General features: G+C 64.5%; 55 protein-coding genes (1 of these 55 only partly in view). 35 read left to right on the top strand and 20 right to left on the bottom strand.

The window, feature by feature from the left end:
- A protein-coding gene (locus ACODS1_RS12635; protein ID WP_489085926.1) for a Crp/Fnr family transcriptional regulator crosses the window boundary here: on the bottom strand, window positions 1-249 show its start. It extends 435 nt beyond the left edge of the window; the window shows 249 of its 684 coding nt (coding positions 1-249); the start codon lies at window positions 247-249; its stop codon lies off the left edge, out of view.
- Window positions 250-352: 103 nt separating this feature from the next.
- Between ACODS1_RS12635 and ACODS1_RS12630 the strand changes: the two genes are divergently transcribed.
- Entirely contained in the window at window positions 353-877 is a 525-nt protein-coding gene (locus ACODS1_RS12630) for an Mpo1 family 2-hydroxy fatty acid dioxygenase (protein ID WP_322979534.1), read from the top strand.
- 203 nt (window positions 878-1,080) lie between these two features.
- Here ACODS1_RS12630 and ACODS1_RS12625 read toward each other — a convergent pair whose 3' ends face one another.
- Together ACODS1_RS12625 and ACODS1_RS12620 are read right to left on the bottom strand one after the other, a co-directional pair.
- Complete coding sequence (locus tag ACODS1_RS12625; RefSeq protein WP_489085925.1) at window positions 1,081-1,827, bottom strand: hypothetical protein; 747 nt, start codon at window positions 1,825-1,827, stop codon at window positions 1,081-1,083.
- A 169-nt stretch (window positions 1,828-1,996) separates the two neighbouring features.
- Window positions 1,997-2,737, bottom strand: coding sequence for a sulfite exporter TauE/SafE family protein (locus ACODS1_RS12620; protein ID WP_489085924.1), 741 nt, complete (start codon window positions 2,735-2,737; stop codon window positions 1,997-1,999).
- Between the two features lie 144 nt (window positions 2,738-2,881).
- Between ACODS1_RS12620 and ACODS1_RS12615 the strand changes: the two genes are divergently transcribed.
- Entirely contained in the window at window positions 2,882-3,574 is a 693-nt protein-coding gene (locus ACODS1_RS12615; protein ID WP_489085923.1) for an ArsR/SmtB family transcription factor, read from the top strand.
- A gap of 223 nt (window positions 3,575-3,797) precedes the next feature.
- Here the strand turns inward: ACODS1_RS12615 and ACODS1_RS12610 are convergent, their stop codons facing one another.
- From ACODS1_RS12610 to oscA, 5 genes are all read right to left on the bottom strand, one after another.
- A complete protein-coding gene (locus tag ACODS1_RS12610) occupies window positions 3,798-4,790 on the bottom strand; it encodes a sulfate/molybdate ABC transporter ATP-binding protein (RefSeq protein WP_489085922.1) in 993 nt (330 codons plus the stop codon).
- A gap of 55 nt (window positions 4,791-4,845) precedes the next feature.
- The gene (gene cysW, locus ACODS1_RS12605; protein ID WP_489085921.1) at window positions 4,846-5,712 is read right to left on the bottom strand and encodes a sulfate ABC transporter permease subunit CysW; all 867 of its coding nucleotides are present in this window, start codon (window positions 5,710-5,712) and stop codon (window positions 4,846-4,848) included.
- Between the two features lie 10 nt (window positions 5,713-5,722).
- Window positions 5,723-6,535, bottom strand: a complete 813-nt coding sequence (gene cysT, locus ACODS1_RS12600; protein WP_322979528.1) for a sulfate ABC transporter permease subunit CysT — start codon at window positions 6,533-6,535, stop codon at window positions 5,723-5,725.
- A gap of 79 nt (window positions 6,536-6,614) precedes the next feature.
- The gene (locus ACODS1_RS12595; protein WP_489085920.1) at window positions 6,615-7,616 is read right to left on the bottom strand and encodes a sulfate ABC transporter substrate-binding protein; all 1,002 of its coding nucleotides are present in this window, start codon (window positions 7,614-7,616) and stop codon (window positions 6,615-6,617) included.
- 94 nt (window positions 7,617-7,710) lie between these two features.
- Window positions 7,711-7,893 (bottom strand): sulfur starvation response protein OscA, encoded by a 183-nt coding sequence (oscA, locus tag ACODS1_RS12590; protein WP_489085919.1) that lies wholly within the window; start codon window positions 7,891-7,893, stop codon window positions 7,711-7,713.
- A 247-nt stretch (window positions 7,894-8,140) separates the two neighbouring features.
- On the opposite strand from oscA, the gene ACODS1_RS12585 reads away from it, so the two are divergent.
- Together ACODS1_RS12585 and ACODS1_RS12580 are read left to right on the top strand one after the other, a co-directional pair.
- The gene (locus ACODS1_RS12585) at window positions 8,141-8,722 is read left to right on the top strand and encodes an RBBP9/YdeN family alpha/beta hydrolase (RefSeq protein ID WP_489085918.1); all 582 of its coding nucleotides are present in this window, start codon (window positions 8,141-8,143) and stop codon (window positions 8,720-8,722) included.
- Between the two features lie 177 nt (window positions 8,723-8,899).
- The gene (locus ACODS1_RS12580) at window positions 8,900-9,727 is read left to right on the top strand and encodes a sigma 54-interacting transcriptional regulator (RefSeq protein WP_489085917.1); all 828 of its coding nucleotides are present in this window, start codon (window positions 8,900-8,902) and stop codon (window positions 9,725-9,727) included.
- Between the two features lie 133 nt (window positions 9,728-9,860).
- Here the strand turns inward: ACODS1_RS12580 and modC are convergent, their stop codons facing one another.
- The 3 genes from modC to modA are packed head-to-tail and all read right to left on the bottom strand — an operon-like array spanning window position 9,861 to window position 12,481.
- Window positions 9,861-10,985 carry a molybdenum ABC transporter ATP-binding protein gene (gene modC / locus ACODS1_RS12575; RefSeq protein ID WP_489086000.1) on the bottom strand — a complete coding sequence of 375 codons (1,125 nt, stop codon included), beginning with the start codon at window positions 10,983-10,985 and terminating at the stop codon, window positions 9,861-9,863.
- On the bottom strand, window positions 10,985-11,665 hold the full coding sequence (modB, locus tag ACODS1_RS12570) for a molybdate ABC transporter permease subunit (protein WP_489085916.1): 681 nt from the start codon (window positions 11,663-11,665) through the stop codon (window positions 10,985-10,987). The genes modC and modB overlap by 1 nt, the downstream gene beginning before the upstream one ends.
- 60 nt (window positions 11,666-11,725) lie before the next feature.
- Window positions 11,726-12,481 carry a molybdate ABC transporter substrate-binding protein gene (modA, locus tag ACODS1_RS12565; RefSeq protein WP_489085915.1) on the bottom strand — a complete coding sequence of 252 codons (756 nt, stop codon included), beginning with the start codon at window positions 12,479-12,481 and terminating at the stop codon, window positions 11,726-11,728.
- A 282-nt stretch (window positions 12,482-12,763) separates the two neighbouring features.
- Here modA and ACODS1_RS12560 point away from each other — a divergent pair, with 282 nt between their 5' ends.
- The 11 genes from ACODS1_RS12560 (at window position 12,764) to ACODS1_RS12510 (ending at window position 22,713) form a co-directional block, all read left to right on the top strand.
- Window positions 12,764-14,125: a flavin-containing monooxygenase gene (locus tag ACODS1_RS12560; protein ID WP_489085914.1), complete on the top strand. Its 1,362-nt coding sequence runs from the start codon at window positions 12,764-12,766 to the stop codon at window positions 14,123-14,125.
- Window positions 14,125-14,562, top strand: a complete 438-nt coding sequence (locus ACODS1_RS12555) for a RidA family protein (protein WP_106738245.1) — start codon at window positions 14,125-14,127, stop codon at window positions 14,560-14,562. The genes ACODS1_RS12560 and ACODS1_RS12555 overlap by 1 nt, the downstream gene beginning before the upstream one ends.
- Complete coding sequence (locus ACODS1_RS12550; protein ID WP_489085913.1) at window positions 14,559-15,233, top strand: DUF1028 domain-containing protein; 675 nt, start codon at window positions 14,559-14,561, stop codon at window positions 15,231-15,233. Before ACODS1_RS12555 ends, ACODS1_RS12550 begins: the two co-directional genes overlap by 4 nt.
- Before the next feature lie 166 nt (window positions 15,234-15,399).
- Window positions 15,400-16,560 carry an acetylornithine deacetylase gene (gene argE, locus ACODS1_RS12545; protein ID WP_489085912.1) on the top strand — a complete coding sequence of 387 codons (1,161 nt, stop codon included), beginning with the start codon at window positions 15,400-15,402 and terminating at the stop codon, window positions 16,558-16,560.
- 141 nt (window positions 16,561-16,701) lie between these two features.
- Complete coding sequence (locus tag ACODS1_RS12540) at window positions 16,702-17,244, top strand: L,D-transpeptidase family protein (protein WP_489085911.1); 543 nt, start codon at window positions 16,702-16,704, stop codon at window positions 17,242-17,244.
- 24 nt (window positions 17,245-17,268) lie between these two features.
- Window positions 17,269-17,697, top strand: coding sequence for a hypothetical protein (locus ACODS1_RS12535; RefSeq protein ID WP_489085910.1), 429 nt, complete (start codon window positions 17,269-17,271; stop codon window positions 17,695-17,697).
- A 242-nt stretch (window positions 17,698-17,939) separates the two neighbouring features.
- The gene (locus ACODS1_RS12530) at window positions 17,940-18,614 is read left to right on the top strand and encodes a GntR family transcriptional regulator (RefSeq protein ID WP_489085909.1); all 675 of its coding nucleotides are present in this window, start codon (window positions 17,940-17,942) and stop codon (window positions 18,612-18,614) included.
- 102 nt (window positions 18,615-18,716) lie between these two features.
- Window positions 18,717-19,478, top strand: coding sequence for an ABC transporter substrate-binding protein (locus ACODS1_RS12525; RefSeq protein WP_489085999.1), 762 nt, complete (start codon window positions 18,717-18,719; stop codon window positions 19,476-19,478).
- Window positions 19,479-19,487: 9 nt separating this feature from the next.
- Window positions 19,488-20,255 carry an amino acid ABC transporter permease gene (locus tag ACODS1_RS12520; protein ID WP_489085908.1) on the top strand — a complete coding sequence of 256 codons (768 nt, stop codon included), beginning with the start codon at window positions 19,488-19,490 and terminating at the stop codon, window positions 20,253-20,255.
- 1 nt (window position 20,256) lies between these two features.
- On the top strand, window positions 20,257-21,036 hold the full coding sequence (locus tag ACODS1_RS12515) for an amino acid ABC transporter ATP-binding protein (RefSeq protein ID WP_489085907.1): 780 nt from the start codon (window positions 20,257-20,259) through the stop codon (window positions 21,034-21,036).
- Between the two features lie 60 nt (window positions 21,037-21,096).
- Window positions 21,097-22,713: a gamma-glutamyltransferase family protein gene (locus ACODS1_RS12510; protein ID WP_489085906.1), complete on the top strand. Its 1,617-nt coding sequence runs from the start codon at window positions 21,097-21,099 to the stop codon at window positions 22,711-22,713.
- A gap of 49 nt (window positions 22,714-22,762) precedes the next feature.
- Here ACODS1_RS12510 and ACODS1_RS12505 read toward each other — a convergent pair whose 3' ends face one another.
- Window positions 22,763-23,632 carry a MurR/RpiR family transcriptional regulator gene (locus ACODS1_RS12505; protein WP_489085905.1) on the bottom strand — a complete coding sequence of 290 codons (870 nt, stop codon included), beginning with the start codon at window positions 23,630-23,632 and terminating at the stop codon, window positions 22,763-22,765.
- Between the two features lie 194 nt (window positions 23,633-23,826).
- On the opposite strand from ACODS1_RS12505, the gene ACODS1_RS12500 reads away from it, so the two are divergent.
- The 6 genes from ACODS1_RS12500 to ACODS1_RS12475 all read left to right on the top strand — a co-directional run bounded on the left by ACODS1_RS12500 (window position 23,827) and on the right by ACODS1_RS12475 (window position 29,325).
- Window positions 23,827-24,864 carry a polyamine ABC transporter substrate-binding protein gene (locus tag ACODS1_RS12500; RefSeq protein WP_489085904.1) on the top strand — a complete coding sequence of 346 codons (1,038 nt, stop codon included), beginning with the start codon at window positions 23,827-23,829 and terminating at the stop codon, window positions 24,862-24,864.
- A gap of 74 nt (window positions 24,865-24,938) precedes the next feature.
- The gene (locus ACODS1_RS12495; RefSeq protein WP_489085903.1) at window positions 24,939-26,045 is read left to right on the top strand and encodes an ABC transporter ATP-binding protein; all 1,107 of its coding nucleotides are present in this window, start codon (window positions 24,939-24,941) and stop codon (window positions 26,043-26,045) included.
- Window positions 26,045-26,932: an ABC transporter permease gene (locus tag ACODS1_RS12490; RefSeq protein WP_489085902.1), complete on the top strand. Its 888-nt coding sequence runs from the start codon at window positions 26,045-26,047 to the stop codon at window positions 26,930-26,932. The genes ACODS1_RS12495 and ACODS1_RS12490 overlap by 1 nt, the downstream gene beginning before the upstream one ends.
- Window positions 26,929-27,789 carry an ABC transporter permease gene (locus tag ACODS1_RS12485; protein WP_489085901.1) on the top strand — a complete coding sequence of 287 codons (861 nt, stop codon included), beginning with the start codon at window positions 26,929-26,931 and terminating at the stop codon, window positions 27,787-27,789. Before ACODS1_RS12490 ends, ACODS1_RS12485 begins: the two co-directional genes overlap by 4 nt.
- Window positions 27,782-28,864 (top strand): DmpA family aminopeptidase, encoded by a 1,083-nt coding sequence (locus ACODS1_RS12480; protein WP_489085900.1) that lies wholly within the window; start codon window positions 27,782-27,784, stop codon window positions 28,862-28,864. Before ACODS1_RS12485 ends, ACODS1_RS12480 begins: the two co-directional genes overlap by 8 nt.
- 155 nt (window positions 28,865-29,019) lie before the next feature.
- Complete coding sequence (locus tag ACODS1_RS12475) at window positions 29,020-29,325, top strand: NIPSNAP family protein (protein WP_489085899.1); 306 nt, start codon at window positions 29,020-29,022, stop codon at window positions 29,323-29,325.
- A gap of 178 nt (window positions 29,326-29,503) precedes the next feature.
- On the opposite strand, the gene ACODS1_RS12470 is transcribed toward ACODS1_RS12475, so the two are convergent.
- On the bottom strand, window positions 29,504-30,424 hold the full coding sequence (locus ACODS1_RS12470; protein ID WP_489085898.1) for a LysR family transcriptional regulator: 921 nt from the start codon (window positions 30,422-30,424) through the stop codon (window positions 29,504-29,506).
- A 451-nt stretch (window positions 30,425-30,875) separates the two neighbouring features.
- Here ACODS1_RS12470 and ACODS1_RS12465 point away from each other — a divergent pair, with 451 nt between their 5' ends.
- The 6 genes from ACODS1_RS12465 to ACODS1_RS12440 all read left to right on the top strand — a co-directional run bounded on the left by ACODS1_RS12465 (window position 30,876) and on the right by ACODS1_RS12440 (window position 38,430).
- Entirely contained in the window at window positions 30,876-32,369 is a 1,494-nt protein-coding gene (locus ACODS1_RS12465; RefSeq protein ID WP_489085897.1) for an aldehyde dehydrogenase, read from the top strand.
- 78 nt (window positions 32,370-32,447) lie between these two features.
- Window positions 32,448-33,821 (top strand): aspartate aminotransferase family protein, encoded by a 1,374-nt coding sequence (locus ACODS1_RS12460; RefSeq protein ID WP_489085896.1) that lies wholly within the window; start codon window positions 32,448-32,450, stop codon window positions 33,819-33,821.
- 233 nt (window positions 33,822-34,054) lie between these two features.
- Window positions 34,055-35,041 carry an ABC transporter substrate-binding protein gene (locus tag ACODS1_RS12455; RefSeq protein WP_489085895.1) on the top strand — a complete coding sequence of 329 codons (987 nt, stop codon included), beginning with the start codon at window positions 34,055-34,057 and terminating at the stop codon, window positions 35,039-35,041.
- Between the two features lie 176 nt (window positions 35,042-35,217).
- Entirely contained in the window at window positions 35,218-36,021 is an 804-nt protein-coding gene (locus ACODS1_RS12450; RefSeq protein ID WP_119694039.1) for an ABC transporter permease, read from the top strand.
- Window positions 36,009-36,842: an ABC transporter ATP-binding protein gene (locus ACODS1_RS12445; protein ID WP_322979500.1), complete on the top strand. Its 834-nt coding sequence runs from the start codon at window positions 36,009-36,011 to the stop codon at window positions 36,840-36,842. The genes ACODS1_RS12450 and ACODS1_RS12445 overlap by 13 nt, the downstream gene beginning before the upstream one ends.
- 1 nt (window position 36,843) lies before the next feature.
- A complete protein-coding gene (locus ACODS1_RS12440) occupies window positions 36,844-38,430 on the top strand; it encodes a GMC family oxidoreductase (RefSeq protein ID WP_489085894.1) in 1,587 nt (528 codons plus the stop codon).
- 7 nt (window positions 38,431-38,437) lie between these two features.
- Here ACODS1_RS12440 and ACODS1_RS12435 read toward each other — a convergent pair whose 3' ends face one another.
- Complete coding sequence (locus ACODS1_RS12435) at window positions 38,438-39,367, bottom strand: DMT family transporter (RefSeq protein WP_106738262.1); 930 nt, start codon at window positions 39,365-39,367, stop codon at window positions 38,438-38,440.
- 103 nt (window positions 39,368-39,470) lie between these two features.
- Here ACODS1_RS12435 and ACODS1_RS12430 point away from each other — a divergent pair, with 103 nt between their 5' ends.
- On the top strand, window positions 39,471-40,382 hold the full coding sequence (locus ACODS1_RS12430) for a LysR family transcriptional regulator (RefSeq protein WP_489085893.1): 912 nt from the start codon (window positions 39,471-39,473) through the stop codon (window positions 40,380-40,382).
- 150 nt (window positions 40,383-40,532) lie between these two features.
- Here ACODS1_RS12430 and ACODS1_RS12425 read toward each other — a convergent pair whose 3' ends face one another.
- Entirely contained in the window at window positions 40,533-41,306 is a 774-nt protein-coding gene (locus ACODS1_RS12425; protein WP_489085892.1) for an AraC family transcriptional regulator, read from the bottom strand.
- Window positions 41,307-41,410: 104 nt separating this feature from the next.
- On the opposite strand from ACODS1_RS12425, the gene ACODS1_RS12420 reads away from it, so the two are divergent.
- Complete coding sequence (locus tag ACODS1_RS12420) at window positions 41,411-42,628, top strand: MFS transporter (RefSeq protein ID WP_489085891.1); 1,218 nt, start codon at window positions 41,411-41,413, stop codon at window positions 42,626-42,628.
- On the opposite strand, the gene ACODS1_RS12415 is transcribed toward ACODS1_RS12420, so the two are convergent.
- Window positions 42,625-43,254, bottom strand: a complete 630-nt coding sequence (locus tag ACODS1_RS12415; RefSeq protein ID WP_489085890.1) for a class I SAM-dependent methyltransferase — start codon at window positions 43,252-43,254, stop codon at window positions 42,625-42,627. The genes ACODS1_RS12420 and ACODS1_RS12415 overlap by 4 nt on opposite strands.
- Window positions 43,255-43,515: 261 nt before the next feature.
- On the opposite strand from ACODS1_RS12415, the gene ACODS1_RS12410 reads away from it, so the two are divergent.
- Window positions 43,516-44,760, top strand: coding sequence for an MFS transporter (locus tag ACODS1_RS12410; protein ID WP_489085889.1), 1,245 nt, complete (start codon window positions 43,516-43,518; stop codon window positions 44,758-44,760).
- Window positions 44,761-45,357: 597 nt separating this feature from the next.
- On the opposite strand, the gene ACODS1_RS12405 is transcribed toward ACODS1_RS12410, so the two are convergent.
- A complete protein-coding gene (locus tag ACODS1_RS12405; protein ID WP_489085888.1) occupies window positions 45,358-46,587 on the bottom strand; it encodes an acyl-CoA dehydrogenase family protein in 1,230 nt (409 codons plus the stop codon).
- Window positions 46,584-47,543 carry an aliphatic sulfonate ABC transporter substrate-binding protein gene (locus tag ACODS1_RS12400; RefSeq protein ID WP_489085887.1) on the bottom strand — a complete coding sequence of 320 codons (960 nt, stop codon included), beginning with the start codon at window positions 47,541-47,543 and terminating at the stop codon, window positions 46,584-46,586. The genes ACODS1_RS12405 and ACODS1_RS12400 overlap by 4 nt, the downstream gene beginning before the upstream one ends.
- Window positions 47,544-48,029: 486 nt before the next feature.
- Here ACODS1_RS12400 and ACODS1_RS12395 point away from each other — a divergent pair, with 486 nt between their 5' ends.
- From ACODS1_RS12395 to ACODS1_RS12380, 4 genes are all read left to right on the top strand, one after another.
- Window positions 48,030-49,349 (top strand): OprD family porin, encoded by a 1,320-nt coding sequence (locus tag ACODS1_RS12395; RefSeq protein WP_489085886.1) that lies wholly within the window; start codon window positions 48,030-48,032, stop codon window positions 49,347-49,349.
- Window positions 49,350-49,419: 70 nt separating this feature from the next.
- Window positions 49,420-50,412 carry an aliphatic sulfonate ABC transporter substrate-binding protein gene (locus ACODS1_RS12390; protein WP_489085885.1) on the top strand — a complete coding sequence of 331 codons (993 nt, stop codon included), beginning with the start codon at window positions 49,420-49,422 and terminating at the stop codon, window positions 50,410-50,412.
- Between the two features lie 3 nt (window positions 50,413-50,415).
- Complete coding sequence (locus ACODS1_RS12385) at window positions 50,416-51,246, top strand: ABC transporter permease (protein WP_489085884.1); 831 nt, start codon at window positions 50,416-50,418, stop codon at window positions 51,244-51,246.
- A complete protein-coding gene (locus ACODS1_RS12380) occupies window positions 51,243-51,974 on the top strand; it encodes an ABC transporter ATP-binding protein (protein ID WP_489085883.1) in 732 nt (243 codons plus the stop codon). Before ACODS1_RS12385 ends, ACODS1_RS12380 begins: the two co-directional genes overlap by 4 nt.
- A 205-nt stretch (window positions 51,975-52,179) precedes the next feature.
- Here ACODS1_RS12380 and ACODS1_RS12375 read toward each other — a convergent pair whose 3' ends face one another.
- Complete coding sequence (locus ACODS1_RS12375; protein ID WP_489085882.1) at window positions 52,180-52,704, bottom strand: GIY-YIG nuclease family protein; 525 nt, start codon at window positions 52,702-52,704, stop codon at window positions 52,180-52,182.
- A 206-nt stretch (window positions 52,705-52,910) separates the two neighbouring features.
- Window positions 52,911-53,096 (bottom strand): hypothetical protein, encoded by a 186-nt coding sequence (locus ACODS1_RS12370; RefSeq protein ID WP_489085881.1) that lies wholly within the window; start codon window positions 53,094-53,096, stop codon window positions 52,911-52,913.
- A gap of 719 nt (window positions 53,097-53,815) precedes the next feature.
- Here ACODS1_RS12370 and chrA point away from each other — a divergent pair.
- Complete coding sequence (gene chrA, locus ACODS1_RS12365) at window positions 53,816-55,150, top strand: chromate efflux transporter (RefSeq protein WP_489085880.1); 1,335 nt, start codon at window positions 53,816-53,818, stop codon at window positions 55,148-55,150.
- The last annotated feature ends 128 nt before the right edge of the window (window positions 55,151-55,278 follow it).

Genomic DNA, 55,278 nt, shown 5'->3' with positions numbered 1-55,278 from the left:
CCAGTAGGGTGGCTCGACCAGGGTCAGCAGCGCTTCCTTGCCGCTCTCGCTGACGGCGCCGATACGCACCGCGCCTTCGACCACCGCATACAGCCCGCTGGGTTTGTCACCACGGCGGAACAGCCGCTGACCGGCGTCGAGGCGCTGCACCTGGGCCATGGCCAGCAGGGCATCGCGCAGCACCTGCGGCAGCGCGGCGAACCAGTGGCCCTGCAGCAGACGTGCGAGGTGGGCGTGGGCATCGGGCATGGTGACTCCTGCGGTTGGGCGGCATTGTCGGCTAGCTGACAGAGGGGCGGTGCCAGGCGGAGGGATGATGCCCCGGCCTGTATCACTGCTGAGGACGATAACAATGAAAACCCTCGTCGATCACCTGGCCCAGTATGCGGCCTATCACCGTGACCGCCGCAACATCGCCAGCCACTTCATCGGCATCCCCATGATCGTATTGGCCGTGGCCGTGCTGTTGTCGCGCCCCGGTTTCGAGCTGGCCGGTCTGTGGCTGGCACCTGCGACCCTGACGGCACTGGCGGCGGCGCTGTTCTACCTGCGTCTGGACGGCCGCTTCGGCCTGGTCATGAGCGGCCTGTTGCTGCTCTGCCTGTGGTGCGCCGCCAAGCTGGCGGTGGCGAGCACGGCCGCCTGGCTGTCAGCAGGCCTTGGTCTGTTCGTGGTCGGCTGGGTCATCCAGTTCGTCGGCCATTACTACGAGGGGCGCAAGCCGGCGTTCGTCGACGATGTCATGGGGCTGATCGTCGGGCCGCTGTTCGTGGTGGCCGAGGCGGCCTTCCTGCTCGGCCTGCGCAAGGAGGTCGAGCACGCCGTGGTGGAGATCGCCGGCCCGACCTGCATTCGCGAGAAGAAGGCACTGGCCTGAGCATTGGTTTGTCGCGGCTGAAGCCCCTCCCACAGGCGCAGGGCTCAGCCGCGAGCCTCGCTAGGTTCTGTACGAAAAGTGCCTGCACTCGGTGATGCTTCGTTAAAAACAGGTTCGGAATGCTCATTTACAGCTCGTAAACTCCGCTTCCTCACCTGTTTTTGCCTCGCCTGACCTTCGCTCGACGACTTTTCGTACAGAGCCTAGAACATGTCCATCCACTGCGTGGTCAACGCACGGGTATGCCGATCCACGGTGATCGGCGCGAAGGGGCGGCCGGACACGCTGATCAGCGCGCTGCTCTTGCTGTTCATGTCGGCCAGGGCGGCGCGCAGGTAGCCCCAGCGAGTCTTGAGCTTGGCCACCTGCGGATCTTTCTTCTCATCCAGGGGCGCCAGTTGCGCATCGATGGCCGGTAGCAACAGGCGTTCATCCTGCCCCAGGTAGGTGTCCGGCTGTTCGCGGGCGATCTCGAAGGTGCCCATGTACGAACGCGCCAGGTACTGCACGCCGAGGTACTCGATCTTGGCCGCCAGTTCGCTGTCGTCACCCTGTGCGCGCGGCAGGGTGCGGGCAATGGCGAGAAAGTCGCGCAGGGAGCGGCTAAGATCCTCGGGGTAGCGCCACGGCACATGCTCATCGCCGGGGCCGTAGCTGACACCATTGCGCAACTGGGTCACCAGCGCCTGGTGGGCCTGGTTCAGCTCGGCATTGTCTTTCATACCCTGCATGTCTGCGGCCAGCGCCGCGAGATCGGCTTCCAGGCGTTGCAGGTGCACCTTCTGGAAGCCTTCGCCACGTAACAGCAGCAGGCTGCTGGTGGCGCGGCTGGCGTTGACCTGAATCTGTTCCTGCGGGGTGATGGCTTCGGCGAAGGTAATGGGCGAAAGCCCGGCGAGAATGCCCAACGTCCAGACGAACGCTCGGCGCAGCACGGCATGACGCTGCATTCGGGGTGCTCCTTGTTATTGTTGTGAGCGGTATGGGCGTCAGCGACGCCGCGTCAAGAGTAATGCGCGCTGCCAGCCGGAGCATGAGCCAAAAGAGTGATTTCGTCGGAAATCGCGGCCGTTCGGTCGTTTTATCGGAAGCGGCGCAGGTGTTCGACGCCACTTCGTTTCAGACCAACCCGCGCAGCGCCAGGTTGGCGCCGAGCAACAGCAGGCCGATGAAGAACCAGCGTTTGAAGCGCTCCGCACTGATGCGCTTGCGCAGCCATTGGCCGGCGACCATGCCCTGCAAGGCGGGCAGCAGCGCCAGGGCGGAGAGGCCGAGCACCGCCGGTTGCAACAGCTCGCCGCTGTGGCCGATGGCAACCGCCAGTGCCAGGGTGGAAACGCTGAACGACAGCCCCAGTGCCTGCACCAGGTCGTCCTTCTCCAGGCCGATGGCCTGCAGGTAAGGCACGGCAGGGATCACGAACACGCCGGTCACCGCAGTGATCGCCCCGGTGATGGCTCCGATCAGCGGGCCTAGCCAGGCTTCCTTGGCTCGCTCCACGCGAAAGTGCACCTTGGCCAAACCGAGCAGTGCGTAGAGCACCAGGGCAGCGCCCAGCCAGCGGGTGGCGCCGGGCAGGTCGAGACTCTGCAGCAGGCCGGCGACCAGCAGCGTGCCGAACAGGATGCCCAGCAGCATCGGCCACAGGCGGCGCAGCATCGGCAGCGGGCTGCGGCCGTCGTACAGTTGCCAGATGTTGGTCACCATCGACGGGATGATCAGCAGCGCGGCGGCTTGCAGCGGCGCCATCACCAGGCCGAGCAGGCCGACGGCGATGGTTGGTAGACCGAGGCCGACCACGCCCTTGACCATCCCGGCGAGCAGGAAGGTGACGAGAATCAACGGCAGGTATTCAGTCATCGCATCGTTCCCTGCTGCTGGCCAGGCTTGGCCTCGACTTCGAGTATCACGGTGAGCATCGGCATTCTCCCTGGCTGGTTCTGGCTGAAGTTGCCTGCCAGTATCCATATTTGCTGCACGCCATGTTTCGTCATGAGGTGAACGATGGAATACGCACCGGGTTTCAGTTCGATTGCTGCGTTGCTCGCCGACGCGGGGCGCGCGGCCATGGTTTGGGCGCTGATGGACGGCAGTGCGCGGCCGGCCGGAGAGCTGGCCTTGCTGGCGGGGTTGTCCCCCTCCTCGACCAGCGCGCACCTGGCCAAGCTGGTCGAGGGCGGCCTGCTGGCGCAGCAGCGGCATGGGCGCAATCGCTATTACCGCCTGGCCGGACCGGAGGTCGGGCAACTGGTGGAGGCCCTGGCCAGCGCTGCACTGGCTGCACAGCCACGGCAAGCGCGTGCGGTGCCAGTCTCGCGCGGGACGCCGCTGGCCATGCGTGAGGCGCGCACCTGCTACGACCATCTGGCCGGTGAACTGGCGGTCGGCGTGTTTGCACGGATGTGTGCGGCTGACTGGTTGAGCGAGGATGGCGGAGCGCTGAAGTTGACCGCCGGCGGCGAGCAGGGGTTGCAGGCGTTGGGTATCGATCTGCAGCAGGTCGGTCGTCAGCGCCGCCAGCGGTTGTGTGCCTGCCCGGACTGGAGCGAGCGCAAGCCGCATCTGGGCGGTGCGCTGGGCGCGGCGTTGTTGAATCTGTGCGAAGGCGAGGGCTGGCTGCGGCGCAGCCAGGGTTCGCGTGCGTTGCAGGTTTCACCGCAGGGACGCAGGGCGATCATGGCGATCGCGGCTTTGTAGCTTCGTAGGGGGGCGGCGATCCGGCGTGCTAGGGCCGTGTCGAATTTCTCGCCGGACTCTCAGGTAGGGCGGGTGAAACCCGCCGTCTTGGGTGGCGGGTTACACCCGCCCTACGTCCACTATGTACGGCTTTCGTACTCAGGTGGCCAATGTATTGCCTCGTAGGAGCCCCGCCCCGGGGCGAAGCTTTTCGTCGCGGGGCGCGACTCCTACAGGTGTGGCTTCAGGCCGAGGCGCTGACCGGCTTGCCGCCCTTGGGCTTGAAGTACAGGGTGGTGCCACGGGCGAGGTTGTCCAGGCTGACATGATCCTTGGCCACCTCGGCCTCGATCAGTTCGTCCTGGCCTTCGACTTTCAGCGTGATGCGGGTGATCGCGCCGAGCAGGCGGATGTCGCGCACTTCACCGGCCTTGTGCTCCGGGCTCGGTTCGCTGGACAGGTCGACCTCGTGCGGGCGGAACAGCACATGGTGGTCGTTGCCGACGTAGAGGCGGTTGGCGTCACCGAGGAAGTGGTAGACGAAGTCGCTGGCCGGGTTTTCGTACACCTCGGCCGGGGTACCGATCTGCTCGATCACGCCCTTGTTCATCACCACGATGCGGTCGGCCACTTCCATGGCTTCTTCCTGGTCGTGGGTGACGAACACGCTGGTCAGGTGCACTTCCTCGTGCAGGCGCGCCAGCCAGCGGCGTAGCTCCTTGCGCACCTTGGCATCCAGCGCGCCGAAGGGTTCGTCGAGCAGCAGCACTTTCGGCTCCACCGCCAGGGCGCGGGCCAGGGCGATACGCTGGCGCTGGCCACCTGACAGTTGCTCCGGGTAGCGGTCACCGAGCCAGTCGAGCTGCACCAGGTTGAGCAGCTCGTGCACCTTCTCGGCGATCGTCGCCTCGCTCGGGCGCTCGCGCTTGGGCTTCATGCGCAGGCCGAAGGCGACGTTGTCGAACACGGTCATGTGGCGGAACAGCGCGTAGTGCTGGAACACGAAGCCGACGTTGCGATCACGCACGTCGTGCTCGGACACGTCCTCGCCGTGGAAGCCGATGCTGCCGCTGTCCGGGGTTTCCAGGCCGGCGATGATGCGCAGCAGGGTGGTCTTGCCGCAGCCGGACGGGCCGAGCAGGGCGACCAGCTCGCCGCTCTGGATGCTCAGGTTGATCTCGTTCAGCGCCTTGAACTGGCCGAACTGCTTGTTGACGCCTGTGACTTCGATACTCATGGCTTATTCCTGGTGGTTCCGTGGGCCGGGCCGCTTTCAGGCGGCGCTACGGCTGTCAGTCTTCTCGGTTGGCTTGTAGCTGGCGGCTCAGACGCGCTTCGCTCCATTGGCGAAGCAGCAGCACCACCAGGGCCATGACGAGCAGCAGGATCGCCACGCTGAAGGCAGCGACGATGTTGTACTCGTTGTAGAGAATCTCGATGTGCAGCGGCAGGGTGTTGGTGTAACCGCGGATATGCCCGGAAACCACCGAAACTGCGCCGAATTCGCCCATCGCACGGGCGGTGCACAGCACCACGCCGTAGATCAGCGCCCATTTTACGTTAGGCAGCGTGACATGCCAGAACATCTGCCAACCGTTGGCACCGAGCAGGCGCGCGGCCTCTTCCTCGGTGGTGCCCTGTTCCTCCATCAGCGGGATCAGCTCGCGCGCGACGAAGGGGAAGGTGACGAAGATGGTCGCCAGGACGATGCCCGGCACGGCGTAGACGATCTGCAGGTTCTGCGAGTCCAGGTACGGCGCGAGAACGCTCTGCGAGCCGAACAGCAGCACGTAGATCAGGCCGGCGACCACCGGCGACACTGAGAACGGCATGTCGATCAGGGTGATCAGGATGCTCTTGCCGCGAAACTCGAACTTGGTCACCGCCCAGGCTGCGGCGACGCCGAACACCAGGTTCAGTGGCACCGAAATGGCGGTGGCCAGCAGGGTCAGCTTCAGCGCCGAGATGGCGTCCGGCTCGCTGATCGCTTGCCAGAACACCTCCAGGCCACGGCTCAGGCCCTGGGTCACCACCATGTACAGCGGCAACACGAGAATCGCGGCAAATACTGCCCAGGCGATGACGATCAGGATGATGGCGCCGACGGAGCGGCTGGCCGGGCGCGCAGCCGCGCTCTGGCCAAGGGTTGCAAGGCTCATGACGGGCTCCTCAGAGTTGCGGCTGGATGCGGCGCTGCAGGATGTTGATCAGCAGCAGCAGGATGAACGACACCACCAGCATGATCACGCCGATGGCGGTGGCGCCCGGATAGTCGTATTGATCCAGCTTGGAGACGATCAGCAGCGGCAGAATCTCGGTCTTCAGCGGGATGTTGCCGGCGATGAACACCACCGAGCCGTACTCACCGACGCCACGGGCGAAGGCCAGGGCGAAACCGGTCAACCAGGCCGGCAGCAGGCTCGGCAGCAGGATATGGCGAAACACCTGCAGCGGCTTGGCGCCCAGGCAGGCGGCGGCTTCCTCGACTTCCTTGGGAATGTCGGCCAGTACCGGCTGCAAGGTACGCACCACGAACGGCAGTGTGACGAACACCAGCGCCAGGGTGATGCCCAGCGGCGTGTAGGCGATCTTGAAGGGGAACAGCGAGCCGATCAGGCCGCTGGGTGCGTACAGCGCGGTGAGCGCGATGCCGGCCACGGCCGTGGGCAGGGCGAACGGCATGTCGACCATGGCATCGATGATGCGCCGGCCAGGGAAGGTGTAGCGCACCAGCACCCAGGCGATGATGGTGCCGAGAATGCCATTGAGCAGGGCGGCGGCCAGTGCGGTGCCGAACGAGAGTTTCAGCGAGAACTGCAGTTGGCGATTGTTCAGCAGCGCCCACCACTGTTCGCCGGTCAGCTGCAGCGAGAAGAGGAACATCGCCCCCAGCGGAATCAGGACGATCAACGCCAGGTAGGTGATGGTGTAGCCCAGGGTCAGCCCGAAGCCGGGTATGACCGGGGAAGTTCGACGAGACATGGGGTGTCCTTTTGTACAGGTCCAGAGTCACGACGCCCCACAACCCGGAGGTTGCAGGGCATCGAGCGGTCGAGCCGGGTTACTGGTTGATCTTGGTGAAGATCTGGTCGAACACGCCGCCATCGTCGAAATACTTGGGCTGCGCCTGTTTCCAGCCGCCGAAGTCCTTGTCGATGGTCACCAGCTTGAGATCCTGGAACTGACCCTTGAACTCGGCGGCGACTTTCTCGTTGCGTGGGCGGTAGAAGTTCTTCGCGGCGATGCGCTGGCCTTCTTCGCTGTACAGGTGCTCCAGGTAGGCTTCGGCCACTTTGCGGGTGCCCTTGCGGTCGACGTTGGCATCGACCACCGCCACCGGCGGCTCGGCGAGGATCGACAGCGATGGGGTGACGATTTCCAGTTGGTCGCCGCCTTCTTCGGCCAGCGACAGGTAGGCCTCGTTTTCCCAGGCCAACAGTACGTCACCCAGGCCACGCTGGACGAAGCTGATGGTCGAGCCACGGGCGCCGGTATCCAGCACCGGGGCATGGCGGTACAGCTCGGTGACGAACTCCAGAGCCTTGTCTTCGCTGCCGAACTTCTCGCGGGCATAGGCCCAGGCGGCGAGGAAGTTCCAGCGGGCGCCGCCGGAGGTTTTCGGGTTCGGGGTGATGACTTCCACGCCGTCTTTGACCAGGTCATCCCAGTCCTTGATGCCTTTCGGGTTGCCCTTGCGCACCAGGAACACGATGGTCGAGGTGTACGGTGTGCTGTTGTCCGGCAGGCGCGCCTGCCAGTTCGGGTCGATCAGCTGCTGGTTGAGGTTGATCGCGTCGATGTCGCCGGACAGCGCCAGGGTCACCACGTCGGCCCGTAGGCCATCGATCACTGCACGAGCCTGCTTGCCCGAGCCCCCGTGGGACTGCTGAATGGCGACGGCCGGGTTGCCCTGCGCTTGCCAGAATTTGTTGAAGGCGGCGTTGTACTCGACGTACAGCTCGCGGGTCGGGTCGTAGGATACGTTGAGCAGCGGCTCGGCGATGGCCGGGCCGGCGATCAGGGTGCTGGCCAGCGCGGCCAGGGCAAAACGGCGAATGGACATGGTGCAGCTCCTAAACGGGATAGATTCTTGTGTTGGCGTAGGTTCTAGCCCTCTGGTGGTCCAGTCGGGCTGCATCATGGGAGGCGGTGTTCTGTCAGCTGTTCTTGGTGTTCGGCTGTTGCAGGCGGATCTTTTCCTTGCGCTCGATCTGCACGACTTGGCCGTTATGTACGGTGATTTCCACCGAACCGAATTTCAGTCCATGCAGGGCGGTCTGGATCTCGCGGAGGATGACGGCTTCATCCTGACCTTCCAGGTTTCTCAGAGTGGCGGTCATTTCCAGGCTCCTTGTGAATGGGTCGCCACGGCGGCGTGTGGTGGGTGCCGACGTTGGCGTGGAGCGGATAGTAGAGAGGCTGAAATATTCTTAAAAATACTGTTTAAGAACATTTATATGCATTTTAGAAATATAAAATGCTGCGGGATTTGATTGGGTTTATGGAATAAGCAAAGAATTTCTTATTCTTTTTGTCATTGTTTTACGCCGCCTAGACTGACGCCATTCGATTCAAGGAGGCGCCGTCATGGCCAGCGAAGCAATCCGTTATCTGATCCTGCCGGGTTGGCAGGGCTCACCCGATGAGCATTGGCAAAGCCACTGGCAGCGCAGCCTGCCCAACAGTGCGCGGGTCGAGCAGCAGGACTGGCTCAACCCGCAACGTGGCGACTGGGGCGCCGCGTTGAACCAGGCGATTGCTGCCGATCCGCGTCCGCTCATTCTCATCGCCCATAGCCTGGGCTGCGTGACGGTGGCGCATTGGGCCGCGCAGGCGCCGGTCGAGCTGTTGCGCCGTGTGCGCGGTGCCCTGCTGGTGGCGCCAGCCGATGTCGAGCGGCCGGGTTGCCCCGAAGCGCTGCGCAATTTCGCGCCGATGCCGCGTGATCTGCTGCCCTTTCCCAGCTTGCTGGTGGGCTCCGACAATGACGCCGCAGCCAGCGCCCTGCGCGCCCTGGAGCTGGCGCGCGCCTGGGGTAGCGAGGCGGCGATTCTGACCGGTGCCGGGCATATCAACGTGAAGTCCGGGCACCGTTACTGGGAGCAGGGCTTCGGTTATCTCTACCGCCTGCAGAGCCGCATCGAGCAGCAGGCGCGGCTGCGCGCCTGAGCGAGTCATCACGGCGTTACCTTTCCGGAGCAGGGTCGGGCCAGGCAGCCGCCTGCTCTTTTTTATCGCCTGCCAGCCATGGCGCCACCCTTCGGGCCAAAGCGGAGCAGTTGCTCCAGGTGTTTTTTATTCGCGTACAGGCTGCGCCGGCGAGGTGTGGCTCAGGAGCTGCACGTCATGAGTTTTCCACCTGACTTCCCGCCCTTGACCTTTGCCGATTCGGACAAGAGCCCGCTGAGCATTCGGGCCAAGGCGCTGGTCTTCGTCGACGCCCGTTCACGTCAACTGCGCGAGCACGCCGAGGCGCTGGCAGGCAATGACCAGCCGTTGCTGATTCTTGGCGAGACCGGGACCGGCAAGGAGTTGTTGGCGCGCTACATCCATCGCCAGAGCGAGCGCGCCGGCCTGTTCGTGGCGGTGAGCTGTGCGGCGATCAGCCCGCAATGGGGCGAGGCCGAGCTGTTCGGGCATGTCGGCGGTGCCCATGTCGGGGCCGCCAGCAGCCGTGCCGGCTGGTTCGGTTCGGCCAATGGCGGCACGCTCTACCTCGACGAGATTGCCGATCTTTCACGCCCATTGCAGAGCAAACTGCTGGCCGCGCTGGAAACCCGCGAGGTGTATCGCGTCGGTGCCAGCCAGGCGTTGCCGGTAGACGTGCGCCTGGTGGCGGCGAGCAGCATCGACCTGGCCCGTGCGGTGGCAGCCGGCACTTTCGATGAGCGTCTGTACGCCTACCTGTGCGACGGCCAGCTGCGTTTTCCGGCATTGCGTGAGCGGGTCGGCGACATCCTGCCGTTGGCTGAGTACTTTCTGGGTATCCATGCCCAGCGCCTGGGATTGAGCATCGCCGGCATCAACCCGGCGGCGCAGGCAGTGCTGGAGGCGCACCGCTGGCCGGGCAATACCCGTGAGCTGGAGAACGTCATCCACTTCGCCCTGCTGCTGGCCGGCAACAGCGAGATTGGCCCCGAGCATCTGGAGCTTCCGGGCCTTTCCGACTGGTGAACCACGCCGTAGGGCGAGCTGGGGCGCCGGCCGCTCGTAGCGTCAGCGAACAGTCCGCCGGTTTGACCTTGTGCCGCCTGATGTGCGGCGTACTGCTGCGCGAGTACGCCCTACGGGGCTTCGTTGCACAGGCTCAAGGAGCCAGCAGCGATACCGATTTGATCTGCGCCCAGATCGCCTGGCCAGCATGGATGCCCAACTGATCGAAGGAGTAGCGGGTGATCCGTGCCAGCAGGTGCTGCTCGCCCAGGCGCAGGGTCAGCAGGGCCTGGGCGCCGATCATCTGCCAGCTGTCCACGGTGACTGGCAACAGGTTGAGCAGGCTGCTGCCTTCAGCACGTTGCAGGCTGAGGCTGACATCGCGCGCCTTGATCTTCACCCGTACCCGGTGCCATGCCGGCAGCGCTGCATGGGGTATGCGCAGGCGTGCGTCACTGCCCGGAATGCGCAGGGCCAGCAGGCCGTACTGTGCATCGTAGGCGTCGACCTGGCCGTCGATCACCGCCTCGGCATCTTCTTCGCTGGCGAAGGGCAGGTCGGCGCGAAGCAACAATTCCTTGAGCGGGCCGCTGGCGCGCACCTGGCCTTCGTCGAGCAGCACCAGGTGATCGGCCAGGCGCGCCACTTCATCCGGCGCATGGCTGACGTAGAGCACGGGGATATCAAGCTCCTGGTGCAGCCGCTGCAGATAGGGCAGCACCTCCTGCTTGCGCTTGAGATCGAGCGAGGCCAGTGGCTCGTCCATCAGCAGCAGGCGCGGGCTGGTGACCAGCGCGCGAGCGATGCCGACGCGCTGGCGTTCGCCGCCGGATAAGGCCGAAGGCATTCGCTCGAGCAGGTGGCCGATGCCCAGCAACTCCAGCGCCTGATCCAGCGCCACCTTGCGCTGCGCGGCGGGGATGCGTTTCTGCCCGTACTCCAGATTGCCGCGCACGCTCAGGTGCGGGAACAGGTTGGCGTCCTGGAACACGTAGCCGATGGCGCGCTGGTGCGCCGGCAGGAAGAAGCCTTGCGCACTGTCCTGCCAGCGTTCGCCGGCCACTTGCAGATAGCCCTGCTGCGGGCGATCCAGCCCGGCGAAGCAGCGCAGGCAACTGGTCTTGCCCGAGCCGGAATGACCGAACAACGCGCTGACGCCGCGCCCGGGCAGGTCGAGGTCGACATCCAGGCGAAAGCCCGCATGCTGCACCAGAAAGCGCGCGCGAATACGGCTGTCATCCACCACTGCAGGGATCGAAGGTTTACCGAATCCGAACATCACCAGGCCCTCACCTTGCCGTTACGGCCGCTGTACAGCGCGAGCAGGACTAGGAAGGAGAACGCCACCATACCGCCAGCCAGCCAATGCGCCTGGGCGTAGTTCATGGTTTCCACGTGGTTGTAGATCTGCACCGACACCACCTGCGTCTTGCCGGGGATATTGCCACCGATCATCAGCACCACGCCGAACTCACCGACGGTATGGGCGAAGCTGAGAATGGCGGCGGTGATGAAGCCCGGGCGGGCCAGTGGCAGCACCACGCTGAAGAAACTGTCCCAGGGGTTGGCGCGCAAGGTCGCGGCAGCCTCCAGCGGGCCACGGCCGATGGCCTCGAAAGCGTTCTGCAGTGGCTGCACGACGAAGGGCAGCGAATAGAAGATCGAACCGATCACCAGGCCGGTAAACGTGAAGGTGAAGGTGCCGAGACCGAGGCTCTGAGTCAGCTGACCGAAGAAACCATTGGGCCCCATGCTCACTAGCAGGTAGAAACCGATCACCGTCGGCGGCAGCACCAGCGGCAGCGCCACCAGCGCGCCGACCGGGCGCTTGAGCCAGGAATCGGTACGCGCCAGCCACAGCGCGATGGGCGTGCCGATGATCAGCAACAGCACGGTGGTCAGTGAGGCCAGCTCCAGGGTCAGGAGGATGGCGTCGAGATCATTCTTCGACAGCGGCATGGGCGGGTTCCGGTAGCAAGCGTAGCCCGGATGCAATCCGGGACGTTCTCAGGCTGATGGCTACGGCAGTTTATAGCCGAACGACTCGATCACCTTGGCCGCTTCCGGGCCTTTCAGGTACTCGACCAGCGCCGCTGCGGCCGGGTTGTTCGCGCCCGGCTTGAGGATCAGCGCATCCTGCCTGATCGGGTCGTACATTGCCTCCGGCACGATCCAGGCCGAACCGCTGCTGAGCTTGCCGTCCTGGTACACCTGCGACAGGGCGACGAAGCCCAGTTCGGCGTTGCCGGTGGAAACGAACTGGTGCGCCTGGGTGATGTTCTGGCCCTCCACCAGCTTGCCCTTGACCGCCTCGCTCAGCCCCAGCTTGGCCAGCACCTGGGTCGCCGCCAGGCCATAGGGCGCGGCCTTTGGGTTGGCGATGGACAGGTGCTTGAACTGCCCGGCCTTCAACGCCGCGTCGCTGCCGTCGAGGTAGCTGGAGTCAGCCGACCACAGCACCAGGCTGCCGATGGCGTAGGTAAAGCGCGAGCCTGGCACGCTGTCGCCTTCTTGCTCCAGCTTGGCCGGCGTCGTGTCGTCGGCGCTGAGGAATACATCGAACGGCGCGCCGTTCTGGATCTGCGCATAGAACTGCCCGGTGGCGCCGAAGGAGGCCACCAGCTTGTGCCCGGTGGCTTTCTCGAAGGCCGGGGCGATGGCCTGCATCGGTGCGGTGAAGTTGGCGGCGACCGCGACCTTCACTTCATCGGCGATGGCGCCGCTGGCGAAGATCAGGCCGAGGGCGAGCAAACCGTGCTGGAGAGGCTTGAGCATGGAGATTCCTTATTGTTCCTGGGCAATCACACGGCCTGAGGCAGGCCAGGTGCGGCAATCCTACCTCGTTGTGTAATTTTGTATATAGCGCTTTACGGCTCGCTCCCTTGCACGATCTTCGTGCGTGGCGGCGGGTGCCTGCACCGTCACGGCTTGCGGGCAGTTTTTCCCTTGCCAGCAACTACAAAAAACATAATTTCGCTAATCCCCCGCTCTGAACAGAATGCCCGCAACGAGCCGCCCCGGCGGATTCAGTCACGAGCAGAATCAGAGCAGGCAACCATGACCGAGCTGAAGCAATCCGCCTTTCCCCAACCCGCAGGTCGGGTACCCGCAACCTTGACGATCGACACCCTGGTGGTCGGCGCTGGCCAGGCCGGCGTGGCCATGAGCGAGCACCTGGGCAAGCTCGGCGTGCCGCATCTGGTGCTGGAGAAGAGCCGCATCGCCGAGGCCTGGCGCACGGTGCGCTGGGATTCGCTGGTGACCAATGGGCCGGTCTGGCACGACCGCTTCCCCGGCATGGAGTTTCCCGATCTCGGCCCGGACGACTTTGCCCACAAGGATCAGGTGGCCGACTACTTCGAGGCTTACGCGCAGATGATCGACGCGCCGATCCGCACCGGCGTCGAGGTCAAGCAGGTGGTACGCGCGCCTGGCCGCGCCGGCTTTATCGTGGAAACTTCCGAGGGCACTATTCACGCCAATCGTGTGGTCGCCGCCACCGGCCCGTTCCAGCGCCCGGTGATTCCGGCCATCGCCCCGCAGGACGACAGCCTGCTGCAGATCCACTCGGCGCATTACCGCAATCCGCAGCAACTGCCCGAAGGCGCGGTGCTGGTGGTCGGCGCCGGTTCTTCCGGCGTGCAGATCGCCGACGAGCTGAACCGCGCCGGGCGCCAGGTGTACCTCTCGGTCGGCGCTCACGACCGGCCGCCGCGCAGCTATCGCGGTCGCGATTTCGTCTGGTGGCTCGGCGTGCTCGGCCTGTGGGATCTGGAAACCGTGCAGCCGGGCAAGGAGCACGTGACCATCGCCGTCAGCGGCGCCCATGGCGGGCGCACCATCGATTTTCGTGAGCTGGCCGCGCAGGGCATCACCCTGGTTGGTCTGACCCGCGCCTTCGAGGCGGGCGTGGCGCAGTTCGCCGATGATCTGGCGGAAAACCTGGCGCGCGGCGACGAGAACTACCTGTCGCTGCTCGATGCCGCCGATGCCTATGTCGAACGCAATGGCCTCGACCTGCCGCAAGAGCCCGAGGCGCGTCGCCGTTTCCCCGAGCCGGCGTGCGTCCGCGAGCCGTTGCAAAGCCTCGACCTGGCTGCTGCCGGCGTTACTTCGATCATCTGGGCCACCGGCTACGCCACGGACTTCAGCTGGTTGCAGGTCGATGCCTTCGACGCCAACGGCAAGCCCAAACACCAGCGCGGCGTCTCCAGCGAGCCGGGTGTGTACTTCGTCGGCCTGCCCTGGCTGTCGCGCCGTGGCTCCACCTTCATCTGGGGCGTGTGGCACGACGCCCGCCATATCGCCGACCACATCGCTACCCAGCGCAAGTACACCGCCTACCGCGACGCTACCCAGCGTGACGCCGCGGCCCTCGAATCCAGCGCTGGCAAAGTCAGCCTCACCGGAGTTCGCTGATGCCTACTCATACCCGCATCCGCATGTTCAATACCAAGGACACCTACCCCAACCAGTCCCTGGACAACGACCTGTGCCAGGCCGTGCGCGCCGGCAACACCGTATACGTGCGCGGCCAGGTCGGCACCGATTTCGACGGTAACCTGGTCGGCCTCGGCGACCCGCAGGCGCAGACCGAGCAGGCGATGAAGAACCTCAAGCAACTGCTGGAAGAAGCCGGCAGCGACCTCTCGCACATCGTCAAAACCACCACCTACATCATCGACCCGCGCTACCGCGAGCCGGTGTACAAGGAGGTCGGCAAATGGCTCAAGGGCGTGTTCCCGATCTCCACCGGGCTGGTGGTTTCGGCCCTCGGCCAGCCGCAATGGCTGATGGAGATCGACGTGATTGCCGTGATTCCCGATGACTGGCCGAGTGCCGGAGGCCAGGCATGACCTTTTCCATCGTCGGCCGCTGCCCGGAAACCGGGCACCTCGGTATCGCCATCAGCTCCTCCAGCATCGCCGTCGGCGCCCGCTGCCCCTGGCTGCGCGCCGGGGTTGGTGCGGTGTCGACGCAGAACATCACCCTGCCGGCGCTGGGGCCGCAGATTCTCGACCGCCTGGAGGCTGGCGAGGCGCCGGCCAGCGCACTGGAGCAGGCCCTGGCGCGCAACGGCTACGGCCAATATCGGCAGGTGACGGTGATCGACAGCCACGGCGCCAGCGCGCACTTTTCCGGCAGCGAAGCCCTCGGTGTGCACCATGCGCGCGCCGGCGAGCAATGCGTGGCGGCCGGCAACCTGCTGGCTTCCACGGCGGTGATCGACGCCATGGTCGAGGCCTTCGAACAGGCCGACGGCGGCCTGCCGGATCGCCTGCTGGCGGCCATGCACGCGGCGATGGCCACTGGTGGCGAGGCCGGGCCGGTGCATTCGGCGGCGCTGTCGGTGGTCGGCGATCTGGTCTGGCCGGTGGTCGACCTGCGTGTCGACTGGGCCGAGCAAGATCCTATCGGCGAGCTGGACAAGCTCTGGCGCGCCTACGAGCCGCAACTGCACGATTACATCACCCGCGCCCTCGACCCCACCGCCGCGCCGAGTTACGGCGTGCCGGGTGACGAGTAGGGTGGACGGCGCTCTTTTCGTCCACCGTGTGCGCCGTAATGGTGGATGGATAAAGCGTCATCCACCCTACGTACTGCATCCATGCAGTCGCAGCCGCGATCTTGAACTGTCGCCGCTAAAGCGCCTCCCACGGTGTCATCGATCAACCTTTCACCGGTAACCACCCATGTCCACCAGCCGCGACCTGCTCGCCGACCTGATCGCCTTCGACACCACCAGCCGCGAATCCAACCTGGCGCTGATCGATTACGTGCGTGCCTACCTGGCCGGGCTCGGCATCGACAGCGAGCTGCTGTTCAACGCCGAACGCAGCAAGGCCAACCTCTATGCGCGCATCGGCCCGGCCGGGGCGGGCGGGGTGATGCTGTCCGGACACAGCGACGTGGTGCCAGTCGACGGCCAGAGCTGGAGCGTGCCGCCGTTCCAGCTCAGCGAACGCGACGGCCGCCTGTATGGGCGCGGCACGGCGGACATGAAGGGCTTCATCGCCTGCGTGCTGGCGGCGTTGCCGCGCTTTCTCGAGGCGCCTCTGCGCCTGCCGCTGCACATCGCCATTTCCTATGACGAGGAGGTCGGTTGCCTCGGCGTGCGCAGCCTGGTCGAGCGCCTGCGCGCCAGTCCCGAGCGCCCGGCCATCTGCCTGATCGGCGAACCCACCGAGATGCGCCCGGTGCTTGGCCACAAGGGCAAGCTGGCGATGCGCTGTGAAGTACATGGCGCCGCCTGCCATTCGGCCTATGCGCCGCAGGGGGTCAATGCCATCGAGTACGCGGCCAAACTGATCGGCCGCCTCGGCGAGATCGGTGAACGTCTGGCCGCGTCCGAGCGCCATGACGGTCGCTTCGACCCGCCCTACTCCACGGTGCAGACCGGCGTTATCCAGGGCGGTCGAGCCTTGAATATCGTGCCCGCCGAATGCCGCTTCGACTTCGAGATGCGCGCGCTGCCGGCCGACGATCCGCAGCAGGTCGCCGCCGAGCTGCGCGACTACGCCGAGCGCGAGCTGCTGCCGCGCATGCGTGCGGTGAGCGCGACCAGCGACATCCGTTTCAGCGAGCTGTCCAGCTATCCCGGCCTGCTCACCGACGCCGCCAGCGAGGCGGCGCGGCTGCTGGCGCTGATCGCCGAGCGCGAGGATTTCACCACCGTTGCCTTCGGCACCGAAGGCGGCCTGTTCGACGCGGCCGGCGTGGCCACCGTGGTCTGCGGCCCCGGCAGCATGGAGCAGGGGCACAAGCCGGACGAGTTCGTCAGTCTCGAACAACTCGAGCGCTGCGATGCCTTGCTGGCGCGCCTGGCGAGCTGGATGCAGCAGGCACCGGTCTGATGCCGGGCAAGCCCGCGTAGCTGCCAACCTTGTTCCTCTGTGCCTGATTGCTGATTTCTGCAAATGCTTCACGCTCGGATAAGCGGGCGATCTGCTAAGGTGCGCGGCGCGCCTGTCGTCTGGCCCAAGGGAGAAGAAGCAATGAAGGGAGTCAAGCGTTGGTTGCTGGCGAGCCTGTGCCTGCTCGTGCTGCTGGTGGGCTACACCAAGGTCATGGGACGCCTGGCTGGCGGCCCGGCACCGTTGACGGAACCCGTCGCACAGGCCGATCTGATCACCGTCGACAAGGCGCAGCGGCGCATGCAGCTCTGGCGAGAAGGTACGATGCTGAGCGAGTACCGCATCGTCCTCGGTGCGGCGGGCGACGAGGGGCATAAACAGCGTGAAGGCGACCAGCGCACACCCGAGGGGCGCTACCTGATCGACTGGCGCAATGCCAAATCCATGGCCTACCTCAGTCTGCACATCTCCTACCCGAACGCGCAGGATCAGGCCGCCGCTGCCGCGCGTGGCGAGAGCCCCGGTGGCAACATCATGATCCACGGCCTGCCCAATGGCTGGGGTTGGCTCGGGCCGCTGCATCACCTGTGGGACTGGACCGATGGCTGCATCGCCGTGAGCAACGACGAGATGCGCGACATCTGGCTGCGGGTCGCCAACGGCACGCCCATCGAAATCCACTGAATGCACTTGATCAAGGAAACGACCATGCATGAGCCCGTGATCCAGGAAGAAGTCTCCGGCTGCGGTATTGCCAGCGCAGCCAACGTTCTCGGCAAGACCTACGCGCAGATGAAGGCCATCGCCAATGCCATGGGCATCCATGCCGAGGACGAGGCGTTGTGGTCGGATACCCGCTACGTGCGCCGTTTGCTGGCCAGCGAAGGTGTGGTTTGTGCCGCGCAGGAAACCCCGTTCCAGTCCTGGGAGGCATTGCCCGACCAGGCCCTGCTGCCCATCAAGTTCCATCGCGAGGGTGACCGCGACTTCTGGCACTGGGTGGTGTTCCGGCGTGAGGCGGGTGTCGCCGTCGTGCTGGATTCCGCGAGTTATCTGCCGAGCAATCGCCGCACCGATTTCCAGGCCATGCAACCCAAGTGGTTCATCGAAGTGCTCGGCGCCAGTGATCCGGCCTGACCACCAATTTCGTCGACTTCCGCTCGCCAGCAGCACCCGGCACAGGTTCCTGAAGTGGGGCCTTTGGCCGCGTTTCCTGCCTCGTCTTGGGGCGCTCGGTAACGCTTTTGGTGCATGAATCCAGGCGTCATCTTCCGCTCAGCGATACGTTTTCCTTTAAAAACAGCACGTTGTGATTTCCGGCACGGCACCTGCATTTGGATGATTGTGTTTTTGGATCCAAAAATTCAGGAATCCTCACAATGCCTTTCGCCGTGACCACCTTCAATGCCCAGCCCACCCTCTCGGCCGAGGACGAGGCTTATCTGCACCTGCTCGACGCCATCTGCCAGGGCCGTTACCGCACCGGCGACCGGCTGATCGCTGAAGACATCGCCAGCGAGCTGGAGATGAGCCGCATGCCCATTCGCGGGGCCTTCAAGCGCTTGGCGGCGGAGGGATTGGTAACGCTGCGACCCAACCGTGGCGCGGTGGTCAGTGGCCTCAACCTCGACCAGATGCGCGAAGTCTTCGAGATGCGCAGTGCCCTGGAAGGCCTGGCGATCCGCGTCGCCACGCCGAAGATCAACGAGCGCCACCTGGCCCGCCTGGAGCGCCTGCTCGATGAAATGGACGAGTGCGGTGACGACAGTTCGGAGTGGGTGGTGCGCCACCGCATCTTCCACGAATACCTCTGCAGCCTCAGCGAGCGCCCACGCCTGATGCGCCAGATCAGCGCCCTCTACGCGATGATCGAGCCGTACATGCGCCTCTGGCTCAAGCATGTCGACAAGCCCCTGAGCGCCCGTGAAGAACACCAGACCCTCCTCGACGCGGTAAGAACCGGCGACGCCCGGCACGCCGAGCGGATCGTCTGCGAGCACATCGAAGGCACCGTCCCCGATCTGCTCGAATTCCTGGAAAAGTCGGGCGCCTGAGACCCGACCTCCCTTTCATTTCGTACTGCCATACCAACAATTACACCGGAGTCGAACATGTCAAAACGCACCTTCGCAGCATCCCTGGTGGCCTTCTCCCTGATGACCGGTCTGGCCCAGGCCGAGGTCACGGTGCCCGAGCGCCTGAAAACGGCGGACAAGATCGTGTATTGCGGTGCGATGGATTCGCCGCCCATGGGCTTCTTCGACGAGAAGCAGAAGCCGGTCGGCATCACCGTCGAGCTGGGTGACGAGATCGCCAAGCGCCTCGGTGGCAAACGTGTGGAATGGCGCGTGACGCCCTTCTCCGGCCTGATTCCGGCACTGATGGCGCAACACTGCGACATGATCGTCGACCAGCTGTTCGACAAGCCGGCACGCCGCGAAGTCATCGACATCGTCAACTACATGTACTCCAGCCAGGCGGTCACCGTGCTCAAGGACAACCCGGCCGGCATCCACAGCCTTGACGACCTTTCCGGCAAGCGCGTCGCCGTGCTCAACGGCTCGACCATCCGCACCCTGCTCGAAGCGCACAACGAAGTCCTGGGCAAGGCCGGCAAGGCGCCGATGACCCTGGTGGTGTTCAACTCCGACACCGATGCCTTCCAGGCGCTGCGTGTCGGTCAGGCCGATGCCTACGGCACCACCATGGAAACCGCCGGCTACTACCAGAGCATGGCGCCGGATCTGTTCGAGGTGGGCGTACCCGCGTTCGACAAGATTCTCACCGGCTTCGGCATCCGCAAGGACGATCCCGAACTGAGCACGGCGGTCAGCCAGGCTCTGGCCGACATGAAGGCCGACGGCAGCTACATGGCGCTGCTCGGCAAATGGCACATCGAAGGCAACAAGCTCGACTGAGGCGCGACGATGAACTTCAACTGGGACATATTCTGGCAATACCTGCTGCAGCCCAGCGACGTATACCTCTACGGCCTCTGGCTGACCTGCGTGATCGCAGTGATGGCGATGCTGCTGGGATGCGTCCTGGGGTTGCTGGCGGCGCTGATGCGCGCCTCCAGCAATCCGCTGCTCAACTACCCGGTGCGCTTCTACATCTGGCTGATGCGTGGCACGCCCCTGCTGGTGCAGATCGTCTTCCTCTACACCGCGCTGGCGGCCGGCGGCATCTTCCGCTTCGAGGATCTGAACCTGGGGCTGTTCATCCTGCCGGGCAATATTCAGGCTGCGATCATCGCCCTGGGCCTCAACGAGGGTGCCTACATGGCGGAGATCATCCGCTCCGGCATCAACGCGGTGGATCGTGGCCAGTACGAGGCGGGGCGTTCGCTGGGGATGAGTTATCCACGGCTGATGCGCCGCATCGTCCTGCCGCAGGCCTTCCGCGTGATCGTGCCGCCGCTGGGTAACGAGTTCAACGTGATGCTCAAGAACACCACCCTGGTCAGCGTCATCGGTGTACAGGAGCTGCTGCTCAGCACGCAGATGATCACCTCTGCGACCTTCCGCGTGTTCGAGCTGTACCTGGTGGTGGCCATCTACTTCCTGCTGCTGACCACGGTCTGGGGCTTCTTCCAGCGCTGGCTGGAGACGCGCTTCGGGCGTACCGACGGCCATGTGCCGGCGAGTGGACGGATGTTCGGTCTCGGTGCCATGAAATTTCTGAGGGGGCGTTGAGATGAGCGCATTGGACGAGAGTCTGGTGATCCAGGCGCACGACGTGCACAAGCGCTTCGGCGAGCTGGAGATCCTCAAGGGCGTGTCGCTGAACGTACGTCGTGGCGAGGTGGTGGTGCTGATCGGTGCCTCTGGCTCGGGCAAGACCACCTTCATCCGCTGCCTCAACTACCTGGAGGACATCCAGGGCGGCAGCATCCGGGTCAACGGCAAGCCGATGGGCTACATCGAGCGTGCCGACGGCAAGCGCGTGCGCGATTCCGAGCGCAACATCGCGCGCATGCGCCGCGACATCGGCATGGTGTTCCAGCGCTTCAACCTGTTCCCGCACATGACCGTGTTGGAGAACATCATCGAAGCACCGACCCAGGTGCTCGGTGTGAGTCGTCGCGAGGCCGAGGAACAGGCGCGGCAACTGCTGGCCCGCGTGCGCCTGTCGGACAAGGCCGATCACTATCCCAGCCAGCTTTCCGGTGGCCAGCAGCAGCGTGTGGCGATTGCCCGCGCGCTGGCGATGAAGCCGCAAGCCATGCTCTTCGACGAACCGACCAGCGCTCTCGATCCGGAAACCGTGGGCGAGGTGCTGCAGGTGATGAAGGAGCTGGCCGAGGAGGGCATGACCATGGTGGTGGTCACCCACGAAATGGGCTTCGCCCGCGAGGTGGCCGACCGCGTGGTGGTGCTGCACCAGGGCGAACTGATCGAAGAGGGCCCGCCGGCCCAGGTCTTCGGCAACCCCCATCACCCACGCACGCGGGAATTTCTCAGCCGCGTTCTGTGAGGGCGAGCGGCGCCTCTTGCCGCTCAGTCCTGTCATCAAATTCCTGATCGAGTTCCAGTCATGCTCAATTTCTCTGCCCACGAGTACCCCTACGCCTCTCAGCGCCAGAGCGTGTTCGCCCGCAAGGGCATGGTCGCTGCCTCGCAACCGCTGGCCGCCGAAGCCGGCATCGCCATGCTGCGCCGTGGCGGTAACGCGGTGGATGCCGCCATCGCCACCGCTGCCGCGCTGACTGTGGTCGAGCCCACCGGCTGCGCCATCGGCGGTGACGCCTTCGCCCTGGTGTGGATCAAGGACAAACTGTACGGCCTCGACGCCAGCGGCCATGCGCCGGCGGCGCTCACCAGCGAGGCGGTCAAGGCTGCCGGCCACGAGCGTGTGCCGGTGCACGGCTGGCTGCCGGTCACCGTGCCCGGTTGCCCTGCAGCCTGGGCCGAGCTGTCGCGGCGTTTCGGCAAGCTGCCTTTCCCCGAGTTGCTGCAGCCGGCCATTGAGCTGGCGCACGACGGCTTCCCGGTATCGCCGGTGGTCGCTCACCAGTGGCGCATCGCCTTCGAGGAATACCAGGCCAGCCGCGACGCCTTCCCCGAGCTGCAGGCCTGGTTCGACACCTACCTGATCGACGGCCAGGCGCCGGTTGCCGGGCAACTGTTCCGCAACCCGGCGCAGGCGCAGACCCTGGCCGAACTGGCCGCCACCCAGTGCGAAAGCTTCTACCGCGGCGCCATTGCCGAGCGCCTGGCCGACCATGCCGCCACCACTGGCGGCAAACTCTCGGCTGCCGACCTGGCCGGCTACCTGCCGCGCTGGGTCGAGCCGATCAAGGTCAACTATCGCGGCTATGACGTCTGGGAAATTCCGCCGGCCGGCCAGGGCCTGATTGCCCTTATGACCCTGAAGATTCTCGAAGGCTTCGAATTCGACCACCGCGACAGCCGCCAGACCTGGCACCACCAGATCGAGGCGATGAAGCTGGCCTATGCCGACGGCCTGCACTACATCACCGACCCCGAGCACATGCGCGTGGCCGCCGAGCAACTGCTCGCCGACAGCTACTGCGCCCAGCGCCGTGCGCTGATCGGCGAGCGTGCCCGCGAGCCGCTGCATGGCGACCCCCAGGCCAGCGGCACGGTGTACGTCGCCACCGCCGATGGCGAAGGCAACATGGTCTCGTTCATCCAGAGCGCCTATCACGGCTTCGGCTCCGGCGTAGTGCTGCCGAACAGCGGCATTGGTCTGCAGAACCGGGGGTACGAGTTCAGCCTCGACCCGAGCCACTCCAACTACCTGCAACCGGGCAAGAAGACCTTCCACACCATCATCCCGGGTTTTCTCAGCAAGGACGGCGTGGCGGTCGGCCCGTTCGGTGTGATGGGTGGCTACATGCAGCCACAGGGCCATGTGCAGATGGTGATGAATATGGTCGACTTCGGCCTCAACCCCCAGGCCGCGCTGGATGCCCCCCGCTGGCAGTGGCTGGGTGGGCAGAAGGTCGGCATTGAGCAGGAAACCCCGCGCGACCTGACCTTCGCCCTGGCCCGTTGCGGGCATCAGATCGAAGTGGCCTGCGACCGCACCGACTACGGGCGCGGCCAGATCATCGTGCGTGACCCACAGACCGGCGTACTCTGCGGCGGCACCGAGCCGAGGGCCGACTCGCATATTGCGGTGTATTGAGGGGCGGCATCCCCCGGTCGATGGCGGCCGGGGATGCGCGCCAGCGTGATCAGCTGCGATACAGCTTGAGGCTCTCCACCCGTTCCCGGTAGGCGCCTAGGCGTTCCTTGAGCTGATCCTTGTGCGCGCTGGCCACGCAGTGCAGCAGCACGTTCAGGGCGCTGGTCAGGCCGCCGGTGGATTCCAGGATCAAGCCGGTCTTGGTCTTCATGGTGACGATGTATGGCGTGTCGATATGTTTGGCGATGCCGTATTCGTCGGTGAACACCACCAGGTCGGTGTTCTGCTTCAGGCAGTTGTTGGCGAAGGCGATGCCGGCATCGGCGTAAGGCGCGATGTCGATCAGGATCACGCAGCAGCGCTGGTTGTGGCTGTCCAGCCACTGGCCGAGCACGCCGCTGTAGAGATCGAGAAATTCCACGCCCGAGCGCACCAGGGCCAGGCGGTTGGCGAAGTCCTCGGCCAGCCCGCGAATGGTCTGGAAGCCGCAGACGAACACGCGTTCGGCATCCCCGACGCGCGCCACGATATCGCGCCAGTGCTGGCTGCCGAGCAGTTCGGCGAAGGCGCGCAGGGCTTCGACTTCCTCGTTGAGGTGGGCCACCAGGTCTTCCGGTTGCTCGACGCGCTCGATCAGCGCTGGGTTGAGCAGCGATTGCACGCGCACTTCGTCGCGCAACTCGTCCTTCAGGCTTTTCAGGCCCTTGTAGCCGAGCCGGCGCAGAAAGCGGCTGACCGTATTGGGGCTGACCCCGCTCTTGGCCGCCAGGCTGGCGCCGTTCTCGAAGGCGAGGGTTTCCAGGTTGGCCTGGATGTAGACCCACAGGGTGCGCTCGGCCGGCGTCAGCTTGCCTTCCAGGTGTTGCATCTTGCCATCGAGCATGTCCGATTCCCCTGCCATGCCAAAACGTTCTGACATTTAAATGTCAGAGTATTGATCTTTGGAAGAAATATATTCTACTCTGCAGCCGTAACGCAAAGAGCTGTCGATTGGCCGCTGTTTGGGTGAGAGAGCCAGCAGAAGTCTTTCCACCTCGTCGTCGACGCTCGCGCTTCCTGCCGCAACAAGCAAATGTCGCGCCCTGCGCGGCCACAACAGTGGAGAACAGGAACATGCCCATACTGCGTCATCTCGCCCTGTGCGTCGCGCTTGGCAGCGGCCTCGTCACCGGCGCCGCCCAGGCCGCCGAAGAACTGCGCCTGTACAACTGGGGCGACTACATCAACCCCGAAGTGCTGACGCGCTTCACCGCCGAGACCGGCATCAAGGTGTCGCTCGACACCTACGGCAGCAACGAAGAGATGCTGGCCAAGCTGCAGGCCGGTGCCAAAGGCTACGACATCGTCTTCCCCTCGGTGCACATGCACGACACCATGGCCGCCCTCGGCCTGCTGGAGAAGACCGACATCAACCAGGATGCCGCCTTCGCCAATATCGACCCCGCCTTCCTGCGCTCGAAATCCGACCCCAAGGGTGAATACTGCATGCCCTACGCCTGGGGCACGGTGGGCATCTTCTACAACAAGAACAAGGTCTCCAAGCCGATCGAGAGCTGGGATGACTTCTTCGCCGAGGCCAAGGCCGGCAAGAAGGTGATCATGCTCGACGACATGCGCGAGACCCTCGGCGTCGGCTTGATCAAGGATGGCAAGTCGGTCAACAGCACCGACCCGGCTGAGCTCAAGCAGGCCGCCGACTGGCTGATCGAGCGCAAGCCGCTGATCGCCGCCTTCACCTACGACAGCGTGCCGATGGTGCAATCCGGCGACGCCGCCGCCTCGCACTATTTCGTCGGCGCCATGATGTACGTGAAGCAGGATCCGCAGAACCTCGCCTACGTCATCCCCAAGGAAGGCGCGACGATGTACCAGGAGGACATGTGCGTCCTCAAGAGCGCGCCGAACAAGGCCAACGCCAAGCGCTTCATGAGCTTCTTCCTGCAGCCCGAGATTGCCGCGCTGAACACCGCGCAGCAGATGAACGGCACGCCGAACAAGGAAGCGCTGAAACTGCTGCCGGCCGAGTTGCGTGATAACCCGCAGGTCAACCCGCCGGCCGATGTCATGGCCAAGCTGCAGATCTTCCAGGATCTGGGCAAGGGCCTGAAGCAGTACGACCGGGTGTGGACGCGAGTGCGTACCGCCAACTGAGCCCGCCAGGTCGCGGCTGAAGCCCTGTAGGAGCGGCTTCAGCCGCGATTACTCCAATATCGATGGAGTCCTCCATGACCGCTTTCACCCAAACCGCGCCGGTGGTCGAGATCCGGGGCGCGGTGAAGCACTACCGTGCGCCGGAAGGTCACCTGGTGCGTGCCCTCGATGGCCTCGACCTGGCTGTCGGCAGCAATGAATTCGTCACCCTGCTGGGGCCGTCCGGCTGCGGCAAGACCACCCTGCTGCGCACCATCAGCGGCTTCGAGCAACTCGATGGCGGCGAGCTGCTGATCCAGGGCCAGCCGATGAATCTGGTGCCGCCGCACCGCCGTCCGGTGCACACGGTGTTCCAGAGCTACGCGTTGTTCCCGCATATGAGCATCGGCGACAACGTCGGCTATGCGCTGGACGTGCGCGGCGTCGGTAAGGCCGAGAAACGCCAGCGCGTCGGCGAGGCGCTGGAAATGGTCGGCCTGGGCGGCATGGAGCGGCGCAAGCCCGGCCAACTCTCCGGTGGCCAGCAGCAACGTGTGGCGCTGGCCCGCGCCATCGTCGACCGCCCGGCACTGCTGTTGCTCGACGAGCCGCTGTCGGCCCTCGACCGCCAGTTGCGCCAGGCCATGCAGCGCGAGCTGAAGAACCTGCAGCACGAACTGGGCATCGCCTTCGTCTTCGTCACCCACGACCAGGAAGAAGCGCTGACCATGAGCGACCGCATCGTGGTGCTCAATGGCGGCCATATCCAGCAGATCGGCGCCCCGGCAGAAATCTACCACCGCCCGGCCAACGCCTTCGTCGCCGGTTTTATCGGCGAGAGCAACCTGTTCGACGTGCACGTCGGCTCGATCGACGACGGCATCGCCTACCTGCTCGACAGCCAGGGCGACCTGTTGCAGGCGCACCACCCCGACCTGTGCGTCGGCCAGTATGCCCAGCTCATGCTGCGCCCCGAGCAATTCCACCTGCAGTGCCCCGGCGAGGGCTTCGCCGCGCTGGAAGGGCGCCTCGAGCAGCTGCTGTTCATCGGCAAGGACTTCGAATTGCTGCTGCGCACCAGCCACGGCCGCCTGGTCAAGGCGGTGCTGCGTGACGCCGCGCCGCAACGCCTGCGCACCGGCGACAACGTGCAGCTCTGGTACGGCCTGGAGGCCGCGCACCTGATCCCCGGAGGTGCCTGATGCTAATGCGCGAGCGACTGCGCCTGGTCGGTCTGCTGACCCCGGTGACGTTGATCATCGGCGTGTTCTTTCTCGCCCCGCTGAGCATCATGGCGGTGTACAGCCTGCTCGAGCCGGGGCTCTACGGTGGCGTCGAGTGGAGCTTCTATCCGGACAACTTCGGCCGCGTGCTGGGCTGGGCCGATGGCGTCAACGAGGAATTCGATCCGGTCTACCTGGAAATCATCCTGCGCTCGTTCAAGCTGGCCGCGCTGACCGTGCTGGCGACCCTGGCGCTGTGCTACCCGGCAGCCTTCTGGGTGGCCCGCCAGCCGGAGCGGATGCGCAACTTCTGCCTGTTCCTGATCACCCTGCCGTTCTTCACCAGCCTGATCGTGCGCCTCTACGCCTGGCTGCTGATTCTGCGTCCCAGCGGCGTGATCAACACCGCGCTGGCGGCGCTGGGTTTCTACAACCCGGTGGAGCTGATCTACACCGAGACCGCGGTGCTGATCGGCATGACCTACATCTTCATCCCGTTCATGTTCATGCCCGTCTACGCCAGCGTCGAGAAGCTCGACAAGCGCTTGCTGGAAGCCTCGGCCGACCTCGGCGCGAGCCGCTGGCAAAGCTTCTGGAAGGTGATCTTCCCGCTGACCCTGCCGGGCATCGCCGCTGGCTCGATCATCGTCTTCATCCCCAGCCTGGGTAACTTCATCGTGCCGTCGCTGCTCGGCGGCGCGCGTGTACTGATGATCGGCAGCCTGGTCGAGCAGCAATTCCTCGCCGCGCGCAACTGGCCGTTCGGAGCCGCCCTGGCGATGCTGCTGATGGCTGCAGTGCTGGTGTGCCTGGTGCTCTACGTGCTGGCGCAAGGGCGCAACAGCGCACAGGAGGCCAGCCGATGAGTACCTTGCTCGCACGTCTCGGGCGCCGCCTGCTGGGCGGCTACAGCCTGGCCTTCTTCGTCTTCCTGTACCTGCCGATCGGCCTGATCGTCGCCTACTCGTTCAACAGCAACCCGATCAACATGATGATCTGGGACGGCTTCAGCCTGGACTGGTATCGCTCGCTGTTCGGCCTGTCCACCAACCTCAGCGAGAACGCGCTGTACGTCGAATCCACCGACCAGTTGCTGGCAGCGTTGCGCACCAGCCTGGTGGTGGCGCTGACCACCACGGCGATCTCCACGGTAATCGGCACGCTCACCGCGCTGGCCCTGGCACGCTATCGTTTCCGCCTGCAGAAGTTCTACCGGGTGCTGCTGTTCATGCCGATGCTGATGCCCGACATCGTGCTCGGCATCGCCCTGCTGATCTTCTTCGTCGGTGTCGGCATGCCGCTGGGCAAGGGCTCGATCATCATCGGTCATTGCACCTTCCTGATCAGCTACGTGTTCCTCATCGTCAGCGCGCGCCTGGCCGGCATGGACACGCGCCTGGAGGAAGCCTCGGCCGATCTCGGCGCCTCACCCTGGACGACCTTCCGCCGCGTGACCCTGCCGCAGATCCTGCCCGGAGTGATCGGCGGTGCGCTGCTGGCGTTCATCATCTCGATGGACGATCTGGTGATCACCTACTTCATCGCCGGGGTCGACTCCACCACGCTGCCGGTCTTCATCTACGGCATGATCCGCCGCGGCATCAAGCCCGAGATCAACGCCATCGCCACCCTGCTGCTGATTGCCTCGCTGCTGATCGCCGCCCTCGGCTTGTACCTGCGCAATCGCAAGCCCGCCACTTCCCAGGATGACTCCCATGGCTAAACCTCGCGCCCGCGAACTCGGCCTGCCGCTGCCCGGCACCCCCGGCCCGTACAACGCCATCACCGACGTGCCCGGCGTGCTGGTCGGCTACCGCACCCTCGATGGTGCGGCCGCCAACGGCCGGCGTATCCAGACCGGCGTCACCGCCATCCTGCCGCGCGGCCGTGATAGCCAGCCACAACCGGTATGGGCGGGCTTCCATGCCCTCAACGGCAATGGCGAGATGACCGGCACGCACTGGATCGAACACGGCGGCTACTTCGTCGGCCCGCTGTGCATCACCAACTCGCACAGCGTCGGCATCGTCCACCACGCCGCCACGCGCTGGACGATCCAGCAGTACGCCGACGCCTGGCAGCGCGAACACCTGTGGGCCATGCCGGTGGTGGCCGAGACCTATGACGGGGTGATCAACGATATCAACGGCCAGCACGTCAGCGAGGCCGATGCCCTGGCCGCGCTCGATGCGGCAAAGGGCGGCGCCATTGCCGAGGGCAACGTCGGCGGCGGCAACGGCATGATCTGCTACGGCTACAAGGGCGGCACCGGCAGTGCTTCGCGCCTGGTCGAGATCGACGGCCAGACCTACACCCTCGGCGCCCTGGTGCAGGCCAACCATGGCCAGCGCGCCTGGCTCAAGGTCTGCGGTGTGCCGGTGGGCGAGCGCCTGGAAGATGAACTGCCTGCCGGGCTGGAGCGTGAGCGCGGCTCGATCATCGTCATCCTCGCCACCGACGCGCCGCTGCTGCCGCACCAACTGAAGCGCCTGGCGCAGCGTGCCGGCCTCGGCATCGCCCTGGCCGGCACGCCGGGTGGCAACAACTCCGGCGATATCTTCCTCGCCTTCAGTGTGGCCAACCCACGGCCCTTGCCGCAGGTCTCGCCAGCGCGGCTGAACCTCGACTACCTCAACGATGAGTGTTTCGACGCGCTCTACCTGGCCGCCGTGCAGGCCACCGATGAGGCGGTGCTCAATGCCATGTTGGCTGCCGAGGACTCGCCGATGCAGAAGCCTGAAGGCATCTGCCGCGCCATCGATGGCGAGCGCCTGCGCCAACTGGTGACCGGCGCGTGATGCGTAGCCCGGATGAAATCCGGGGCACAGGCGATACCGAGTCCCCGGATTGCATCCGGGCTACGTGAAGCGCGCTCGTGCTTGAGCAGGTGCGCCGTTCGCCGCAGCGTGTTTAGATCGCGTGCTTATCGAACCTGCCAGCAAGGAAGGACAGCATGATCACGTGTTACCTGCGCTATATCGTCGATCCCTACAAGCTCAAGGAATTCGAGCACTACGCCAAACTGTGGATTCCCTTGGTAGCGCGTTTCGGCGGCACGCACCATGGTTACTTCCTGCCGTCCGAGGGCGCCAACGACGTGGCCCTGGCGCTGTTCAGCTTCCCCAGCCTGGCCGAATACGAACGCTATCGGCAGGACTCCCTCGCCGATGCCGAGTGTCAGGCGGCCTTCCGCTACGCCGAAGAGACGCGTTGCATCCTCAGCTACGAGCGCAGCTTTTTCCGGCCTGTGTTCGAGTAGGCGGACTAGCAGGCTGTTGAAAAACTACCTGCGTTGGCAATACTGCGTTAAAAACAGCCTCAAAATGCTCATTTACAACACGTAAACCCGAATGCGGGCCCAGTACTTTTTCGGCTGTTTTTGCGGGGCCGCCATCGGCCTTGTCTTGCCTGCCTCGCCTACGTTTTTCAACGGCCTGCTAGGCCACAGCCTCGCGCTTCTCGCCCAGCTCCGCCTTGCAGTAATCGACGAACAACTGCGCCGGCTTGGTCAGTTGCGCGCGTTTCAGCCAGGCGGCGACCAGGCCGGAGCCGGTGACGTCTTCGGTGATGTTCACGCACACCACCTGCTTGCCGTCATAGGTGGTGTTGCAGTGCGGGCGGGTGACCAGCACCGAGAAGCCGAAGCCCTGGCCGACCATGCCGCGCACCATCTCGATGGAGGGCGAGCTGAACACGATGTTTGGCGACAGGCCCAACTCCTCGAAGATGCTCACGAAGTAGTTCCGGCTCGGCAGTACGTCGAGCAGGATCATCGGGTCGAGCACCAGGTCGCGTAGCGACACCTGCGCCTGGGCGGCGAAGCGGTGGCCTTCGGGCAGCAGCGCGTAGGGCCGTTGTGGCGGCATCAGCGGTTCGGTCTCGATGGTGGCGTCCAGGTCGTGTTCGTAGAAGATCGCCAGGTCGAAGCGGCCGGCGGTCAGGCCCTGCACCAGCTCGTGTTGTTCGCCGTCGTGCAGGCGGATTTCCACGCCCGGGTAGCGCTGGCGAAAGCCGGCGATCAGGCGCGGCAGGTAAAGCGGGGCGACTGTCTCGAAGCAGCCGATGTCGATCTGCCCGGCCACCACGTCGTTGTCGGCCAGGGCGTTCTGCTCGAACTCGTGCGCCATACGCAGCAGCTCCTGCGCCTTGCGGTAGAAGCGCGCGCCACCGGGGGTGAGCGACACGCCCTGGGCGTGGTGGCGGATGAACAGCTGCACGCCGAAGCTCTCTTCCAGGCCCTTGATGGCCGTGGAGATGGAGGGCTGGGCGATGTACAGCTTGCGCGACGCCTCGGCGACGCTGCCGCATTCGACGGTGGTGACGAAATACTTGAGTTGACGCAGGGTGTAGGCAGCCACGCAAGGAACCTCTGGCGATCTTCTTTTGGTGCTCACCATACGCGCAGTTCAGTCCGTGGGAGGCGAGCATCTTGTTTGCCAGTGGCCATATTTTTTCTGGCCCTGGGCGAGGGGATGCCTTGCAAGAGTCGTACACGAGGCGGGCAGCGAGGCGGGACAGTGTCGGAGCGACTGATGGTGGGCTGAAGCCCACCCTACGCCACCCTACCGGGGTGTGGGCGGGCTGAAATGGTGCGTGGTGTGGGGCGGTTTGGTGTGCTTCGCGTCAGGCGTGGCGGGGCCTGGCGGCGCGTCGTCGGGTATTTGCACAAGGAGTTGGCGGGCTGCACTGCCTTGGTGCGGGTGTGACCATCTTTTTCGTATGTCCCGGCGACATTTTTAATATTTTTCCTATCTTCGGGCTTGCGCCACCATCAGTTCCGCAACCGCCAAACGGTACAAGGGGACTGTGGTGTACGAACTCAGCGACTGGCAGCAACGCGCCCGGCAGCAAGCCTTCATCGAACAGGCCATCATCGGTGGTCGCCGTGTGGCGGCGCAGTCCGGCGCCACCTTCGCGGCCATCAACCCGGCCACCGGCCAGGTGCTGGCGCAGGTCGCCGCCTGTGGTGAGGCCGAGGTCGAACTGGCCGTGCGCAGCGCCCGCCAGGCCTTCGAGGCGGGCGTCTGGTCGCAGCGCACCCCGAGCGAACGCAAGCAGGTGCTGCTGCGCCTGGCCGAGCTGATCCTGGCCCATCGCGACGAACTGGCGCTGCTCGATTCGCTGAACATGGGCAAGCCGGTGATGGATGCCTGGAACATCGACGTGCCCGGTGCCGCTGGCGTGTTCCGCTGGTACGCCGAGAGCCTCGACAAACTCTACGACGAAGTCGCGCCCAGTGCGCGCAACGTGCTCGCCACCATCACCCGCGAAGCGCTGGGCGTGGTCGCCGCCGTGGTGCCGTGGAATTTCCCCCTGGACATGGCCGCCTGGAAGCTGGCGCCGGCCCTGGCCGCCGGCAACTCGGTGGTGCTCAAGCCCGCCGAGCAGTCACCGTTCTCCGCCCTGCGTCTGGCCGAACTGGCGCTGCAGGCCGGTTTGCCGGAAGGCGTGCTGAACGTGGTGCCGGGCCTCGGCGAGAGCGCCGGCAAGGCCCTGGGCCTGCATATGGACGTCGACTGCCTGGCCTTCACCGGCTCCACCGAGGTGGGCAAATACTTCATGGGCTACTCGGCGCAGTCCAACCTCAAGCAGGTGTGGCTGGAGTGCGGCGGCAAGAGCGCCAACCTGGTGTTCGCCGATTGCCAGGATCTCGACCTGGCCGCCGAGAAGGCCGCCTTCGGCATCTTCTTCAATCAGGGCGAGGTGTGCTCGGCCAACTCGCGCCTGCTGGTGCAGCGTTCGATCCACGATGAATTCGTCGAGCGCCTGCAGGCCAAGGCGCTCGACTGGCTGCCGGGTGATCCGCTCGATCCGGCCAGCCGCGCCGGCGCCATCGTCGAGGCGCGGCAGACCGCGCGCATCATGGCGTTCATCAACGGCGCCCAGGCCGATGGTGCGCGCCTGGTCTGCGGCGGCCAGCAACTGACTGTGGGTGCCTCGGACAACTTTATCGCGCCGACCATTTTCACCGGCGTGACGCCGAGCAGCCGCCTGGCCCGTGAGGAAGTCTTCGGCCCGGTGCTGGCGGTGCTGCCGTTCGATTCCGAGGACGAAGCCGTGGCCCTGGCCAACGACAGCGTCTACGGCCTGGCCGCCTCGCTGTGGAGCGACGACCTCAACCGCGCCCACCGTGTCGCCCGGCGCCTCAAGGCCGGCACCGTGTCGGTCAACACCGTCGATGCGCTGGACGTCAGCACGCCGTTCGGTGGCGGCAAGCAGTCCGGCTTTGGCCGCGACCTGTCGCTGCATTCGTTCGACAAGTACACCCAACTGAAAACCACCTGGTTCCAGCTCCGTGGATAGCCGATGCGGCGTGGCGATGGCTATCGCTGCGCTGTACCCATCCTGCGAGTGATGACAAGAATCCACGGAGACCTTGCGATGACTGCCCCGAAGCACAGTACGTCCGAATACCAGGCACTGGATGCGGCGCACCATATCCATGCCTTCCTCGACCAGAAGGCGCTCAACGAGAAGGGCGCGCTGGTGATTGCCAAGGGCCAGGGCCTGAACCTGTGGGACACGGACGGCAAGCGCTATCTCGATGGCATGTCCGGCCTGTGGTGCACCGCGCTGGGCTATGGCCGCGCTGACCTGAATGCTGCCGCAACGCGCCAGCTCGAAGAGCTGCCGTACTACAACCTGTTCTTCCACACCACGCACCCGCGCGTGGTGGAGCTGTCCGAGCTGCTCTTCAGCTTGCTGCCCAAGCACTACAGCCACGCCATCTACACCAACTCCGGCTCCGAGGCCAACGAGGTGCTGATCCGCACCGTGCGCCGCTACTGGCAGGTGGTGGGCAAACCGAGCAAGAGCATCATGATCGGTCGCTGGAACGGCTACCACGGCTCCACCTTGGGCAGCACCGCGCTCGGCGGCATGGGCTTCATGCACGAGATGGGCGGCATGCTGCCGGGCTTCGCCCATATCGGCGAGCCGTATTACTTCGCCGAGGGTGGCGAACTGTCCGAAGACGCCTTCGGCCTCCAGGCCGCCCGCGAGCTGGAAGCGAAGATCCTCGAACTGGGCGCCGAGAACGTCGCTGCCTTCGTCGCCGAACCCTTCCAGGGCGCCGGCGGCATGATCTTCCCGCCGGCCAGCTACTGGGCCGAGGTGCAGCGCATCTGCCGTCAGTACGACGTGCTGCTGTGCGCCGACGAAGTGATCGGCGGCTTCGGCCGTACCGGCGAGTGGTTCGCCCACCAGCACTTCGGCTTCCAGCCCGACACCCTGACCATCGCCAAGGGCCTGACCAGCGGCTACATCCCCATGGGCGGCCTGGTGCTCAGCGGTCGCATCGCCGACGCCCTGGTGCAGGAAGGCGGCGTGTTCGCCCACGGCCTGACCTACGCCGGCCACCCGGTGGCCGCCGCCGTAGCCATCGCCAACCTCACCGCGCTGCGCGACGAGAAGATCGTCGAGACGGTCAAGGCCGATACCGGGCCGTACCTGCAGAAACTGCTGCGCGAGACCTTCGTCGACCATCCGCTGATTGGTGATGTCCAGGGCACCGGCCTGGTCGCCGCGCTGCAGTTTGCCGAGGACAAGGCCACGCGCAAGCGCTTCGCCAACGAGAACGACATCGCCTGGCACTGCCGCACCGTCGGCTTCGACGAGGGGCTGATCATCCGCTCCACCCTTGGCCGGATGATCATGGCGCCGGCGCTGGTGGCCACGCATGCCGAGCTGGACGAACTGGTGGAGAAGACCAAACGCGCGGTGGATCGCACCGGGCGTGAGCTGAATCTGATGTGAGCCGAAGGCTGTAGGAGCGGCTGGGCGGCATTCCGTTTCATCCGCGATATCGCGGCTGAAGCCGCTCCTACGAGAGCAAAAGCGACAGGCATTACCCGAAACCGCCCCACAGAGGGCGGCGAAGAACCAGGCGCCGATCCAACGAGGTCGGCCCGTAAAAGTGTGTTTCGGCCACTGGCCAATCCCTGCCCCACGCAAACCAATAACGAGCCAACAGGCTGTGGGAGTGCTACATGAAATCGTCCTTGCGCCACCGTATCGTCCGTACCTTCGCGTGCACCGCCCTGGCTGCCGGCATGGCTGCCACCGCTCAGGCCGGCACCCTGTCCATCGGCCACACCACCTGGGTCGGCTACGGCACCCTGTACCTGGCCCGTGACCTCGGCTACTTCAAGGAAGCCGGTCTCGACCTGCAACTGACCACCATCGAGGAAGCCTCGATGTACATGGCCGCGCAGGCCTCGGGCAAGCTGTCCGGCTCGGCCTCGACCATCGACGAAATCCTCAAGTACCGCTCCAAGGACTTCTGCTTCAAGGCCGTGGCGGCGCTGGACGAATCCCACGGTGGCGACGGCATCGTGGTGCAGAACGACATCGCCGACATGCAGGGCCTCAAGGGCAAGGCGGTGGCGGTCAACGAGGGCTCGGTGTCGCAGTTCTGGCTCAGCTACCTGCTGAAGAAGGCCGGCATGAGCATGAGCGATATCGAAGTGCAGAACATGACCGCCGATGACGCCGCCTCGGCCTTTATCGCCGGCCACGTACCGGCGGCGGTGACCTGGGAGCCGAACCTGACCATGGTCAAGCAGAAGGGCAGCGGCAAGGTGCTGGTCGACAGCAGCGCTACACCCGGCGTGATCGTCGACGTGGTGGCGCTGGATTGCGGCGTCATCGAGAAGCAGCCGGAAGACGTCAAGGCGCTGGTTGCCGGCCTGTACAAGGCGGTCGAGTACACCAAGCAGAACCCGGAGAAGGCCTACGAAATCATGGCCAAGGGCGTTGGTGGCTACCTGTCCAATCCCAAGGATCTGGCCGAAGCGGCCAAGGGCGTGAAGTTCTACGACCAGGCCATGAGCGAGAAGCTGCTCGGCACTCCCGGCAAGGCCGGCGACATCGCCGAGATCATCAAGCTGGCCAACGAGACCTGGAGCACCCTGCAGGGCAAGCCCTATGCGGTGAGCTACGAGGATCTGGTGGATACCTCGTTCGTCGCGCCGTAAGTGCTCTGCTCCCCTCTCCCACTTGTGGGAGAGGGGCCGGGGGAGAGGGTTGGAAGCATGCGCATGAAGATGTCTTCCCCTCTCCCTAGCCCTCTCCCCAACGGGGAGAGGGGACTGACGGTGGTTACCTGCCGTTTTCCGTGCGTCTTCCCAATACCCGCAACACGAGGTGGTTCATGGCCACGCAAAAATCCTGGGTGCAGCGCTGCCTGACCCCGAAAGTCGACCTGCCTGGTCGTTTGGTGCTGGGCGCTAGCAGCCTCTGCTGGCTGCTGGTACTCGGTCTGTGGGCCCTGCTGTCCTACGGCGGCGTGGTGCCGTCGATGTTCCTGCCGACGCCGGGCGACGTGATCGCCGCCGGCGTGCGCCTGGCCGGCGACGGCACCCTGAGCAAGCATGTGCTGGCCAGCCTGGAAGTGGTGCTGATTGGCTTCGTCGTGTCGTCGCTGGTGTCGGTGCCGCTGGGCCTCTTGATGGGCAGTTTTCGCATCGTCCAGGCCTTTCTCGAGCCGCTGGTCAACTTCATCCGCTACCTGCCGGTGACCAGCTTCGTGCCGCTGTTCATCCTGTGGATCGGCATCGGCCTGGAACAGCGCGTGGCGGTGATCATCTTCGGCGTGTTCTTCCAGCAACTGGTGATGGTCGCCGACGTCTCCAAGGGCGTCTCGCGTGACCTGCTCAACGCCAGCTACACCCTCGGCGCCAGCCGTCGCGACGTGGTGCTGCACGTGCTCGGCCCGGCCTCGCTACCGGGCATCCTCGACACCCTGCGGGTGACCATGGGCTGGGCCTGGACCTATCTGGTGGTGGCCGAACTGGTCGCCGCCAGCAGTGGCCTCGGCTACATCAGCCTCAAGGCCATGCGCGGCTTCCAGGTCGACGTGATCTTCCTCGCCATCGCCATCATCGGCCTGCTCGGGCTGATCACCGACCAACTGTTCCGTCTGCTTCGACTGAGGATTGCCGCATGGGCGCAGTAGCCAAGAAACCCTACATCATGCCGCCGCTCAGCGCGTACGCCGAGGTCGCCGCGCGGCTCAAGGTGGACAACGTCAGCCTGCGCTACCAGTCGCCCAAGGGCGACACCTTCACCGCGCTGGATCGCGTCTCCTTCGAGGTGCCGGATCAGCAGTTCGCGGTGATCGTCGGCCCGTCCGGCTGTGGCAAGTCGAGCTTGCTCTACCTCACCGCCGGCCTCAACGAACCCACCGAGGGCGAGATTTACGTCGGCGGGCAGAAGGTCGACGGCCCCGGTGCCGACCGTGGCATGGTGTTTCAGGGCTACACCCTGTTCCCCTGGCTCACCGTGCGGCAGAACATCGAGTTCGGCCTCAAGCGGCGCAAGCTGCCGGCCAGCGAGATCCGCACCATCGTCGAGTTCTATCTCAACGAAGTGGGCCTGGCCAAGTTCGCCGAGCATTACCCCAAGCAGCTTTCCGGCGGCATGATGCAGCGCGTGGCCATCGCCCGTGCGCTGGCCAACGACCCGCAGATCCTGCTGATGGACGAACCCTTCGGCGCACTCGACAGCCAGACCCGCCTGCAGATGCAGCAACTGCTGCTGCAGGTGTGGGGCAACAGCAAAAAGACCGTGGTGTTCGTCACCCACGACATCGACGAAGCCATCCTGCTCGCCGACCGCATCTACGTGATGGGCGCGCGCCCAGGGCGGATCAAGGAAATTCTCGATGTGCCCATCGAGCGTCCGCGCACCCTCGACGTGGTCATGGAGCCTGAGTTCATCCGCATGAAGCGGCATATCCTCGGCCTGCTGCATGACGACATGGAAGAGGTGCATTGAGATGGAAGGCAGCTTCGACTACCTGATCGTCGGCGCCGGTTCCGCCGGCTGTGTGCTGGCCAACCGTCTGAGCGCAGACCCCGCCGTGCGCGTGTGCCTGATCGAGGCCGGCGGCAGCGACGCCAGCCCGCGTGTGCAGGTGCCGGCCGGCACCATCACCCTGTACAAGAGCAAGGTGTTCAGCTGGAACTACTTCTCCGCGCCGCAGAAGCACCTCGCCGGGCGTCGCCTGCACACCCCGCGTGGCAAGGCATTGGGCGGCTCCAGCTCGATGAACAGCATGATCTACATCCGTGGCGACGCCAGCGACTACGATCGCTGGGAGGCCGCCGGCTGCCCCGGCTGGGGCTGGAGCGACGTGCTGCCGTATTTCAAGAAATCCGAAGGCAACTGCCTGGGCCAGTCGCTGCACTACCACGGCACCCAGGGCGAGTTGCTGGTGGACAGACCGCGCGACCCCAACCCGTTGTCCGAGCGCTACATCCGCGCTGCCGAGCAGATCGGCCTCAAGCGCAACGACGACTTCAACGGCGGCAGCCTGGAAGGCGTTGGCCTCTATAACGTCACCCAGAAGAACGCCCGGCGCCTGTCCAGCTACCGCGCCTTCGTCGCCCCGGTGCGTAAACGCGACAACCTCGTCGTGCTCACCGGCTGCGAAGTGGAGCGCCTGCTGCTCGATGGCGAGCGCGTCACGGGTCTGGAGCTGCGCCAGAACGGCCAGTGGCGCACCCTGCAGTGCACCCGCGAGACCATCCTCTGCGCCGGTGCGCTGGGCTCGCCGCATATCCTGCTGAAATCCGGCATTGGCCCGAAGGCCGAGCTGGAGGCGGCCGGCGTGGCCTGCAAGGTCGACCTGCCTGGTGTCGGCAAGAACCTGCAGGATCATATCGACGGCACCCTCACCGTGCGCTCGAAGAGCCCGCTGTCGCTGGGCTTCTCCGTCGGCGCGCTGCCGAAGATCATCGCCTCGCCGTTCAAGTACCTGGCGCAGAAAATGGGCTGGCTGACCACCAACTACGTTGAGGCTGGCGGCTTCGCCCGCACGCCATTGGCGGGCGATCTGCCCGACGTGCAGATGCACTTCGTGCCCGGCTACCGCAGCCATCGCGGCCGCCTGTTCGAGTGGGGCCATGGCTACGCCATCCACACCTGCGTGCTGCGACCGAAGAGCATCGGCGAAGTGCGCCTGGGCGAGGGCCGCAGCCTGAGCATCGACTTCAACTTCTTCAGTGACGAGCAGGACGCCCGCGTGCTGGTGGAAGGGGTCAAGCTGGCGCGCAGCATCCTCGCCCAACCACAGTTCGCCGATATCCGTGGCGAGGAGATGCTGCCCGGCCCGCAGGTGCAGAGCGATGAGGAACTGCTGGCGCACCTGCGCGAGAAGGCCGCCACCGTGTTCCACCCGGTGGGCACCTGCAAGATGGGCAGCGACGACGCGGCAGTGGTCACGCCCGAGCTGAAGGTGCGTGGCGTGGCCAACCTGCGCGTGGCCGACGCCTCGATCATGCCGACGCTGATCAGCGGTAACACCAACGCGCCGTGCATCATGATCGGCGAGAAGGCTGCCGATCTGATCCGCCAGGTCTGAGCTTGGCTCAGCCCGTCTTGCGCTTGCTCGCCGACAGGCGCGAGACACCCAGCAGCACCAGCGCCAGGCCGGCGATCTGGTAGAGGGTGATGGCCTCGCCGAGCAGCACCCAGGCGGCGAACAGCGTCAGCACCGGGCCCAGGTTGCCGAACATGGCGGCATGGCTGGCGCCCATGCGCTGCACGGCCAGGGCCAGCCAGTAGATCGGCAGTACCGTCGACAGCAGCGCCATCAGCGTGCCGTACAGCCATACCTCGCTCGGCAGGCTCGCCAGTTGCGTCGGGTCACCGCTGATGGCGTAGTGGATCAGCACCATGATCGCCGAGGAACCGCCAGCCAGCCCCGCCAGGCGCATCGAGCCGACCCGGCGGATCACCACGCCGGTGCCCAGGTAGTACAGGGCATAGGTCACTGCGCTGGCGAACACCCAGGCGGCGCCCAGCAGGATCTGCTCGCTGTCGCCTTCCACGCGGATGTCATGCACCAGGGCGATGCTCAGGCCCAGGTAACACAGACCCAGGGCGAGGAAGGTGCGCGGGCCGGGTCGCTCGCCCATCGCCAGCATCTGCAACAGCAGCACCAGCGTCGGGTAGGTGAACAGGATCAGCCGCTCCAGCCCGGCGCTGATGTACTGCAGGCCGTAGAAGTCGAACAGGCTCGACAGGTAGTAGCCGAGCATCCCCAGCAGCAGAACGTGCGCCCAGTCCTTCGCTGACAAGCGCGCTTGCCCGGTGCCCCGGCTCAGCCACAGCAGCCAGGCGAACAGCGGCAGCGCCAGGCCCATGCGCAGGCTCAGCACGGTGATGGCGTCTACCGGCGCGGCGGCATAGCTGAGTTTGACGAAGATGGCTTTCAGGCTGAAACCGGTGGCCGAGAGCACGGCGAACAGCACGCCGTTGTCCAGGCTGCGGCGGTACGAGGCGGTCATGGCATTCATGAGCAAGGCTACGACAGGGGAGTGAGCTGTTATTCTGGATGGAAAACAAATTGGCTAGAATCGCAAATTCACGAAGATGGCGTTCTGATTTGGAGAAGGCTCTATGCATTTCGACCTGCCCGACCTGCGCCTGATCGTGGCGATTGCCGCCACCGGCAGCCTGAGCAAGGCGGCGGCGACCTTTCCCGTCGCGGTGTCGGCAGCCAGCACCCGCCTGCGCCTGTTCGAGGAACGCTGCGGCCTGACGTTGTTCGTGCGCAGCAGCGACGGCATGACTCCGACGCCGGCCGGGCGTCTGGTGCTGGAGGCCTGCCAGGGCGTGCTGAGGGAAGCCCGTTTGCTTACCCAGACCGTCGAGGAACTCAAGGGCGAGCGGCGCATCACCCTGCGCCTGGGCGCGTCCACCGTGGCCAACAGCACCTTCCTGCCGGCGGCGCTCGGCCCCTTCCTGGCCGACTACCCGGAAGTGGATCTGCAACTGGCCGAGCAGGGTAGCAAGGCCGTGCTGAGATCAGTGCGGGAGGGCGCCATCGACATCGGTGTGTACGACGGCAACCTGCCCACCGATGAACTCCTGTCGCTGCCGTTTCGCAACGACCGCCTGGTGATGCTGGTGCCGCATGGGCACGCGCTGATCGGCCAGCGCGCGGCCTCGCTGCGTGATGCGCTCAACTACCCCTTCGTCTGCCTGCCGGCGGAGCGGGCGATGCAGCGCTTCGTCGAGTACATGGCGGTGCGTAATGCCTTGCCGCTCAAGGTACGGGTGCGTGCGCCGAGCTTCGACGCCATCGCCCAACTGGTGGCGCAGGGCGTCGGCGTATCCATGCTGCCCGAGGTGGCCGCGACCCGCTTCGCCCAGGAACTGCCGGTGGCGGTGGTGATGCTGGAAGATGTCTGGGCCACCCGCGAATTACGTCTGTGCGTGCGCAGCTGGGAGGCGCTGTCATCCCATGCGCGGCAACTGGTCAGCTACCTCTCGCCCGAGCGCTCATCCGGCGACGACCTGGACACGTGACGTAGGAGCGGCTTCAGCCGCGATAGAACCGCTCGCCGCTAAAGCGCCTCCTACGGTGCGTGGTTTGACCGGCTGTGCTCCGGTGTTGAGGCATGCGTGTGGGAGGGGCTTTAGCCGCGACAGCCCTGCGCCAGCATTCCCAACCGCACATCACTTGAAGAACTGGCTAGGCGTCAGGCCGAACTGCTTCTTGAACATGGTGGTGAAGGCGCTGGGGCTGTCGTAGCCCAGCTCCCCGGCGATGTCGATGATCTTCTCACCCAGCGCAATGCGTTCCAGGGCCAGCAACAGGCGCGCCTGCTGGCGCCACTGGCCGAAGGTCATACCGGTGCCTTTCTGGAATAGGCGCTGGATGGTCTTCTCGTCCAGGCCTAGGCGGGCGCTCCAGTCGGCCAGGGTAGAGGCGTCGCCCGGATCATTCTGCAGCGTCGTACAGATCGGCAGCAGGCGCTGATCGGCCGGCTGCGGCAGGTGTAGCGGCAGGGTCGGCAGGATGCGCAGTTCATCGAGGATCAGGCGCATCACACGCGCCTCGCGCGAGTCCTCGGCGTAGGGCTGGGTGATGTCCACGGCGGCGCGGATCAGCTCGCTCAATAGCGGCGAAATGGCCACGGCGCGGCACTCGGCGGGCATGTCCGGCAGGCTGTCGGGGCGTACGAACATGCTGCGCATCTTCACGCTGCCGACGCAGCGGATCGCATGCACCTGGCCGCACGGCATCCAGATGCCGCGGCTCGGCGGCACCGTCCACTGGTTCATCGCCGAAGTCACCACCATCACCCCGGAAATGGCGTAGATCAGCTGGTGCTTGTTGCGGTGCGAGTGCGGCTCGATAACGGCGTTGACCGGGTAATCGGTGGCGCTGCTGCTGACCAGCCAGGGCGATGCATCGATCTCGGCCAACAGTTTGTCAGGTAAGCGCATGGGGATGCCTTTTTTGCGAGGGTTGTTTCCCGATCTTCGTGAGACAGGCGATTGGGCGCAGCCTAGCATAGCGGCGTTCCTCATCTCGTTCGGAAGCTTCAAGCATGTCCAGCAGTCCTGCCGCTACCTCCCTGGCCGGCGCTTCGCCCGTCAGCCAGGCCAACACTCTGGTGATGCGCGTGATCGGCGCCTGCGCCCTGGCGCACCTGATCAACGACCTGATCCAGGCCGTGTTGCCTGCCATCTACCCGATGCTCAAGCTCAATTACGGCCTGAGCTTCGCCCAGATCGGCCTGATCACCCTGACCTTCCAGCTCACCGCCTCGCTGCTGCAACCGTGGGTGGGCTACCACACCGACCGCCATCCCAAGCCCTGGCTGCTGCCGGCCGGTTCGTTGTGCACCCTGGTCGGCATCCTCATGCTGGCTTTCGTCGGTAGTTTCCCGGCGATCCTCCTGGCCTCGGCGCTGGTGGGCGTCGGCTCGTCGACCTTTCATCCCGAGGCGTCGCGTATCGCCCGTCTGGCCTCGGGCGGTCGTTATGGCCTGGCGCAGTCCACCTTCCAGGTCGGCGGCAACGCCGGTACCGCCTTCGGCCCGCTGCTGGCGGCGGCGATCATCATTCCCTACGGCCAGGGCAACGTCGCCTGGTTCGGCCTGTTCGCCGCCTTCGCCATCGTCGTGCTGTACGGCCTGAGCCGCTGGTATCGCCATCACCTGACGCTGTTCAAGCTCAAGCAGGGCGGCGTGGCCACCCACGGTCTGTCGGCCGGGCGGGTGAAGTTTGCCCTGCTGATCCTGGCGTTGCTGGTGTTCTCCAAGTACTTCTACATGGCCAGCTTCACCAGCTACTTCACCTTCTTCCTGATCGAGAAGTTCGACCTGTCGGTGGCCAGTTCGCAGCTCTATCTGTTCCTGTTCCTCGGCGCGGTGGCGGCCGGCACCTTCTTCGGTGGGCCGATCGGCGACCGCATCGGGCGCAAGCGGGTGATCTGGTTCTCCATCCTTGGCGTGGCACCGTTCTCCCTGCTGCTGCCGCACGTCGACCTGTTCTGGACGGGCGTGCTGAGCATGGTGATCGGCTTCATCCTCGCCTCGGCATTCTCCGCCATCGTGGTCTTCGCCCAGGAGCTGATGCCGGGCAACGTCGGCATGATCGCCGGGCTGTTCTTCGGCCTGATGTTCGGCTTCGGCGGCATCGGCGGGGCGCTGCTCGGTTACCTCGCGGACATTCACGGCATCGAGGAGGTGTTCCTGATCTGCTCCTTCCTGCCGCTGCTGGGCATCCTCACCGCGCTGTTGCCGTCGCTGAAATCCCGCTAATCGACACGCCGCCACACGCTGGCCAGCCAGGGTTGCTGGTCGCGTGGCAGGCCGGTGGGGCGGTAGTAGTGTTCCAGCTCGACGAAACCGGCTGCCGTGAGCCGCGCACGCCAGCGTTCCAGATCGTGATAGCTGCCGTAGCGCGGGCCGTTCCAGCCCTCCTGGTTCTCGCCGCGCGGGTTGGAGCTGAACAGCACGCCGCCGGCTTTGAGCGCCGCCTGCAACTGGCCGAGTACACGCGGCAGTTCCTGATCCGGCACATGGAACAGGCTGGCGTTGGCGAAGATGCCGTCGAAATGCCCGGCCGGCAGCTCCAGTTCGAGAAAGCTCTGCTGCCACACCTCGCAGCCGCTGTCGGCACGCGCCATGGCGACGAACTCGGCGCAGCCATCCAGGCCGATAGCTTCGTGGCCCAGGCCACTGAAGGTGCGCAGGTCGCGCCCCGGCCCGCAGCCGAAATCGAGAATGCGCCAGGGCTTCTCGCCCTCGATATGCCGCAGCAGCGCGGCGATGTTCTGGCTCACGTCATGGTCGCGCGTGCCCTCGCGAAAATCCTCGGCACTGTTCTGGTAGTGGGCCAGGGTGAGGGCGCTGATCTGCGCGAGTTCGTCAGGGCTCAGGGGCATGGTGAGGCTTCCGTAAAAAACGTTCGGACAAGGCTACCAAAGTCGTCTGCCCCCTGCGCTTGCACGCTATTCCCGTAGGAGCGGCTTCAGCCGCGACTGCACAAGATTCCTCTGCGCCCTACAAATATGTCCATTACCACCACGCAACGGAGCAACCCGCGCAACAGCCTGTTCGCTGGTTTGCCCCAGGCCGGAGCTTTGCCGTAGATTGGCCGGCCCACCTCGACCGGAACCGACCGGTCATGCCTCGAGGTTTGCACCGTGTCCGCTGCTGCTCCCGCTTCTGTTTATCGCCTTCCCGGTTTTCTGGCGTTTCTCATCTCTCGCATCGTCGTGGTCTTCGCCGTACAGATCCAGGCCATCGTCGTCGCCTGGCAGGTCTATGACCTGACCCGCGATCCGCTGTCGTTGGCCTATGTCGGCCTGGCGCAGTTCATCCCCATGCTGGTGTTGCTGATGCCGGCTGGCGACCTGATCGACCGCTACGACCGCAAGCTGATCCTGATGCTCAGCTGGCTGGTCGAGGCTGTGTGTGCCGGGTCGCTACTGTGGTTGTCGCTGAGCGGCGCGCCGGTCGTTTGGTACTACGCGGTGCTGGTGCTGTACGGCTGCGGCCGTGCCTTTACCGGGCCGGCGCTGTCCAGCCTGCTGCCGCAGATCGTGCCGCGCGAGCGCCTGGCGGCGGCCATCGCCGCCAACAGCATGATCATGCGTGGCGCGACCATCTCCGGGCCGGTGATCGGTGGCGGTCTGTATGCCATCGGTGGCGGTGGGCTGACCTACTCGGTGTGCCTGGCCTGCTTCCTCGCCGGCTGCGTGCTGCTGCAGCGGGTGCCGGTGCTCTATGCAGAGAAGATGCAGGCGCTGGAGGCGGGCGCCTGGGCGCGCTTCACCGCCGGCATCCACTTCATCCGCACGCGGCCGATCATCCTCGGCACCATCTCGCTGGATCTGTTTGCCGTACTGCTCGGCGGCGTGGTGGCGCTGCTGCCGATCTACGCCCAGGAAGTGCTGGAAGTCGGCCCAACAGGCCTCGGCCTGTTGCGCAGCGCCATGGCCATCGGTGAGGTGTCGGTGGGCCTATACCTGAGCATGAAGCCCTTCAACCGCCATGTCGGCCTGGTGATGTTCGGCGCGGTGGCGCTGTTCGGTGTGGCCAACCTGGTGTTCGCCCTGTCCAGCCTGTTCTGGCTTTCCTTCGCCGCGCTGGTGGTGGCGGGGGGTGCGGACATGGTGAGCATGTACATCCGTTCCTCGCTGGTGCAGTTCTCCACACCGGATGCCATGCGTGGTCGGGTTAACGCCGTGAACATGCTGTTCATCGGCTCCTCCAACGAATTGGGCGAATTCCGCGCCGGCACCAGCGCCGCCTGGTTCGGCGTAGTACCGGCGGCACTGCTCGGCTGCGCCTGCACCCTGACCGTGACTGGCGGCTGGATGCTTGGCTTCAAGAGCCTGCGCAAGGTGAATCGCTTCGAGGATGCGTCGCCAAGCAAGGCGGCCTGACGTAGGGCGGCCTCGCTCGCGAAGCGAGCAGCCCGCCAGGCCGTGCCGAGACAGTAGTCTGCGTCCAACACTTAATCGGCGTACTGCTTCCGAGCGGCCGGCGTACCGGTACGTCCTACGCGTTTCTCGTGCCAGAGGTGCGATCCAGGCCCTTCCCAAACCCACCCACAAATTCTGTTAATACCGCTGTGGATAACCTTTGCAAAAGCCCGCCGCGCCTAGCATCCAGGCGGGCCACGGCTGGCCGCTCAGTTTTTGCCCAATGACGCTTTGCTGGCGTTATCGCCAGGCGGAATATCGCTTTTAATCAATCAGTTGGCTTGGGTTTTCAACAGCAGGGCAGGGCGGGAGCGTGTAACCGGGCGTCGTGCACAGAATCTGGGGAAAGCACTGTGGATAAGATGCGGGAAAACTCGTCCAGGCCAGGTGCAGTAAGGGCCGAGCGAGGTTGATGCTTTTTCGCCCTGTCGATTTGGCTGCCGGGGCGTGAGGTAGCCCGGATGCAATCCGGGGCAGTCCCGCCACAGGCACTGGTTTGTATCAAGACGACAGGGTCGCGGCTAAAGCCCCTCCTACAATATCTGCTGGCTCCCCCGATCAGCCGTACAGCGATGGCTGCGGGCCCTGGCCGCTGAGCAGCCAGTGGCCGAGGTCGCGCACCTTGTAGTCGATGGGATCGTGCAGGCTGTGCACGCGCACGTTGCGCCAGAAGCGGTCGAAGCCGTAGCGCGAGCTGGTGGCGCGGGCGCCCATGGTTTCGAAGATCTGGCTGGTGATATCGAGGGCGGCGCGCACCGCCACGACCTTGGCCTCGCTGATGGCCAGCGCCACCTCAGCGCGTTCGGCTGCGGTCAGCGCCGGTTTTTCCCAGGCGGCTTGCAGGCGCTGGGCGGCGTGTTCGGCCAGGGGCAGGGCGCTGCGATAGCGCAGCCATAGCTCGCCGTAGCGCTGCTGGATAAATGGATCGTCGCTGGCATTGGCTACGCCCGATGCCGGCCAGGCGCGGCTCTGCTCGCGGGTGTAACGCAGCGCTGCGTCCAGCGCGCCCTGGGCGTTGCCCAGGTAGAGCTGGGTGAGGATCAGCTGTGACAGGCAGGCGCGCAGGGTGGTACGCGGGCTGGGGCCAACCGGGCCAAGCAGCTCGCCGGCATCGACGAACACCTGCTCGAACTGCACCGTGCCGCTGTCGGTCTGACGCTGGCCGAAACCGTCCCAGTCGCTGTTCACCGCCAGGCCTTCGCGCTGGCTGGGCAGTACGATGAATACGCGATCCTCAGGGTTCTTGCCGCGCGGTGCGCTGATCACCAGCGCATCGGCGCCGAGCGCACCGGAGCAGAACGATTTGCTGCCATTGAGCTCGTAATGTTCCTCACGCGTGCTGAGCTTGAGACCGGTGTCGCGCCCATTGGTGGCATTGCCCCAGAACCAGCGCTCCTGAACCGTGCGCGTCAACCAGTGGCGCTGCTGATCGGGGGTGCCGAACAGCAGAATGGTAGCCACCTGCAGGTGCTGGAAGGCGAACAGGTGGGCCAGCGAGCTGTCCACCGCCGCCAGGTAGCGCACGATGCGATAGATCTCCGGCCAGGCCACGCCCTGGCCGCCGTACTGCTGCGGCACGGCCAGGGTCAGCAGACCGCTGTCGCGCAGCAGTTCGCGTTCGGCCTGGGCGCTGCCACCAGCACGATCACGCTCCACCGCGCTGGCTGCCAGGCGCCGGGCCAGGCGTTCGACCTTGGCCGTGCGGCTGCCGAAATCCACGGGGAACAGGTGCGCGGCGAACAGCGGCTCGTCACGCAGGCTGGGGTGCAGACGGGCTTCAGCACTCATTGCGGGCTCCAGATACTGACTTCGCGGGCATCCACCGAGGTTGGCAACAGGCTGGCGCCGTAGAAGGCATCGGCGATTTTCTGTTGTTCGGCGAGGCTGTCCGGCTGCACCAGACGCACCTGATAGCTGCGTTTGGCGTTGGCCTTCTCGACGATGGCCGGGTCTAGGTTGCCCCACAGTGGGCCGAGGATTTCAGCCGCCTGGCGCGGGTTGGCGCGCAGCCAGTCGCCGGTCTTCACCAGCTCGGCGAATACGGTCTGCAGCACCTGCGGGTGGCTCTTGGCGAAGGTGGCGCTGGTCAGGTAGTAGCGCTGGTAGTCGGCCAGGCCCTTGCCGTCGGCGAGGATGCGCGTCGGCAACTGCTGCTGCGCGCCGCTGAGGAAGGGTTCCCAGGTGACCCAGGCGTCCACTTTGCGGTTCTCGAAGGCGGCGCGGCCGTCGGCCGGGGTCAGGTAGGCGGGTTCGATGTCGCTGAACTTCAGGCCAGCCTTGTTCAGCGCGGCGATCAACAGGTAGTGCACGCCAGCCGCCTTGGTCACGGCGACCTTCTTGCCCTTGAGGTCGGCCAGGGTTTTGATCGGCGAATCCTCGCGCACGATGATCGCCTGCGCGCTGGGCGACGGCGCTTCCTGGGCGAAATAGTCGAGGTCGGCGCCGGCGGTCTGGGCGAACACCGGCACGGTGTCGGCGACGTCGGCGGACAGGTCGATATTGCCGACGTTGAGCGCCTCCAGCAGCGGCTGGCCGCTGGCGAATTCGTGCCAGCTGACGGTGATGTCCTGATCGGCCAGCGTTTTTTCCAGGGTGCCCTGGCTTTTCAGCAGACTGATCAGCGTGGAGGATTTCTGGTAGCCGATGCGCAGTTGCTCGGCGGCTTCGGTGAGCGGAGCGACGAGCAGGCCAATGGCCAGCGAGGCGGCGATCAGTGTGCTGCGTTTGGAATAGGTGTTGGACATGGCGGCTCTCGATACGAACACGTGCCGGCCATGGGATTGCGGCGGATCACGCGTACTTCAGTGTTTAGAAAAAGAAGTCCGGTGATCCGGTGAAGAGAAGCTAGTCGATATAAAAAGCAGTTGTTAAATAATTTTTAGGAATTAGCTAAGGCCAGTTTGTCAGGCGCGGCGGGGGCCCTGTGCGGGCTGGCGAAGCAAGCCGTCAGAAGTGGCTCGCAGGATTCGCGGATGAATCGGCTCCTACGCAGCGAGTTGCATCGGGATCAGGCTTATATTCTTTTTAGTTACTACAAGGTGAAAAATAATTCTTTTTAGGGATTAACGCTCGTCTCGTAGATTAGCCACCAGCCGACAGCGGACCACCGCATCGGGCCCGAATCAGGGGCTCTTTTGCCAATCCGCCGAGACCAGCGCCAAGTCCGCTGTCCTGCCGAGCCCCTGTGCAGTGCCAAACCCGAACAGCACACAGCATCTGGAGCATCGAGCATGAACAAGTCCAATCTGGCGCTGGCCGTCGCCCTGGCCGCACTGGCCACCGAAGCGACTGCCGCTGGTTTCATCGAAGACAGCAAGGCCAGCCTCGGCCTGCGCAATTTCTATTACGACCTCAACACCAAGAACACCGCCAACAACAACGGCGAGGCGCAGGAGTGGGGCCAGGGCTTCATCTTCAATTACAGCTCCGGTTTTACCGAAGGCACCGTTGGCTTCGGTCTCGACGCCATCGGCCTGCTCGGTGTGAAGCTGGACTCCGGCGGCACCGCGAGCAAGACCGGTCGTGATCGCACCCCCGGCCAGCTATTCCCGCTGGAGCGCGACGGCAGCGCCGTGGACGACTACAGCAAGGCCGGTGTGACCGCCAAGGTGCGCCTGTCCAAGACCGAGGCGCGTATCGGCACCCTGCTGCCGAAGCTGCCGGTGGTGACCTTCAACGACGGCCGCCTGCTGCCGCAGACCTTCGAGGGTGGGCAGATCACTTCCAACGAGATTGACGGCCTGACCCTGACCGCCGGCCAACTGGAAAGCACCAAGACCCGTAGCTCCACCGACGACATCGCCCTGCGTATCGCTGGCGCCAGCGGTGACGCCGACAGCAACAAGTTCTACTTCGCCGGTGGTGACTACAAGCTGACCAAAGACCTGACGCTGCAGTACTACTACGGCAACCTGGAAGACTTCTACAAACAGCACTTCCTCGGCCTGGTGCACAACTGGGCGATCGGCCCGGGTTCGCTGAAGACCGACCTGCGTTACTTCGACAGCAACTCCGACGGCAAGAACGGCAGCGCCTCCGGCCGTGCCGATGGCTACCGCAGCGCCGGCTACTGGCGTGCTGGCGACAGCAGCACCGGTGAGGTCGACAACCAGACCTGGAGCGCGCTGTTCACCTACACCCTGGGCAGCCACTTTGCCAGCCTGGGCTACCAGCAGGTCGAAGGCGACAGTGCCTTCCCGTTCCTCAACCAGGGCGGCGGTTCCTCGTCCTACCTGATCACCGACCGCCAGATCGGCAAGTTCCAGAACGCCGGCGAGCGTACCTGGCTGGCCGAGTACGGCTATGACTTCGCCAAGCTCGGCGTACCGGGCCTGAAGGCTAGCGTCGCTTACCTCAAGGGCGACAACGTCGACTCCGCCAACGGTGACCTGAAGGAGTGGGAGCGCGACTTCCGCCTCGACTACACCCTGCAGGATGGTCCGCTGAAAGGCCTGGGTGTGTCCTGGCGCAACGCGACCCAGCGCGGCAACGTCGCCACCGACGCCGACGAGAACCGTTTGATCCTGAGTTACACCCTGACCCTTCTGTAAACCCGGTTTCGCCATCTCCTGACCGGCCCGCCAACGGGCCGGAAGGCCATTCATCCATGAGGAGATGACCATGAAAAAGAATGCCTTGCGCGTTGGCCTGGCGGCCCTGTTTGCCGCCTGGTTGCCCACCGTTGTTCACGCTGCACCGCCAAAAGAAGTCCGCCTGGACTACGCCTACTATGCCCCTACCAGTCTGGTGCTCAAGCAACAGGGCCTGCTGGAAAAAGCCCTCGCGCCGCAGGGCATCGCCGTCAAATGGGTATTCAGCCAGGGCAGCAACCGCTCGCTGGAATACCTCAACGGCGGTAGCACCGATTTCGCTTCCACTGCCGGCCTGGCCGCCGTGCTCACCCGCGCCAACGGCGCGCCGATCAACACCGTCTACGTCGCCAGCCGCCCGGAATGGACGGCACTGGTGGTGCCCAAGGATTCGCCCATCCAGTCGCTGGCCGACCTCAAGGGCAAGAAGATCGCCGCCACCAAGGGCACCGACCCTTTCCTGTTCCTCCTGCAAAGCCTGCAGAAGGCCGGGCTGGACAAGAACGATGTGGAAATCGTCCATCTGCAACACCCCGACGGTCGAGTCGCCCTGGAGCGTGGCGATGTGCAGGCCTGGGCTGGGCTCGACCCGCTGATGGCCGCCAGCGAGCTGCAGGCCGGTTCGCGCCTGCTGTACCGCAACCGCGACTTCAACAGCTACAGCGTGCTCAGCGTCACCGAAAAGTTCGCCAAGGAGCAGCCCGAGCTGATCAAGCAGGTGATCGCCGCTTATGAGCAGGCGCGTCAGTGGGCCATAGCCAACCCCGATACCCTGGCCCAGTTGCTCGCCAGTGAGGCCAAGCTGCCGCTGGAAGTGGCCAAGCTGCAACTGTCGCGCACCGACTTCAGCAACCCGCAGCCGGGCGCCGAACACATCAAGGCGCTGAAAGCCGCCGCGCCCATCCTGCTCGACGAGCAACTGGTGCGTCCGGGCACCGACGTCGCTCAGGTGGTCGACCAACTGATCCAGCCGCAACTGGCCGCTCAGGTGATCGGCAGCAACGTGGCCAAGGTGGGGAGCTGACCGATGGGCGCGCTCAATCTCGTCATCGGTCGCTGGGCTGAACGGCTTCCAGGCTGGCGGCCGGCACTGACCGACCTGCGTGGTTGGGTGGTGCCCCTGCTGATTCTGGCCCTGCTGGAAACCCTGGTGCGCAGCGGCGTACTGCCCGCGCACCAGATGCCCGCGCCGAGCCAGGTGGCGCAAACCCTGTACCTGCTGGCGCAGAGCGGCGAGCTGTGGCGGCATCTGAACGCCAGCCTGCTGCGCGTCAGCGCCGGTTTTGCCATCGGCGCTGTGCTGGCCATCGTCATCGGTACCTGGGTGGGCCTCAGCCGCCGCGCCGAAGCCTATCTGGAACCGACCTTCCAGGCGCTGCGGGCAATTCCCAGCCTGGCCTGGGTACCGTTGCTGCTGCTCTGGCTGGGCATCGACGAAACGCCGAAAATCGTCCTGATCGCCCTCGGCGCCTTCTTCCCGGTGTACCTGGCGCTGCTCGCCGGCATCCGCAACATCGACCGCAAACTGGTGGAAGTGGGACGGCTCTACGGCCTGTCGCCGCTGGCGCTGGTGCGCCGCATCCTCCTGCCCGCCGCGCTGCCGAGCCTGTTCACCGGCTTGCGCGGGGCGCTCAGCCTGAGCTGGATGTTCCTCGTCGCCGCCGAACTGATCGCCGCCACCCGTGGCCTCGGCTACCTGCTCAGTGATGGCCGGGAAACCTCGCGACCGGATCTGGTGATCGCCGCCATCCTGCTGCTGGCGCTGCTCGGCAAACTCAGCGACAGCCTGCTCAAGGCCTGGGAAACCCGCGCCCTGCGTTGGCGCGACAACTTTCAGGGCGGGGAGGGCGGAGCATGAGTGCATTGCTGAAACTGCAGAACATCCACAAGGTCTTCGCTGACGTACGGGTGCTCGAAGACGTCAGCCTGAGCCTGGCCGCTGGCGAAGTGGTCAGCCTGCTCGGCCCCTCCGGCTGCGGCAAAAGCACCCTGCTGCGCATCGCCGCCGGGCTGGATCAGGACTACCAGGGCGGGCTGGAACTCAACCCGCTGCTTAACTTCGGGCGTGGCAGCGGCATCGGCGTGGTGTTCCAGGAGCCTCGGCTGATGCCCTGGCTGAGCGTGGCGCAGAACGTCGGCTTCGCCGATGGCTGGGTGGCTGAAGACCATTGGGTTGAGCAATTGCTCCGCGACGTCGGCTTGCACGGGCGTGGCGACGCGTTGCCCAAACACCTCTCCGGCGGCCAGGCCCAGCGCGTGGCCATCGCCCGCGCGCTGTACGGCAAACCGCAGGTGCTGCTGCTGGATGAGCCCTTTAGTGCAGTGGACGCCTTCACCCGCATGAAACTGCAGGATCTGGTGGTGGAGCTGGCCGCCCGCTACGAGATCGCTGTGCTGCTGGTCACCCATGACCTCGACGAGGCCTTCTACCTCAGCGACCGCGTGCTGATCCTTGGTGGCACGCCAAGCCGCCTGCAACGCGAACTGGCGGTGCCCCTGACCCGCCCCCGCGACCGCCGCTCGGCGGAGCTGGCCTACCTGCGCGGCGAGGCCCTGACCGAGCTGTACCAGTCGCACGTGCTGTAAACGAACTCTTCAAGGTGGAGTACTTTTTCGGGCCGTAAGGCCCGATTTTTTATCTGTGTCGCACGCGGACGGCTTTTCGTAGCCCGGATGTAATCCGGGAGGGTAGAAAGCAATGGGAATATGGTGGGAATGAGGTCGATGGAAAAGAGAAACTATTTCGATTAACGAGATGGCTAAATAAATCTATCTCCGTTCTCATGGGTACTCAATGGGTTTCAAATGAATTCCACTGGTGTGTGTCTAGTGTGATTGCGCAATAGGCTTCAAAGACATATAGCTCAAGAGGGTTTTTTATTTCAATAAAAGCTGCTGTTAATGATTTTAGGTAGTTCTGCGCTTCAATGAATGAAATGCCGAATAATGCGTCTTGCATTGCTTTGGATCGTGTTAGTTTCTTTATTGCCTGGTCTGGATGTTTTGACCAGGCTATACGGAAAGCAAGGCTGGCATCGAAATGAGTCTTGCCGCAGACATGCTGTTTTAAACGGCCGATTACACCGCGAGATATTCCTACATAAATTGGATTATTACCCTCGAGTAGGGTATAGCAACCAGAGAAGTCCTTGACCCTTCCTTTGTTCCCTAAGAGTGTCTTTATTCCTACGCCTGGCATGCAGAAGTTATTCATAGGCTCAGCCTTGGCTAAGGCTTCCTGCATGCGCTGCATGTGCGCGGGGAGAATTTCGGCTGCAAGCTGCTCGAAAGTATGTGGGCAGTCATGGAGTGGCATAAAGAACTCTAACGTGTGGTTGGGGGCTGTTCCAGCGAGTGAAACGAGAGACTTTAGCGGGTTGTTAGAAACCTTTATAAGACGATCTTGTAGTTGGGATGACAACGGATACTGATTGCGGTGCAATAATACTTATGGTGTAGGTTTTAGGCTGGCGAGCTGACAGATAATGGATGTCTGCCGGCTCGCTGGTATGAGTCTTAGCTTTAAACTTTTTTTACTTTTACTACTTCAAATTCTTTGTCTCTATATGCGCTATTGCTGTTTTTTAACTTGTTAGTGGCAAGGGTCATTGCGGTTGAGTCGCTTTCAGCTTCAACTGTAATTACTTGAGTACTGCCTTTGTGTTGGCCTGGGTTTCCATACTTTATGCTAACTTGGTATTTCGGCATTTAATTTACTCCTACGTATATTGTTCCCTGTGATGAAGTACACACCTGCAGGTTTCTAACAATTAATTAGATGACATTGATGCCGCGTTTCCACGCGACACCTGTCGCACAACCTTCCTTGTCGCTTTGCAAGTCCTTGTTTCGATTGAGGGTTGTCGCGTGAAACGCGACAACCCCTAGAGAGAAACACGGCAGAGATAATGGCAAGCCCAATCTGCTGGATCACTGCACCAGCAGAACCAACCCAGAACCTAGTCCATCCACTGCGAGGCTGTCCATACTTCATGGGCAAAATGCCATGTTGGTCGTTTACCGTTGGAGAAACGGCCATCCAGACCTTCCCAAACCCACCCACAAATTCTGTTAACAGCGCTGTGGATAACCTTTGCAAAAGCCCTCCGCGCCTAGCATTCAAGCGGGCTTCGGCAGACCGTTCAGTTTTTGTCCAATGAAGCTCTGCTGGCTTTATCGCCAGGCGGAATATCGCTTTTAATCAATCACTTGGCTCATGTTTTCAACAGCGGGGCAGGACAGAGGCCTGTTGCCGGGTGTCGTGCACAGAATCTGGGGAAAGTGCTGTGGATAAGATGCGGGAAAACTCGTCCAGGCCAGGTGGGGCAAGGGCTGCGCTTGGCTGGTGGTTTTTCGTGCGGTGACGCGCGGCTGTCATCTTTCATGGCTATAGTGGCCGGTCGATTTGCAGCCGCTGGAGCCTCTAGATGTCCGACTTGCCTGAACGTCCCGCCCCGGTCAGTTTGCTGCAGGCCTTCTGGTTCTGGTTGAAGCTGGGGCTGATCAGTTTCGGTGGGCCGGCGGGGCAGATTTCGATCATGCATCAGGAGTTGGTGGAGAAGCGTCGCTGGTTGTCCGAGCGGCGCTTTCTGCATGCGCTGAATTACTGCATGTTGCTGCCGGGGCCGGAGGCGCAGCAGTTGGCGACTTATATCGGCTGGCTGATGCACCGCACCTGGGGCGGGGTGATCGCCGGGGCGCTGTTCGTGCTGCCGTCGCTGCTGATCCTGATCGCGCTGTCCTGGGTCTATCTGGTGTTTGGCGATGTGCCGTTGGTGGCGGGGATCTTCTATGGCATCAAGCCGGCGGTGACGGCCATCGTGGTGCAGGCGGCCTGGCGCATCGGCGGGCGGGTGTTGCAAAACGCCTGGCTGTGGGCCATCGCGGCGGCGGCCTTCGTGGCCATCTTCGCGCTGCAGCTGCCGTTCCCGCTGATCGTGCTGGGCGCCGCGCTGGTGGGGTACATCGGTGGGCGGCTGGCGCCGCAGCACTTTGCGGTTGGGGCCGGGCATGGCGAGGCGGGCGGGGTTCATGCGCCGGCGCTGATTGATGACGAGACGCGCCTGGCGCACACGCATTTTCGCTCCAGCCGGCTGGCGTTGATCCTGCTGGCCGGCGCGGTGCTCTGGCTGTTGCCGATGGGCCTGCTGACCCTGGCGTTCGGCTGGCAGGGCACGCTGACGCAGATGGGCTGGTTTTTCACCAAGGCCGCGCTGCTCACCTTCGGCGGTGCTTATGCGGTGCTGCCTTATGTGTATCAGGGCGCCATCGAGCACTACGGCTGGCTGACGCCCCGGCAGATGATCGATGGCCTGGCGCTGGGTGAAACCACGCCGGGGCCGTTGATCATGGTGGTAGCGTTTGTCGCCTTCGTCGGCGCCTATGGCCAGCCGCTGTTTGGGGGCGATTCGGCCTTCGCCAGTGGGGCGTTGGCGGCGGTGCTGGTCACCTGGTTCACCTTTCTGCCGTCGTTTCTGTTCATCCTCGCTGGCGGGCCGCTGGTGGAATCGACCCATGGGCAGTTGACGTTCACCGCGCCGTTGACCGGGATCACGGCTGCGGTGGTCGGGGTGATCCTCAACCTGGCGCTGTTCTTCGGCTATCACGTGCTCTGGCCGCAGGGGTTCGCCGGGGCGTTCGATGGGGTGTCGGCGTTGATTACCCTCGGGGCGGGTGTGGCCCTGTTCGCTTTCAAACGTGGGGTGATCGAGACGTTGGTGGCCTGTGCGTTGGTGGGGTTGGCGGTTCGGTTGTTGGGTTGAGTGTCTGGCTTGGCATCGCTTGGTGGGTTACGCGGCGCGTCGAGTGGGTACGTGGCTGTGGTAGCGGTGTTTTGCGCCGCTAACCCACCCTTGTATTTTGTTTTTGCTCAAGTCGCTCTTGAGCACAA

Source organism: Pseudomonas sp. FG29, from assembly GCF_057809355.1.
This window is presented reverse-complemented; position numbering and strand designations above follow the sequence as displayed.

Coding starts and splice junctions, on each gene's coding strand:
- ACODS1_RS12630 (WP_322979534.1), top strand. CDS start 353: ATGAAAACCCTCGTCGATCACCTGGCCCAGTATGCGGCCTATCACCGT.
- ACODS1_RS12625 (WP_489085925.1), bottom strand. CDS start 1,827: ATGCAGCGTCATGCCGTGCTGCGCCGAGCGTTCGTCTGGACGTTGGGC.
- ACODS1_RS12620 (WP_489085924.1), bottom strand. CDS start 2,737: ATGACTGAATACCTGCCGTTGATTCTCGTCACCTTCCTGCTCGCCGGG.
- ACODS1_RS12615 (WP_489085923.1), top strand. CDS start 2,882: ATGGAATACGCACCGGGTTTCAGTTCGATTGCTGCGTTGCTCGCCGAC.
- ACODS1_RS12610 (WP_489085922.1), bottom strand. CDS start 4,790: ATGAGTATCGAAGTCACAGGCGTCAACAAGCAGTTCGGCCAGTTCAAG.
- cysW (WP_489085921.1), bottom strand. CDS start 5,712: ATGAGCCTTGCAACCCTTGGCCAGAGCGCGGCTGCGCGCCCGGCCAGC.
- cysT (WP_322979528.1), bottom strand. CDS start 6,535: ATGTCTCGTCGAACTTCCCCGGTCATACCCGGCTTCGGGCTGACCCTG.
- ACODS1_RS12595 (WP_489085920.1), bottom strand. CDS start 7,616: ATGTCCATTCGCCGTTTTGCCCTGGCCGCGCTGGCCAGCACCCTGATC.
- oscA (WP_489085919.1), bottom strand. CDS start 7,893: ATGACCGCCACTCTGAGAAACCTGGAAGGTCAGGATGAAGCCGTCATC.
- ACODS1_RS12585 (WP_489085918.1), top strand. CDS start 8,141: ATGGCCAGCGAAGCAATCCGTTATCTGATCCTGCCGGGTTGGCAGGGC.
- ACODS1_RS12580 (WP_489085917.1), top strand. CDS start 8,900: ATGAGTTTTCCACCTGACTTCCCGCCCTTGACCTTTGCCGATTCGGAC.
- modC (WP_489086000.1), bottom strand. CDS start 10,985: ATGTTCGGATTCGGTAAACCTTCGATCCCTGCAGTGGTGGATGACAGC.
- modB (WP_489085916.1), bottom strand. CDS start 11,665: ATGCCGCTGTCGAAGAATGATCTCGACGCCATCCTCCTGACCCTGGAG.
- modA (WP_489085915.1), bottom strand. CDS start 12,481: ATGCTCAAGCCTCTCCAGCACGGTTTGCTCGCCCTCGGCCTGATCTTC.
- ACODS1_RS12560 (WP_489085914.1), top strand. CDS start 12,764: ATGACCGAGCTGAAGCAATCCGCCTTTCCCCAACCCGCAGGTCGGGTA.
- ACODS1_RS12555 (WP_106738245.1), top strand. CDS start 14,125: ATGCCTACTCATACCCGCATCCGCATGTTCAATACCAAGGACACCTAC.
- ACODS1_RS12550 (WP_489085913.1), top strand. CDS start 14,559: ATGACCTTTTCCATCGTCGGCCGCTGCCCGGAAACCGGGCACCTCGGT.
- argE (WP_489085912.1), top strand. CDS start 15,400: ATGTCCACCAGCCGCGACCTGCTCGCCGACCTGATCGCCTTCGACACC.
- ACODS1_RS12540 (WP_489085911.1), top strand. CDS start 16,702: ATGAAGGGAGTCAAGCGTTGGTTGCTGGCGAGCCTGTGCCTGCTCGTG.
- ACODS1_RS12535 (WP_489085910.1), top strand. CDS start 17,269: ATGCATGAGCCCGTGATCCAGGAAGAAGTCTCCGGCTGCGGTATTGCC.
- ACODS1_RS12530 (WP_489085909.1), top strand. CDS start 17,940: ATGCCTTTCGCCGTGACCACCTTCAATGCCCAGCCCACCCTCTCGGCC.
- ACODS1_RS12525 (WP_489085999.1), top strand. CDS start 18,717: ATGACCGGTCTGGCCCAGGCCGAGGTCACGGTGCCCGAGCGCCTGAAA.
- ACODS1_RS12520 (WP_489085908.1), top strand. CDS start 19,488: ATGAACTTCAACTGGGACATATTCTGGCAATACCTGCTGCAGCCCAGC.
- ACODS1_RS12515 (WP_489085907.1), top strand. CDS start 20,257: ATGAGCGCATTGGACGAGAGTCTGGTGATCCAGGCGCACGACGTGCAC.
- ACODS1_RS12510 (WP_489085906.1), top strand. CDS start 21,097: ATGCTCAATTTCTCTGCCCACGAGTACCCCTACGCCTCTCAGCGCCAG.
- ACODS1_RS12505 (WP_489085905.1), bottom strand. CDS start 23,632: ATGTCAGAACGTTTTGGCATGGCAGGGGAATCGGACATGCTCGATGGC.
- ACODS1_RS12500 (WP_489085904.1), top strand. CDS start 23,827: ATGCCCATACTGCGTCATCTCGCCCTGTGCGTCGCGCTTGGCAGCGGC.
- ACODS1_RS12495 (WP_489085903.1), top strand. CDS start 24,939: ATGACCGCTTTCACCCAAACCGCGCCGGTGGTCGAGATCCGGGGCGCG.
- ACODS1_RS12490 (WP_489085902.1), top strand. CDS start 26,045: ATGCTAATGCGCGAGCGACTGCGCCTGGTCGGTCTGCTGACCCCGGTG.
- ACODS1_RS12485 (WP_489085901.1), top strand. CDS start 26,929: ATGAGTACCTTGCTCGCACGTCTCGGGCGCCGCCTGCTGGGCGGCTAC.
- ACODS1_RS12480 (WP_489085900.1), top strand. CDS start 27,782: ATGGCTAAACCTCGCGCCCGCGAACTCGGCCTGCCGCTGCCCGGCACC.
- ACODS1_RS12475 (WP_489085899.1), top strand. CDS start 29,020: ATGATCACGTGTTACCTGCGCTATATCGTCGATCCCTACAAGCTCAAG.
- ACODS1_RS12460 (WP_489085896.1), top strand. CDS start 32,448: ATGACTGCCCCGAAGCACAGTACGTCCGAATACCAGGCACTGGATGCG.
- ACODS1_RS12455 (WP_489085895.1), top strand. CDS start 34,055: ATGAAATCGTCCTTGCGCCACCGTATCGTCCGTACCTTCGCGTGCACC.
- ACODS1_RS12450 (WP_119694039.1), top strand. CDS start 35,218: ATGGCCACGCAAAAATCCTGGGTGCAGCGCTGCCTGACCCCGAAAGTC.
- ACODS1_RS12445 (WP_322979500.1), top strand. CDS start 36,009: ATGGGCGCAGTAGCCAAGAAACCCTACATCATGCCGCCGCTCAGCGCG.
- ACODS1_RS12440 (WP_489085894.1), top strand. CDS start 36,844: ATGGAAGGCAGCTTCGACTACCTGATCGTCGGCGCCGGTTCCGCCGGC.
- ACODS1_RS12435 (WP_106738262.1), bottom strand. CDS start 39,367: ATGAATGCCATGACCGCCTCGTACCGCCGCAGCCTGGACAACGGCGTG.
- ACODS1_RS12430 (WP_489085893.1), top strand. CDS start 39,471: ATGCATTTCGACCTGCCCGACCTGCGCCTGATCGTGGCGATTGCCGCC.
- ACODS1_RS12425 (WP_489085892.1), bottom strand. CDS start 41,306: ATGCGCTTACCTGACAAACTGTTGGCCGAGATCGATGCATCGCCCTGG.
- ACODS1_RS12420 (WP_489085891.1), top strand. CDS start 41,411: ATGTCCAGCAGTCCTGCCGCTACCTCCCTGGCCGGCGCTTCGCCCGTC.
- ACODS1_RS12415 (WP_489085890.1), bottom strand. CDS start 43,254: ATGCCCCTGAGCCCTGACGAACTCGCGCAGATCAGCGCCCTCACCCTG.
- ACODS1_RS12405 (WP_489085888.1), bottom strand. CDS start 46,587: ATGAGTGCTGAAGCCCGTCTGCACCCCAGCCTGCGTGACGAGCCGCTG.
- ACODS1_RS12400 (WP_489085887.1), bottom strand. CDS start 47,543: ATGTCCAACACCTATTCCAAACGCAGCACACTGATCGCCGCCTCGCTG.
- ACODS1_RS12395 (WP_489085886.1), top strand. CDS start 48,030: ATGAACAAGTCCAATCTGGCGCTGGCCGTCGCCCTGGCCGCACTGGCC.
- ACODS1_RS12390 (WP_489085885.1), top strand. CDS start 49,420: ATGAAAAAGAATGCCTTGCGCGTTGGCCTGGCGGCCCTGTTTGCCGCC.
- ACODS1_RS12385 (WP_489085884.1), top strand. CDS start 50,416: ATGGGCGCGCTCAATCTCGTCATCGGTCGCTGGGCTGAACGGCTTCCA.
- ACODS1_RS12380 (WP_489085883.1), top strand. CDS start 51,243: ATGAGTGCATTGCTGAAACTGCAGAACATCCACAAGGTCTTCGCTGAC.
- ACODS1_RS12375 (WP_489085882.1), bottom strand. CDS start 52,704: ATGCCACTCCATGACTGCCCACATACTTTCGAGCAGCTTGCAGCCGAA.
- ACODS1_RS12370 (WP_489085881.1), bottom strand. CDS start 53,096: ATGCCGAAATACCAAGTTAGCATAAAGTATGGAAACCCAGGCCAACAC.
- chrA (WP_489085880.1), top strand. CDS start 53,816: ATGTCCGACTTGCCTGAACGTCCCGCCCCGGTCAGTTTGCTGCAGGCC.